The 57,671-nt window shown below is 68.1% G+C and carries 46 protein-coding genes, 1 tRNA gene and 1 pseudogene (1 of these 48 running past the window's edge); 31 read left to right on the top strand and 17 right to left on the bottom strand.

The genetic code is table 11. From position 1 onward, the window contains the following. Window positions 1–605 carry the final stretch of an MFS transporter gene (locus ACZYZ5_RS15090; protein ID WP_463902709.1) on the top strand. The gene continues 781 nt to the left of window position 1, outside the view, so only the last 605 of its 1,386 coding nucleotides appear in the window; its start codon lies off the left edge, out of view; its stop codon occupies window positions 603–605. Window positions 606–627: 22 nt separating this feature from the next. Here the strand turns inward: ACZYZ5_RS15090 and ACZYZ5_RS15085 are convergent, their stop codons facing one another. The 3 genes from ACZYZ5_RS15085 to ACZYZ5_RS15075 form a co-directional block, all read right to left on the bottom strand. Further along, on the bottom strand, window positions 628–1,902 hold the full coding sequence (locus ACZYZ5_RS15085; protein ID WP_463902758.1) for an alpha/beta fold hydrolase: 1,275 nt from the start codon (window positions 1,900–1,902) through the stop codon (window positions 628–630). A gap of 181 nt (window positions 1,903–2,083) precedes the next feature. Next, window positions 2,084–2,584 carry a GNAT family N-acetyltransferase gene (locus ACZYZ5_RS15080; RefSeq protein WP_463902707.1) on the bottom strand — a complete coding sequence of 167 codons (501 nt, stop codon included), beginning with the start codon at window positions 2,582–2,584 and terminating at the stop codon, window positions 2,084–2,086. 51 nt (window positions 2,585–2,635) lie between these two features. Continuing rightward, complete coding sequence (locus ACZYZ5_RS15075; RefSeq protein WP_463902705.1) at window positions 2,636–5,182, bottom strand: DEAD/DEAH box helicase; 2,547 nt, start codon at window positions 5,180–5,182, stop codon at window positions 2,636–2,638. 156 nt (window positions 5,183–5,338) lie between these two features. Here ACZYZ5_RS15075 and ACZYZ5_RS15070 point away from each other — a divergent pair, with 156 nt between their 5' ends. The 17 genes from ACZYZ5_RS15070 to ACZYZ5_RS14990 all read left to right on the top strand — a co-directional run bounded on the left by ACZYZ5_RS15070 (window position 5,339) and on the right by ACZYZ5_RS14990 (window position 25,224). Next, complete coding sequence (locus tag ACZYZ5_RS15070) at window positions 5,339–6,118, top strand: trans-aconitate 2-methyltransferase (RefSeq protein WP_463902703.1); 780 nt, start codon at window positions 5,339–5,341, stop codon at window positions 6,116–6,118. Between the two features lie 148 nt (window positions 6,119–6,266). Then, window positions 6,267–7,994, top strand: a complete 1,728-nt coding sequence (locus ACZYZ5_RS15065) for an ABC transporter ATP-binding protein (RefSeq protein WP_463902702.1) — start codon at window positions 6,267–6,269, stop codon at window positions 7,992–7,994. A gap of 215 nt (window positions 7,995–8,209) precedes the next feature. Beyond that, window positions 8,210–10,003 (top strand): ABC transporter ATP-binding protein, encoded by a 1,794-nt coding sequence (locus ACZYZ5_RS15060; RefSeq protein ID WP_463902757.1) that lies wholly within the window; start codon window positions 8,210–8,212, stop codon window positions 10,001–10,003. A gap of 17 nt (window positions 10,004–10,020) precedes the next feature. Beyond that, window positions 10,021–10,392 (top strand): GntR family transcriptional regulator, encoded by a 372-nt coding sequence (locus ACZYZ5_RS15055; protein WP_463902756.1) that lies wholly within the window; start codon window positions 10,021–10,023, stop codon window positions 10,390–10,392. 89 nt (window positions 10,393–10,481) lie between these two features. Next, entirely contained in the window at window positions 10,482–13,469 is a 2,988-nt protein-coding gene (gene uvrA, locus ACZYZ5_RS15050; protein ID WP_463902701.1) for an excinuclease ABC subunit UvrA, read from the top strand. Between the two features lie 121 nt (window positions 13,470–13,590). Next, complete coding sequence (locus tag ACZYZ5_RS15045; protein ID WP_463902698.1) at window positions 13,591–14,364, top strand: HAD hydrolase-like protein; 774 nt, start codon at window positions 13,591–13,593, stop codon at window positions 14,362–14,364. Next, window positions 14,351–15,019, top strand: a complete 669-nt coding sequence (locus tag ACZYZ5_RS15040; protein WP_463902696.1) for a lysophospholipid acyltransferase family protein — start codon at window positions 14,351–14,353, stop codon at window positions 15,017–15,019. Before ACZYZ5_RS15045 ends, ACZYZ5_RS15040 begins: the two co-directional genes overlap by 14 nt. Window positions 15,020–15,121: 102 nt before the next feature. After that, the gene (gene uvrC / locus ACZYZ5_RS15035) at window positions 15,122–17,149 is read left to right on the top strand and encodes an excinuclease ABC subunit UvrC (protein WP_463902694.1); all 2,028 of its coding nucleotides are present in this window, start codon (window positions 15,122–15,124) and stop codon (window positions 17,147–17,149) included. A gap of 121 nt (window positions 17,150–17,270) precedes the next feature. Next, on the top strand, window positions 17,271–18,194 hold the full coding sequence (rapZ, locus tag ACZYZ5_RS15030) for an RNase adapter RapZ (RefSeq protein ID WP_463902693.1): 924 nt from the start codon (window positions 17,271–17,273) through the stop codon (window positions 18,192–18,194). Beyond that, window positions 18,194–19,213: a gluconeogenesis factor YvcK family protein gene (locus ACZYZ5_RS15025; RefSeq protein WP_463902691.1), complete on the top strand. Its 1,020-nt coding sequence runs from the start codon at window positions 18,194–18,196 to the stop codon at window positions 19,211–19,213. The genes rapZ and ACZYZ5_RS15025 overlap by 1 nt, the downstream gene beginning before the upstream one ends. Before the next feature lie 10 nt (window positions 19,214–19,223). Next, on the top strand, window positions 19,224–20,204 hold the full coding sequence (whiA, locus tag ACZYZ5_RS15020; RefSeq protein WP_463902690.1) for a DNA-binding protein WhiA: 981 nt from the start codon (window positions 19,224–19,226) through the stop codon (window positions 20,202–20,204). Between the two features lie 172 nt (window positions 20,205–20,376). Further along, window positions 20,377–21,000: a superoxide dismutase gene (locus ACZYZ5_RS15015; protein WP_463902689.1), complete on the top strand. Its 624-nt coding sequence runs from the start codon at window positions 20,377–20,379 to the stop codon at window positions 20,998–21,000. Between the two features lie 281 nt (window positions 21,001–21,281). After that, the gene (gene gap, locus ACZYZ5_RS15010) at window positions 21,282–22,292 is read left to right on the top strand and encodes a type I glyceraldehyde-3-phosphate dehydrogenase (protein ID WP_463902687.1); all 1,011 of its coding nucleotides are present in this window, start codon (window positions 21,282–21,284) and stop codon (window positions 22,290–22,292) included. A 10-nt stretch (window positions 22,293–22,302) separates the two neighbouring features. Next, window positions 22,303–23,529, top strand: a complete 1,227-nt coding sequence (locus ACZYZ5_RS15005) for a phosphoglycerate kinase (protein WP_463902685.1) — start codon at window positions 22,303–22,305, stop codon at window positions 23,527–23,529. Window positions 23,530–23,609: 80 nt separating this feature from the next. After that, window positions 23,610–24,425: a triose-phosphate isomerase gene (gene tpiA / locus ACZYZ5_RS15000; protein WP_463902682.1), complete on the top strand. Its 816-nt coding sequence runs from the start codon at window positions 23,610–23,612 to the stop codon at window positions 24,423–24,425. 49 nt (window positions 24,426–24,474) lie between these two features. After that, on the top strand, window positions 24,475–24,729 hold the full coding sequence (secG, locus tag ACZYZ5_RS14995) for a preprotein translocase subunit SecG (protein ID WP_463902680.1): 255 nt from the start codon (window positions 24,475–24,477) through the stop codon (window positions 24,727–24,729). Between the two features lie 114 nt (window positions 24,730–24,843). Continuing rightward, a complete protein-coding gene (locus tag ACZYZ5_RS14990; RefSeq protein WP_463902678.1) occupies window positions 24,844–25,224 on the top strand; it encodes an RNA polymerase-binding protein RbpA in 381 nt (126 codons plus the stop codon). Between the two features lie 36 nt (window positions 25,225–25,260). Here ACZYZ5_RS14990 and pgl read toward each other — a convergent pair whose 3' ends face one another. The 6 genes from pgl to tkt all read right to left on the bottom strand — a co-directional run bounded on the left by pgl (window position 25,261) and on the right by tkt (window position 33,541). Next, the gene (gene pgl / locus ACZYZ5_RS14985; RefSeq protein ID WP_463902675.1) at window positions 25,261–26,067 is read right to left on the bottom strand and encodes a 6-phosphogluconolactonase; all 807 of its coding nucleotides are present in this window, start codon (window positions 26,065–26,067) and stop codon (window positions 25,261–25,263) included. After that, window positions 26,057–26,998: a glucose-6-phosphate dehydrogenase assembly protein OpcA gene (locus ACZYZ5_RS14980; protein WP_463902673.1), complete on the bottom strand. Its 942-nt coding sequence runs from the start codon at window positions 26,996–26,998 to the stop codon at window positions 26,057–26,059. The genes pgl and ACZYZ5_RS14980 overlap by 11 nt, the downstream gene beginning before the upstream one ends. After that, a complete protein-coding gene (zwf, locus tag ACZYZ5_RS14975) occupies window positions 26,995–28,569 on the bottom strand; it encodes a glucose-6-phosphate dehydrogenase (protein ID WP_463902672.1) in 1,575 nt (524 codons plus the stop codon). The genes ACZYZ5_RS14980 and zwf overlap by 4 nt, the downstream gene beginning before the upstream one ends. 15 nt (window positions 28,570–28,584) lie before the next feature. After that, entirely contained in the window at window positions 28,585–30,219 is a 1,635-nt protein-coding gene (locus ACZYZ5_RS14970; protein ID WP_463902671.1) for a phosphoglucose isomerase-related protein, read from the bottom strand. A gap of 4 nt (window positions 30,220–30,223) precedes the next feature. Further along, window positions 30,224–31,354 (bottom strand): transaldolase, encoded by a 1,131-nt coding sequence (gene tal / locus ACZYZ5_RS14965; protein ID WP_463902670.1) that lies wholly within the window; start codon window positions 31,352–31,354, stop codon window positions 30,224–30,226. A gap of 69 nt (window positions 31,355–31,423) precedes the next feature. Continuing rightward, window positions 31,424–33,541, bottom strand: coding sequence for a transketolase (tkt, locus tag ACZYZ5_RS14960; RefSeq protein ID WP_463902754.1), 2,118 nt, complete (start codon window positions 33,539–33,541; stop codon window positions 31,424–31,426). 517 nt (window positions 33,542–34,058) lie between these two features. On the opposite strand from tkt, the gene ACZYZ5_RS14955 reads away from it, so the two are divergent. After that, complete coding sequence (locus tag ACZYZ5_RS14955) at window positions 34,059–35,021, top strand: heme o synthase (protein WP_463902669.1); 963 nt, start codon at window positions 34,059–34,061, stop codon at window positions 35,019–35,021. A gap of 70 nt (window positions 35,022–35,091) precedes the next feature. Here ACZYZ5_RS14955 and ACZYZ5_RS14950 read toward each other — a convergent pair whose 3' ends face one another. The 3 genes from ACZYZ5_RS14950 to ACZYZ5_RS14940 are packed head-to-tail and all read right to left on the bottom strand — an operon-like array spanning window position 35,092 to window position 37,818. Next, window positions 35,092–36,036 carry a COX15/CtaA family protein gene (locus ACZYZ5_RS14950; RefSeq protein WP_463902667.1) on the bottom strand — a complete coding sequence of 315 codons (945 nt, stop codon included), beginning with the start codon at window positions 36,034–36,036 and terminating at the stop codon, window positions 35,092–35,094. 7 nt (window positions 36,037–36,043) lie between these two features. Then, on the bottom strand, window positions 36,044–36,853 hold the full coding sequence (locus ACZYZ5_RS14945; protein ID WP_463902666.1) for an ABC transporter permease: 810 nt from the start codon (window positions 36,851–36,853) through the stop codon (window positions 36,044–36,046). Beyond that, the gene (locus tag ACZYZ5_RS14940; RefSeq protein ID WP_463902664.1) at window positions 36,850–37,818 is read right to left on the bottom strand and encodes an ABC transporter ATP-binding protein; all 969 of its coding nucleotides are present in this window, start codon (window positions 37,816–37,818) and stop codon (window positions 36,850–36,852) included. Before ACZYZ5_RS14940 ends, ACZYZ5_RS14945 begins: the two co-directional genes overlap by 4 nt. Before the next feature lie 172 nt (window positions 37,819–37,990). Here ACZYZ5_RS14940 and ACZYZ5_RS14935 point away from each other — a divergent pair, with 172 nt between their 5' ends. From ACZYZ5_RS14935 to ACZYZ5_RS14910, 6 genes are all read left to right on the top strand, one after another. Next, window positions 37,991–38,875 carry a helix-turn-helix transcriptional regulator gene (locus ACZYZ5_RS14935; RefSeq protein WP_463902663.1) on the top strand — a complete coding sequence of 295 codons (885 nt, stop codon included), beginning with the start codon at window positions 37,991–37,993 and terminating at the stop codon, window positions 38,873–38,875. Beyond that, a complete protein-coding gene (sufB, locus tag ACZYZ5_RS14930; protein ID WP_282379218.1) occupies window positions 38,875–40,338 on the top strand; it encodes a Fe-S cluster assembly protein SufB in 1,464 nt (487 codons plus the stop codon). Before ACZYZ5_RS14935 ends, sufB begins: the two co-directional genes overlap by 1 nt. Continuing rightward, window positions 40,338–41,624, top strand: a complete 1,287-nt coding sequence (sufD, locus tag ACZYZ5_RS14925) for a Fe-S cluster assembly protein SufD (protein WP_463902662.1) — start codon at window positions 40,338–40,340, stop codon at window positions 41,622–41,624. The genes sufB and sufD overlap by 1 nt, the downstream gene beginning before the upstream one ends. 30 nt (window positions 41,625–41,654) lie before the next feature. Further along, a complete protein-coding gene (locus tag ACZYZ5_RS14920; protein WP_463902661.1) occupies window positions 41,655–42,014 on the top strand; it encodes a non-heme iron oxygenase ferredoxin subunit in 360 nt (119 codons plus the stop codon). 89 nt (window positions 42,015–42,103) lie between these two features. Next, on the top strand, window positions 42,104–42,901 hold the full coding sequence (gene sufC, locus ACZYZ5_RS14915; protein WP_463902660.1) for a Fe-S cluster assembly ATPase SufC: 798 nt from the start codon (window positions 42,104–42,106) through the stop codon (window positions 42,899–42,901). A 13-nt stretch (window positions 42,902–42,914) separates the two neighbouring features. After that, the gene (locus ACZYZ5_RS14910; RefSeq protein ID WP_056434018.1) at window positions 42,915–43,247 is read left to right on the top strand and encodes a metal-sulfur cluster assembly factor; all 333 of its coding nucleotides are present in this window, start codon (window positions 42,915–42,917) and stop codon (window positions 43,245–43,247) included. Window positions 43,248–43,402: 155 nt separating this feature from the next. On the opposite strand, the gene ypfJ is transcribed toward ACZYZ5_RS14910, so the two are convergent. Then, window positions 43,403–44,290 (bottom strand): KPN_02809 family neutral zinc metallopeptidase, encoded by an 888-nt coding sequence (gene ypfJ / locus ACZYZ5_RS14905; protein WP_463902659.1) that lies wholly within the window; start codon window positions 44,288–44,290, stop codon window positions 43,403–43,405. 58 nt (window positions 44,291–44,348) lie between these two features. On the opposite strand from ypfJ, the gene ACZYZ5_RS14900 reads away from it, so the two are divergent. Beyond that, window positions 44,349–45,755 carry a class I adenylate-forming enzyme family protein gene (locus ACZYZ5_RS14900; protein WP_463902658.1) on the top strand — a complete coding sequence of 469 codons (1,407 nt, stop codon included), beginning with the start codon at window positions 44,349–44,351 and terminating at the stop codon, window positions 45,753–45,755. Next, a complete protein-coding gene (locus ACZYZ5_RS14895; RefSeq protein WP_463902657.1) occupies window positions 45,748–46,953 on the top strand; it encodes a thiolase family protein in 1,206 nt (401 codons plus the stop codon). Before ACZYZ5_RS14900 ends, ACZYZ5_RS14895 begins: the two co-directional genes overlap by 8 nt. A 327-nt stretch (window positions 46,954–47,280) precedes the next feature. Here ACZYZ5_RS14895 and ACZYZ5_RS14890 read toward each other — a convergent pair whose 3' ends face one another. From ACZYZ5_RS14890 to ACZYZ5_RS14875, 4 genes and pseudogenes are all read right to left on the bottom strand, one after another. Next, window positions 47,281–52,137 (bottom strand): NAD-glutamate dehydrogenase, encoded by a 4,857-nt coding sequence (locus ACZYZ5_RS14890; protein WP_463902753.1) that lies wholly within the window; start codon window positions 52,135–52,137, stop codon window positions 47,281–47,283. A gap of 142 nt (window positions 52,138–52,279) precedes the next feature. Continuing rightward, window positions 52,280–52,335 (bottom strand) — tRNA-OTHER (locus ACZYZ5_RS14885). A 21-nt stretch (window positions 52,336–52,356) separates the two neighbouring features. Beyond that, a pseudogene (locus tag ACZYZ5_RS14880) lies at window positions 52,357–52,446 on the bottom strand (IS5/IS1182 family transposase); the annotation flags it as partial. Window positions 52,447–52,540: 94 nt separating this feature from the next. Further along, complete coding sequence (locus tag ACZYZ5_RS14875; protein ID WP_463902656.1) at window positions 52,541–53,242, bottom strand: GntR family transcriptional regulator; 702 nt, start codon at window positions 53,240–53,242, stop codon at window positions 52,541–52,543. A 107-nt stretch (window positions 53,243–53,349) separates the two neighbouring features. Here ACZYZ5_RS14875 and ACZYZ5_RS14870 point away from each other — a divergent pair, with 107 nt between their 5' ends. The 4 genes from ACZYZ5_RS14870 to ACZYZ5_RS14855 all read left to right on the top strand — a co-directional run. Continuing rightward, a complete protein-coding gene (locus ACZYZ5_RS14870; protein ID WP_463902655.1) occupies window positions 53,350–54,108 on the top strand; it encodes a LamB/YcsF family protein in 759 nt (252 codons plus the stop codon). A gap of 95 nt (window positions 54,109–54,203) precedes the next feature. Beyond that, entirely contained in the window at window positions 54,204–55,544 is a 1,341-nt protein-coding gene (locus ACZYZ5_RS14865) for an MFS transporter (RefSeq protein WP_463902654.1), read from the top strand. A 32-nt stretch (window positions 55,545–55,576) separates the two neighbouring features. Then, window positions 55,577–57,277 carry a 5-oxoprolinase subunit B/C family protein gene (locus ACZYZ5_RS14860; protein WP_463902653.1) on the top strand — a complete coding sequence of 567 codons (1,701 nt, stop codon included), beginning with the start codon at window positions 55,577–55,579 and terminating at the stop codon, window positions 57,275–57,277. Between the two features lie 3 nt (window positions 57,278–57,280). Further along, on the top strand, window positions 57,281–57,671 hold a 391-nt coding region (locus ACZYZ5_RS14855; protein WP_463902652.1), incomplete at its 3' end, for a biotin carboxylase N-terminal domain-containing protein.

Raw genomic sequence — 57,671 nt, 5'->3', positions numbered from 1 at the left:
GACTGGCCCTCCTCGCCATCGTCGCCGCGCACGGCTGCATGGCCGCCGTGATGACAATGACACCCCTCCACCTGCAGCTGCTGAGCGAGGGCTCCCTGGCCGACATGCCCGCCGGCCACGCCCACGCGGCCAGCACCGACGTGCTGGTCCTGATCGGGTTCACCATCTCGCTGCACATTGCCGGGATGTACGCGCTCTCGCCGGTGATGGGCTGGCTGACTGACCGGGCCGGACGGCTTCCGGTCATCCTGCTGGGCCAGGCCCTGATCCTGCTCTCCGTCCTTGTGGCAGGCTTCGGCCAGGCAGCGCCGGTGCTGGTGACGGTTGGCCTGGTGCTGCTCGGGCTGGGCTGGTCCGCGGCCACGATCGCCGGTTCCACCCTGCTCGCCGAGAGCGTCGGCGCCGACGACCGCGTCCTCGTCCAGGGCGTCTCGGACACCATGATGGGGGTCGCCGGCGCCGTGGGAGCGGCGTTCTCCGGGCTGGTGATGAGCGGCGTCGGCTATCAGGGCCTCAACATGGCCGCAGCCGCCGTGGCCGCGGTGGTGTTCGCCACCGCCCTCCGCACGGCCGGTCAGGACCGCCGCGTGCAGGCGCGGGCTTAGGCACCGCAAGGGACCGCCGGGTTCAGTCCCGGACGGACCGGGTCAGGCCAAGGAGCCGGGCAAAGATGCCCTCGCCGTCGTCCGCGATGCCGTCATGGTGGAAGTCAGCGGACTCCCAGACCTGCAGGCCCCGGACGGCCGCGGCCGTCTCGAGCGACAGTTCGCGGTCGACGTAGATGTCGTCGGTGTAGACGGCAGCGGCCACCGGGACGGTGTTGAGCGCGAGCCGTTCCAGATCGTAGAGCGGGGGCCAGTCGTCCTTTTCGGCGAGGCGCCGGGCGACGTCGTGCAGCGGCCGGAGGGCGGGATCCTGCTCGAAGTACCAGGGGTAGACCATTTCTCCGGTGAGCAGCGGCTCGGGAGCCTCCGGGGAGAACTCCGGGAAATCCTGCAGCACCCGCCAGGCGGCCCAGTCCGTGGACTCGCCCTGGCCATAGATGGACTCGTGCATCAGCGCGTACAAGGGGTTGGCGGAACGTGACACGAGCCCGCGAACCTGGTCGAGGAACGCGTCCGAGAGGCGGTCCCCGCCGGGCGTGCCGACGAAGGCATCCTCCAGCAGGTGGTGCAGGGCATCCACCCTGGTGTTGCCGCCCAGGAAGGACCCCACCATCTGGAAGCGTTCCACGGTGAGCCGTTCGCCGTCGGGCAGGTATTCCTCCGTGTCGCGAAGGTGCCGGGCGATCCGGGTGACCGCAGCGCGGTCCTCGGGGTACAGGCCGAAGTATTCGGCGTTGCGGGCCGCCACCCGCTGGAAGGTGGCCCGGTAGACCCGGTCCGCGGGCCCGGCGAGGGGCGCGAGCCCGCCGGTGATCAGGGCTTCCCGCAGCCCCTCCGGGGCGAAGGAGAGATAGCTGAGGGCACAGAAACCGCCGTAGCTCTGCCCGTAGACCGTCCACGGCCCGGAGCCCAGCGCCAGCCGGATGGCCTCGGCATCGGCGACGATCGAGTCCGCCCGGAAGTGCCCAAGGTAGTCCGCCTGGTCGGCGTCGTTACCGCGCAGCGGCAGGGTGTTGCGGTCGACCGCGGCGGACAGGCCGGTGCCGCGCTGGTCCAGCATCAGGATGCGGAAGTCCTTGGCGGCGGCCTTGCTCCACCCGCCGAGCGCCGGGAGACGGTTGCCGCGTCCGCCCGGCCCGCCCTGCAGGTAGAGCAGCCACGGGAGCTGTGCGGCCTCGTCCTCGCTGTGGTCCGCGGAGACGTACTCGCGGGCAAAGACCGTGATCGTCTCGCCCGCCGGCGCGCCGCCGCGGAAGTGGTCAAGGGGCACTTCGAAGTAGTGCTCGGCCGTGCGCATCCCGCGGTATATGTGCCGCGCCTTGATGGTGTGCGGGACGCTCGGCGGCACGGCCTCCAGCAGGCCGGCGGCGGTCCCCGCCAGGGGACCGCCCGCCAGGGGACCGCCCGCATTGGGACGGCCCGCATTGGGACGGCCCGCATTGGGACGGCCCGCCAGGGAAAGCTCAGCCCGGGGCAGATCAGCCATGGGCCCGGACTTTCTGCGCGGTCCCGAACGCTTCCAGGGCCTCGCCGGTCAGCCGGAAGGTGGACCATTCCTCCATCGGGTTGGCCCCCAGCTTCTTGTAGAAGTTGATGGAGGGCTCGTTCCAGTCCAGGACGCTCCACTCGACGCGGGCGTAGCCGCGGTCGACCGCGGTCGCGGCGAGATGCTGCAGGAGCGCCTTGCCGTGCCCTTCGCCCCGGGCCTCGGGGAGCACGTACAGGTCCTCGAGATAGATGCCGTGGACGCCTTCCCAGGTGGAGTAGTTCAGGAACCAGAGGGCGAAGCCCCGGACCTCGCCGACCTCGTTCTCGGCCATCGCCGCGAACACCCGCGGCTGCTCACCGAACAGGGCCTCGGCAAGCATCTCCGGGGTGTTCCTGACGGCGTCCGGCTCCTTCTCGTAGACGGCCAGGTCATGGATCATCTGCAGGATATCGGGGACATCGTTCGCCGTCGCGGGCCGGATTACACTCATCACCCGAGTTTACTAGCGCCGGCCCGCTGATGCCGATCCGTTCGCGGGCCGCTACAGCCGGTTCACTTCCGTGACGCGCACGACGGCGGTTCCGGTCTCGTCCGAGGCCCCGAGGTCCACCTCCGCGGAGATGCCCCAGTCATGGTTGCCGGCCGGGTCCTCGAAGATCTGCCGGACCTTCCACCGGCCCGGCTCCTCGGTGATGATCAGCAGGCCCGGGCCGCGGGCATCCGGGCCGGTACCAATGTCGTCGTGTTCGTCGAAGTAGTCATCCAGCACGTCCTCCCACCGTTCCGCGTCCCAGCCGGAACCGGCGTCGAGTTCGCCGAGGGCGGTGGCATCCTCGTCCGCGAAGAGTTCCACCCGGCGGAACATCTCATTGCGGACCATCACTCGGAAGGCACGGACGTTGGAGGTCAGCGACGGCGGCGGCGGCGGGGGAGCGTCGTGCGGGGTCGGCGCCTTGCCGGAGGTCAGCTCCTCCCATTCATCGAGCAGGCTGGAGTCGACCTGGCGGACCAGCTCGCCGAGCCACGCAATCAGGTCCTCGAGGTCTTCGCGGAGAGCATCCTGCGGGACGGTCTGCCGCAGCGCCTTGAAACCGTCGGCAAGGTAGCGCAGCACGATGCCCTCGGAACGGGCCAGTCCGTAGAACTGGACAAACTCGCCGAAGTTCATCGCCCGTTCGTACATGTCCCGGACGATGGACTTGGGCGCGAGTTCGAAGTCGCCGATCCACGGGGCGGCCCGGCGGTAAACATCGAACGCCTCGCCGAGCAGCTCCGCGAGCGGCTGCGGGTAGCTGACCTCCTCGAGCATGGCCATGCGCTGGTCATAGTCGATGCCGTCGGCCTTCATCGCGCCGATCGCCTCGCCGCGCGCCTTCTTCAGCTGCGCGGACAGGATCTGCCGGGGCTTCTCCAGCGTGGACTCAATCACGGACACGACGTCGAGGGCATACGAGGGCGACTCCGGATCCAGCAGCTCCAGCGCCGCGAGGGCGAAGGGGGACAGCGGCTGGTTCAGGGCGAAGTTGGCCTGCAGGTGGACCGTCAGGCGGACCGTGCGGCCGTCCGCGCCCTGCTCCTGCACCGGGATCCGCTCCACCACCCCGGCGGCCAGGAGCTCCCGGTAGATGCCAAGGGCCTTCTTCATGAGCTGCAGCTGGGATGACCGCGGTTCATGGTTTTCGGTCAGCAGGCGGCGGGCGGCCTTGAACGGATCGCCCGGCCGTTCCATCAGGTTCATCAGCATCGCGTGGGTCACGCTGAAGCTGGACGTCAGCGGATCCGGGACCGACTCCACGAGGCGCTTGTAGGTCGGTTCGCCCCAGGACACGAAGCCCTCAGGCGGCTTCTTCTTGACCACCTGGCGGAGCTTCTTCTGGTCGTCGCCGAACTTCGCCGTGGCCTTGGCCATCGCCTTGACGTTCTCCGTGACATGCTCCGGGGCCTGCACGACGACGGTCCCGGCGGTGTCGTAGCCGGCCCGGCCGGCGCGGCCGGCGATCTGGTGGAACTCCCGGGAGTTCAGCAGCCGGGTGCGCACGCCGTCGTACTTGCTCAGCGCCGTGAGCAGCACGGTGCGGATGGGGACGTTGATGCCGACGCCGAGGGTGTCGGTACCGCAGATGACTTTCAGCAGCCCGGCCTGGGCGAGCTGCTCCACGAGCCGGCGGTATTTGGGCAGCATGCCGGCGTGGTGGACGCCGATGCCGTGCCGGACCAGCCGGTTGAGCGTCTTGCCGAAACCGGCCGCGAAGCGGAAACCGGCGATCAGCTCCGCGATTTTGTCCTTCTCCTCGCGGGTGCAGACGTTGATGCTCATCAGGTTCTGGGCCCGGTCGATCGCCTCCACCTGGCTGAAGTGCACCACGTAGACCGGGACCTGCTTGGTGGCGAGGAGTTCCTCGAGCGTCTCGTGCACGGGCGTCTGCTCGTAGTAGTAGTGCAGCGGGATGGGCCGCTCCATCGAACTGACGGTCGTCGTCGCCCGGCCGGTCAGCTCGGTGATGCCGGCCTCGAAGCGGCTCATGTCGCCGAGGGTGGCGGACATCAGCAGGAACTGCGCCTGGGGGAGTTCCAGCAGCGGGACCTGCCAGGCCCAGCCGCGCTGCGGGTCGGAGTAAAAGTGGAATTCGTCCATGATGACGGCGCCGAGCTCGGCGGCGGCGCCTTCGCGGAGGGCGATGTTGGCCAGGATTTCCGCCGTGCAGCAGATGATCGGGGCGTCCTGGTTGACGCCGGAGTCGCCGGTGATCATGCCCACGTTCTCGGCTCCGAAGATCTCGCACAGGGCGAAGAACTTCTCCGAGACGAGGGCCTTGATCGGTGCGGTGTAGTAACTGCGCTGTCCGCGGGCCATCGCCTGGAAGTGCACCGCGATCGCGACGAGGGACTTGCCCGATCCGGTGGGCGTCGCCAGGATGACGTTGGCGCCGGCGGCGAGCTCCATGACGGCCTCGTCCTGGGCGGTGTACAGGGCCAGCCCGCGGGTTTCCGTCCACTCGACAAAGCGGGTGTAGAGCTCGTCCGGGTCCAGGCCGGTCCGGCCGGGGACTCGGGCGGCCGGGGCGGGGAGCTGATCAACAAGTTTCATTGTTCACCAGCTTAGTGGCCGGAGCCGCGGCCCCGGCCCGCCCCGGGGACGCCGTCCCCGGGGCGGTCCGATCGGGTCGCGCGCCTCCTAGGCTGCCGTTCCGGCCGGGGTTAGGCTTCGGACGTCGCATCGTTTGCCGGTGACTGGAGGAAAGCAGTGAGATGGGATCCCGCCAAGTACGTGCAGTTCGGGGACTACCGGGACAGGGCGTACTTTGACCTGACGGCCCGGATCCATGCGGACGCGCCCCGGCACGTCGTCGACCTCGGCTGCGGTCCCGGGAACCTGACGGCCACCCTCGCCGAGCGCTGGCCCCAGGCCCAGGTCCTGGGCCTGGACTCCTCGGCGGACATGCTGGCCCAGGCTGTCGGCCTTGTGGAGCGGCTGCCCAATCTTTCCTTCGGCGAGGCGGATATCGCCGGCTGGATGCCCGCCGCCGAGACGGACGTCGTCGTCACCAACGCCGCGCTGCAGTGGGTTCCGGGCCACCGGGACATGCTGGCCCGCTGGCTGGCGGCGCTGAAGCCCGGCGCCTGGTTCGCGCTGCAGGTCCCCGGGAACTTCAATTCGCCCTCGCACACGCTGATGCGCGGGCTGGCGGAGTCCGCGGCGTGGGCGGGACGGCTCGCCGGGGTGCTGCGCCACGATGACGTTGTGGGCGAGCCGGACGACTACCTGGCCATCATGCTCGACGCCGGCTGCGACGCGGACGCGTGGGAGACGACGTACTTTCAGCTCCTCCCGGGCGCGAACCCCGTCCTGGAGTGGGTCCGCGGCACCGGACTCCGGCCCGTCCTCGCGGCGCTGTCCGCCGCGGACGCCAGTGAGTTTGAAGCCGAATACTCGGCGTTGCTGGCGGAGGCCTACCCGGCCGGTCCGCATGGCACCGTGTTCCCGTTCCGGCGGACATTCGCCGTGGCCCGGAAGCGGGCCTGACCCGCAGCCGGGGTTCCGGACCGGCGGACAGACCGGACAGCGTGTGACTACGGAGCACTGTGTGAGCGTGCTTACAATGTCGAGGCAGCGTGGGGGCGGCTGCCTTGGTCGATCCCGGTCCGTGCCCTGACGTAGCAATGGAGGTTCGGTGCTTATTGGTCTGACGGGCCGGCTGTTGGCCGCCCACAAGGGGACCGTGCTGGCCATCGTGGTCCTGCAGCTCGTGCAGACGACCGCGAACCTCCTCCTTCCTACCCTCAACGCGGCCATCATTGACAACGGGATCGTCGGCGGAAACATCCCGGAGATCCTGAACCTGGGTTCCTGGATGGCCGCGATCGCCTGCGTGCAGGTGGTGGCGGCGATCGCGGCCGGGTATCTCGGCGCCGTCGTGGCGATGGAGCTCGGCCGGAAACTGCGCGAAGAACTGTTTGCCAAGGTGCAGTCCATGTCCTCGCAGGAAGTCGGCGGCTTCGGCGCCGCCAGCCTGGTCACCAGGGCCACGAACGACGTCGCGCAGATCCAGAACCTCATGGTCCTCGTGTTCACGATGCTGGTCGCGGCGCCCGCCATCTTCATCGGCGGCATCGTGCTGGCCGTGCACCAGAACATCGCCTTGTCCGGCATCGTCGTCGCGATCATTCCGGTGCTGGCGGTCATCATGGTCCTGATCGTGCGCCGCCTGGTCCCGCTCTACCGCCAGGGCCAGGAACTCATCGACCGGATCAGCCGGGTGCTGCGTGAGCAGATCATCGGCGCCAACGTCATCCGGGGATTTGTCCGCCAAGGGCACGAAATGAGGCGCTTCGACGGGGCCAACCGGGATCTGACCCGGAACAACCTGCGTTCGGCGCTGCTGGTCGCGGGAATGATGCCGCTGGTCATGTTCGTGGTCAATCTGTCCTCGGTCGGTGTGGTCTGGTTCGGCGGGCACCGGATCCAGTCCGGCGACATGCGGCTGGGCGCGCTGACGGCGTTCATCGCCTACATCCTGCAGATCCTGATCGCGATCATGATGGCGATGTACGTCTTCATGACGGCGCCCCGCGCGGCAGCCTGCGCCGAACGGATCCAGGCGGTCCTGGACACGGCGCCGGCGATCACGGACGGCCCGGGCGGAGCGGCACCCGAGGGCAATGCCGTGGAGTTCCGCGACGTGTCCTTCGCGTACCCGGGCGCCGAGGCCCCGGTCCTCGACGGCGTCAGCTTCACGGCCGCTCCCGGGGCCGTGACGGCGGTCATCGGCGCCACCGGCAGCGGCAAGACCACCCTGCTGAACCTGCTGCCCAGATTCCTGGAGGCCACCGGCGGGCAGATAAGCATCGGCGGATGCGATGTGCGCGGCCTGCCCCTGGCGGCGCTGCGGAGCCTGGTCGCAGTCGTTCCCCAGCATTCGTATTTGTTCTCCGGAACGCTCGCCGGGAACCTGAGGATGGCGGCGCCCGCGGCGACGGACAAGGATCTCTGGCAGGCGCTGGACGCCGCGCAGGCCGCGGAGTTTGTCCGGGAGCTGCCGCTGGGCCTGGAGTCACCGGTGAGCCAGGGCGGCACGAACTTTTCCGGCGGTCAGCGGCAGCGGCTGTGCATCGCGCGCGCGCTGCTCCGCAGGTCTCCCGTGTACGTGTTCGACGACAGCTTTTCAGCGCTCGACTACGGCACGGACTACCGGCTCCGCGAGGCGATGGCGACGCTGCTGCGCACGGCTACCGTCCTGATCGTCGCCGAACGGGTCGCCACGATCGTGGACGCCGGACTGATCCTGGTCCTCGAAGACGGCCGGGTCGCGGCGCAGGGTACACATCAGGAGCTGATGGAGTCGTCGCCGAGTTACCGGGAGATCGCAGCGTCGCAGCTGGTGCTGGAGGAAACCCTGTGACCCGTGAACCGGCGCTCGACGCCGAGGCCGACGCACCCACCGCCCGTGACGCCCAGGACCAGCCCCTGGTGGACTCGACCCTGATGGACTCGCCCTCCGGCGGCGGCAACGAATCCCTCCCGGTGGTGTCCCCTGGGGATGCCGGGACCGGCGGCCGGTTCCGGTGGCGCACGGCCGGCCGGCTGTTGGGGCTGCTGCGGCCGTCGAAGTGGCGGATGGTCGGAGTCATCGCCGCGACCTGCGCCTTTGTGGTGCTCAATGTGGCGGCGCCGAAAATCCTGGGTGACGCCACCGACGTCATCGTCGAGGGTGTGGCCGGCGGATTCTTCGACCAGAAGAGACTGGGCGCCCTGCTGGCGGCCGTGTCCGTCATGTATCTGGGGGCTTCCCTCTTCAGCTGGATCCAGGGAGCCCTGACGGCCGTGGCGGTGCAGCGCCTGGGCTACGGTCTGAGGGCTTCGGTGGAGGAAAAGCTGCACGTCCTGCCGTCCAGCCACTTCGACGAGCAGCACCGTGGGGACGTTCTGAGCCGCGCCACGAACGACGTCGACAACATCGCCCAGGCGCTCAACCAGCTCCTCAACCAGCTGATCCTGTCGCTGCTGATGCTCTCCGGGGCCCTGGCCATGATGCTGTGGCTCTCCCCGGTCCTGGCCGTGATCGCGCTGGTCTCCGTCCCGGTGTCCACCCTCATCACTTTCCTAGTGGCCCGGAAATCCCAGGCCCATTTCACCGAGCAGTGGGGGAGCACGGGCGAGCTGAACGCACAGCTGGAGGAGTTCTTCACCGGCCACGAGGTCATCAAGGCCTTCGGACGGCAGGACGCAGCCGCGGCCAGTTTCAAGGCCGGCAACGACAAGCTGTGCCGGTCCAGTACCCGCGCCCAGTACGTGTCCGGCGTCGTGCAGCCCCTCATGGTCCTGGTGTCCAACCTCAACTATGTCGCGGTCGCCGTCGTCGGCGCGCTCCAGGTCCTGTCCGGCGCCCTGACCATCGGCGGCCTCCAGGCCTTCTTCCAGTTCAGCAGGCTCTTCAGCCAGCCGATGGGTCAGATCGGCGGCATGCTGACGCTCATGCAGTCCTGCCTCGTGTCGGCCGGTCGGGTCTTTGAGCTCCTCGACGCACCGGAGATCCCGCCGGAACCTGCCCCGCGTCCGGCGGCGGGTGCGGGGGCGGGGGCAGGGGCCTCCGCTGCGGCGTCCGCCGGCGGGCCTGCCGGCAGCGGGGATCCGGCGCCCCGGGCCGTCGGCCGGGTGACGTTTGAGCGTGTCACCTTTGGCTACCGCCCCGGCTCGCCCGTGGTCCGGGACCTGTCCTTCGCCGTGGAGCCGGGGCAGACCGTTGCGATCGTGGGGCACACCGGCGCCGGCAAGACCACCGTGGTGAACCTCCTGATGCGGTTCTACGAACTGGATTCCGGCCGGATCACGGTCGACGGGGCGGACATCGCGGCGCTCCCGCGCGATGAACTGCGGGCCAACTTCGGCACGGTGCTGCAGGACACGTGGCTGTTCACCGGGACCATCCGGGACAACATCGAGTACGGCCGCCCCGGCGCGGGCGACGGCGAAATTGTGGCCGCGGCGCAGGCCAGCCACGTGGACCCGTTCGTCCGGGCCCTGCCCGGCGGCTACGCCACGATGCTCGGCAACGACGGCGACTCGCTGAGCCGCGGCCAGCGCCAGCTCATCTCGATCGCCAGGGCACAGCTGGCCGGGCGGAGCATCCTGGTCCTCGACGAGGCCACCAGCTCGGTCGACAGCCGCACCGAGGCGCAGATCCGGCAGGCCATGCGGCGGCTCCGGCAGGGACGCACCAGCTTCGTCATAGCCCACCGCTTGTCCACCGTCCGGGACGCTGATCTAATTCTCGTCATGGACCAAGGACAGATCGTTGAACAGGGCACCCACCGGCAACTCATGGCCAGGGGCGGGCTGTACCTGAATCTGTACGAGGCGCAGTTCGCCCGCCGCGAACACCGCAACCCCACTCGGGAGCCCGGACAGTGACCCCCACCGAGACGTCCATCACACCGTTCCCCGGGGCCTGGCGGCCCAACCCGGGCAGCTCCGTGCCGCTGTTCGAACAGCTCCGGCTCAACATTATTGAACGGGCGGACAACGGCACCCTTGCGCCCGGGACCAAGCTTCCTGCCGTCCGGAGCCTGGCCGGTGAACTCGGCGTCGCGCCGCATACCGTGGCCCGGGCCTACAAGGAACTGGAGGCGGCCGGCGTCGTGCTGACCAGGGGCCGGAACGGCACGGTGGTGTGCGCCCGGGACGAGGCCTGGAGTTCGCTCTCCGCCGCCGCCGCCGAGTTCGCCGCCGCCGCAAAGGCCCAGGGCGCCAGCTTCGCCGAGGCCGTGCAACTGCTCGCGGCCGCCTACGACCGCGAGTAGCGCACCATTAACACAATGGGCGGCCGGACCCGGCCGGCGGCACGGCCGGAAATAGAAATTCGAAGAAGTTTTCGATTAGCATTGGTAGCGTGCCTAAAGCCGTAGCTGAAGATCCAGCCGTTGATTCCCCGCCCTCCGCAGTTCAGGAGCGCCCAGTTCCGATGGGCTCCGTTCCGATGAGTCCGGTCAAACCGGGCCGCGCGGAGGAATCCCGCCCCGCGGTGAAGCGCCCGGACATGTCCCGGCTCATTGTCAAGGGAGCGCGCGAGCACAACCTCCGCAACGTCGACCTGGACCTGCCCCGCGACTCCATGATCGTCTTCACCGGGCTCTCCGGTTCGGGCAAGTCGTCGCTGGCCTTCGACACGATCTTCGCCGAGGGCCAGCGCCGGTATGTCGAATCCCTGTCCGCCTACGCCCGGCAGTTCCTGGGCCAGGTGGACAAGCCCGACGTCGACTTCATCGAGGGCCTCTCGCCCGCGGTGTCCATCGACCAGAAGTCCACCAGCAAGAACCCCCGCTCCACCGTGGGCACCATCACCGAGATCTACGACTACATGCGCCTGCTATGGGCCCGTGTCGGCCGCCCGTACTGCCCCGTCTGCGGGGAGCTCGTCGCGAAGCAGACCCCGCAGCAGATCGTCGACCAGCTGCTGGAACTGCCGGAGGGCACCCGCTTCCAGGTCCTGGCCCCGGTGGTCCGCGGCCGCAAGGGCGAGTTCGTCGAACTGTTCAAGGAACTCACCGCGAAGGGCTACTCGCGGGCGCGGGTCGATGACAAGCTGATCCAGCTGAGCGATCCCCCCAAGCTGGGCAAGCAGTTCAAGCACACCATCGAGGTGGTCGTGGACCGCCTCGTGGTCAAGGATGGCATCCGCCAGCGGCTCACCGACTCGGTGGAAACCGCGCTGGGCCTGGCCGAGGGGCGGATCCTCGCCGAATTCGTCGACCTTGATGCTGATGACGCGGAGCGGATCAGGGCCTTCTCCGAGCACCTCGCCTGCCCCAACGAGCACCCCCTCGCGATCGACGAGATCGAGCCGCGCTCCTTCTCCTTCAACAACCCCTTCGGCGCCTGCTCGGCCTGCAGCGGCATCGGCACGAAGCTGGAAGTCGATGAGGAACTCATCATCCCCAACGGGGAACTGTCCCTCGCGGAAGGGGCCATCGCGCCGTGGTCCCTCGGCACCGCCACGACGGAGTACTGGAACCGCCTGCTCGGCGGTCTCGCCAAAGAACTCGGTTTCTCGATGACGACCCCGTGGGACAAACTCTCCGAGGACACCCGCCAGACCGTGCTGCACGGCAAGGACCACAAGGTGGTGGTGCAGTACCGCAACCGCTTCGGCCGGGAACGCAAATACAGCACCGGCTTCGAGGGCGTTATCCAGTACGTCCACCGCAAGCACCTCGAAACGGACTCGGACTCGGCCCGCGACCGTTACGAGGAGTACATGCGGCAGATCCCGTGCCCGGCCTGCAACGGCGCGCGCCTGAACCCGGCGTCGCTCTCGGTGCTGATCAACGGCAAGTCCATTGCCGCGGTCGCCGCCCTGCCGATGCGCGAATGCGCCCACTTCCTGGACAACCTCGTCCTCACCGGCCGCGAAGCCCAGATCGCGAACCAGGTCCTCAAGGAGATCCAGGCCCGCCTGACGTTCCTGCTCGACGTCGGCCTGGAGTACCTGAACCTGGAGCGCCCCTCCGGCACCCTCTCCGGCGGAGAAGCCCAGCGCATCCGGCTCGCCACCCAGATCGGCTCCGGCCTCGTGGGCGTGCTCTACGTCCTGGACGAGCCGTCCATCGGCCTGCACCAGCGGGACAACCGCCGCCTGATCGAGACCCTCACCCGGCTGCGGGACCTCGGAAACACCCTGATCGTCGTGGAGCACGACGAGGACACCATCCAGGAAGCCGACTGGGTGGTGGACATCGGACCGGGAGCAGGCGAACACGGCGGCATGGTGGTGCACTCCGGTTCCTACAAGGAGCTGCTCGAGAACACCGAGTCGCTCACCGGCGACTACCTCTCCGGCCGGAAACGGATTGAGATCCCCAAGAAGCGCCGCAAGTACGACAAGAAACGCGAACTCAAGGTCGTCGGCGCCAAGGAGAACAACCTCCTGAACGTGGATGCCACCTTCCCGCTGGGCCTGTTCACCGCGGTGACCGGCGTCAGCGGTTCCGGCAAGTCCACCCTGGTCAACGAGATCCTTTACAAGGTCCTGGCCAACAAGCTCAACGGCGCCAAGCAGGTGGCGGGGCGGCACAAGTCCATCCAGGGCCTCGAGCACCTCGACAAGGTGGTCCACGTCGACCAGAGCCCGATCGGCCGGACCCCGCGGTCCAACCCGGCGACCTACACGGGTGTCTTTGACAACATCCGCAAGCTGTTCGCCGAGACCACCGAGGCCAAGGTCCGGGGCTACCTGCCGGGCCGGTTCTCCTTCAACGTCAAGGGCGGCCGCTGCGAGGCGTGCTCCGGCGACGGCACGCTGAAGATCGAAATGAACTTCCTGCCGGACGTCTACGTGCCCTGCGAGGTGTGCCACGGCGCCCGGTACAACCGCGAAACCCTGGAAGTCCACTACAAGGGCAAAACGATCGCCGACGTCCTGAACATGCCGATCGAGGAAGGCGCGGAGTTCTTCGCAGCCTTCTCGCCGATCGCCCGGCACCTCAGGACCCTCGTCGACGTCGGACTGGGCTACGTCCGGCTGGGCCAGCCCGCCACAACGCTCTCCGGCGGCGAGGCGCAGCGCGTCAAGCTCGCCGCGGAACTGCAGAAGCGCTCCAACGGGCGCAGCATCTACGTGCTGGACGAACCCACCACGGGCCTGCACTTCGAGGACATCCGGAAGCTGCTCCTGGTCCTCCAGGGACTCGTGGAGAAGGGCAACACGGTCATCACGATCGAGCACAACCTCGACGTCATCAAGAGCGCGGACTGGATCGTGGACCTGGGCCCCGACGGCGGGTCCGGCGGCGGCCGGATCGTCGCCTCCGGAACCCCGGAACAGGTGGCCAAGTCCACGGAAAGCCATACGGCGGCCTTCCTCGCCGAAATCCTGGCCTGACGCGGCCCCGGCGCCGGTGCCTCCGCGCAATGGCCGCGGAGGCACCGGCGTCTCGCCCTGATACATTCCCGCTGGGGCATGTGAGTTTCTGGCATCCGTGCACTCGTGAGAAACTAGGCCGGTGACGCAAACAACAGTGCCCGTGATCTTCGACCTGGACGGCACTCTTGTCGATCCGGCCGGGGGGATAACGGACGGAATCGCAGCGGCCCTCACCGAGCTTGGCCTCGGGGTTCCCGACAAGGCCCTGATGGATGCCATGATCGGCCCGAAACTCAGCCATTCCCTCACGGACATCGCCGGGGTCCCTGCCGAACGTCTCGACGACGCCATCCGCATCTACCGCGAGCACTACCGCGCCACCGGCATCGGCCAAAGCCTGCTGTACCCGGGAATCCGGGCGCTGCTGGAATCCTTCGTCGAGGCGGGCCGGCCCATCGCCGTCGCCACCCAGAAACCCGAAGGCATCGCCCGGACCGTCCTGGAACACCACGGCATCGCCGCCCTGTTCCACACCATCCGCGGCTCGGCCGCCGATGAGGCGGCAGGAGCCGGCGTCCCGTCCGGGAAGGCGGCGATCGTGGCCTCGGCCCTGGCGGACCTAGCCAACGACCACGGTGTGGACACCCGGCAGGCCGTGATGGTGGGGGACCGCGCGCAGGACGTGGCCGGAGCGGCTGCCAATGGAATCGACTGCATCGGCGTAGGCTGGGGCTTCGCTCCGGACGGCGAACTGGACGCGGCCGGCGCGGTGGAGATCGTGCACAGCAGCGCGGCCCTCCACGAGACCATTGCCCGGCGGGATCCGGGACGGGCCGCCGTGACCCCGCACGCAGTGACCGCTGACCCGATGACCGACGCCGTAGACGAGGTGCACACCGATGGCAATGTTTGAGGCAATCCGCTGGACCACGCGGGGACTGGTGACCTCGACCTGCCGGCCCACGGTCATTGGACTCGAGAACGTCCCCAAAGAGGGCCCGTTCATCGTCGCCCCCAATCACCTGTCCTTCCTGGACAGCGTGATCGTCCAGGCGCTCATGCCCCGCCCCGTGGCCTTCTTCGCCAAAGCGGAATATTTCACCACCGGAGGGGTCAAGGGCACGGTGATGAAGTCCTTCTTCGAGGCTGTCGGCTCCATCCCGGTGGAACGCGGCGAACAGGCCGCCAGCGTCCAGGCGCTTAAAACCCTGCTGGAAATCCTTGACTCCGGCAAGGGCGTCGGCATCTACCCGGAGGGAACACGTTCCCGCGACGGCATCCTCTACCGCGGCCGCACCGGCGTCGGCTGGCTGGCCCTGACCACCGGCGCCCCGGTGATCCCGGTCGGACTGGTCGGCACCGAGCACCTTCAGCCCGCGGACAGCAAGTCGGTCAAGCCGCAGCACTTCACTATGAAAGTCGGTGCACCGCTGTACTTCGACAAGACCGGGCCGGACCACTCCCTGCCCGCCCGCCGGCAGGCCACCGACCGCATCATGGACGCGATCGCGGAACTCAGCGGCCAGGAACGCTCCACAAGCTACAACCAGAGCAAGGTCGTCGACTAGGGCACCGCTGCGCCCACTCGCGGGGCCGCCTTTTCGGGTCCGGAAATACTGCCCGGGGCTTAACTGTCAAGGGCACGGCTGACTGCTCAGTAGACTTGAACTGTGGCAGATCCAGCGAGTTACCGACCCCAGACGGGTGAGATTCCGACCAATCCGGGCGTGTACCGCTTCCGCGACCCGCACGGCCGGGTCATCTATGTCGGCAAGGCCAAGAATCTCCGTGCGCGGCTGAACTCCTACTTCGCCAACCCGGCCGGGCTGCTCCCCAAAACCTATGCAATGGTTCATGCGGCCAGCAGCGTCGAGTGGACCGTCGTCGGCAGCGAGCTCGAGTCGCTGCAGCTCGAATACACCTGGATCAAGGAATTCAAGCCCCGGTTCAACGTGATGTTCCGGGACGACAAAAGCTACCCATACCTGGCCGTCTCAATGGGGGAGAAGTACCCCCGCGTCCAGGTCCTGCGCGGCGAACGCCGCAAGGGCACCCGCTACTTCGGCCCCTACACCGCCGGCGCCATCCGCGACACCATGGACACCCTGCTGCGTGTCTTCCCCGTCCGCAGCTGCAGCCCCGGCGTCCTGAAACGGGCCGAGGCCAGCGGCAGGCCCTGCCTGCTGGGCTACATCGACAAGTGCGCGGCGCCCTGCGTCGGCCGCATCTCCGCGGAGGAGCACCGCGCCCTGGCCGAGGACTTCTGCACGTTCATGGGCGGCGAGGCCAAGCCGTTCGTCACGCGGCTGGAAAAGGACATGGCCGCCGCCGTGGCGGAACTGGACTACGAGCGGGCGGCGCGGATCCGCGACGACATCGTCGCGCTCAAGAAGGTGTTCGAACGCAACGCCGTCGTCCTTGCCGAGGGCACTGACGCCGATGTCTTCGCCCTGCACGAGGATGAACTCGAAGCCGCCGTGCAGGTCTTCCACGTCCGTGGCGGCCGGATCCGCGGCCAGCGCGGCTGGGTCGTCGAAAAGGTCGAGGACTCCACCACGCCGGACCTCGTCGAGCATCTGCTCCAGCAGGTGTACGGCGAGGAAGCCGGGCTCCAGGGCAGGCTGCCCCGCGAGGTCCTCGTCCCGACGGAGCCCAGCAACGCCGCGGAGCTGGCGCAGTGGCTCAGCGGGCTGCGCGGGGCGAGGGTCGATGTCCGCGTGCCGCAGCGAGGGGACAAGGCCGCCCTGCTGGCCACCGTCCGGGACAACGCCGAGCACGCCCTCAAGCTCCACAAATCCCGCCGCGCCGGCGATCTGACCCTGCGGTCCCAGGCCCTGCAGGAACTGCAGGAGGCCCTCGAACTGCCGGTCGCGCTGATGCGGATCGAATGCTTCGACATCTCACACGTCCAGGGCACCAATGTGGTCGGTTCCATGGTCGTGGTCGAGGACGGGTTGCCGAAGAAGTCCGAGTACCGGAAGTTCTCCGTCACCGGCGCCGCCGCGACGGACGACACCGCGGCCATGCATGACGTGCTGACCCGGCGGTTCCGGAACTACCTCCAGGAGAAGACGGCGCAGGCCGAGGCCGCCCGGCAGCCGGGCCATCAGGCCATGCTCAACGCCACGGCCGACGCCGCCGTCGCGGCCTCCTCCCCGGTCGCCGTCGCCGACACGACGACCGCCGCGCCGCGGACCAGGTTCGCCTACCCGCCCAACCTCGTGGTGGTCGACGGCGGCAAGCCGCAGGTCAACGCGGCCGCACGCGCCCTGGCCGAACTGGGCATCGACGATGTCTACGTCGTCGGGCTCGCCAAACGGCTCGAGGAGGTCTGGCTGCCGGACAGCGACTTCCCGGTGATCCTGCCGCGCGCTTCGGCCGGGCTGTACCTGCTGCAGCGCGTTCGCGACGAGGCGCACCGCTTCGCGATCTCCTTCCACCGGCAGAAGCGCGGCAAGGCGATGACCGTGTCCGCGCTCGACGGCGTGCCCGGCCTCGGCGAATCCAAGCGCAAGGCCCTGCTCGCCCAGTTCGGCTCGGTCAAGAGCATCCGGACGGCCAGCGTCGAGGAACTCACCGGCGCCAAGGGGATCGGCCCGTCGCTGGCTGCGGCGATCGTCCGGCACTTCAGGGACGACGACGGCTCCGTCACCGTCCCCGCCATCAACATGACCACCGGCGAAATTCTGGAGACTTAGCTAGGCCCGGCAAACTTGGCTAGGGTAAGGACTTGGGAAGCGGCGAGCGGCGGTTCATTGCACCGCGGGCCGCACCCGTCAGAAATCGGGAACAACAGCACAGCAGAACGGGGCTTCACTAATGGCAGAGTCGACGGCAGGATCCGGGATGGAGCCGGACAGCATGACGCCGGTCAAACCCGTCGAGGCCGAACTGCTCGTGGTGACGGGCATGTCTGGAGCCGGCCGGAGCACCGCCGCGGACGCGCTGGAAGACCACGGCTGGTACGTCGTGGAAAACCTCCCCCCGCAGATGCTCGGCACCCTTGCGGAAATCGTGTCCCACGCGCCGGGTTCCATTTCCAAGCTCGCTGTCGTGATGGACGTCCGCAGCAAGGATCTGTTCGCCAACATCCGCACCGCCCTGCGCAACCTGGAAGCCAGCGGTGTCGGGTTCCGGGTGCTGTTCCTCGACGCGAACGACGACGTCCTCGTCCGCCGCTTCGAACAGGGCCGGCGCCCCCACCCGCTGCAGGGCGGCGGCAGGATCCTGGACGGCATCGCCGCCGAACGCGAACTCCTGCACGAACTCCGCACCTCCGCCGACGTCGTGCTGGACACCTCCACCCTGAACGTCCACGGCCTCGCCACCGCGATCACCGAATTGTTCAGCGACACCGGGCCCGTGGCCCTCCGCCTCAACGTGATGAGCTTCGGCTTCAAGTACGGGCTCCCGGTCGACGCCAACTTCGTCGCCGACGCCCGCTTCATCCCCAACCCGCACTGGGTGCCGGCGCTGCGCCCGCACACCGGTCTGGACCAGGACGTCAGCGACTACGTGCTGGAGGCGGAGGGCGTCGGCAACTTCGTGGAACGCTACGTGCTGGCCCTCGAACCGGTCCTCGACGGCTACCGCCGGGAGAACAAGCACTACGCCACCATCGCCGTCGGCTGCACCGGCGGCAAACACCGCTCCGTGGCCGTCGCCGTCGAGCTGTCCCGCCGGCTCGCGCAGTACCCGCGGGTCACCGTGACCACCACCCACCGGGACCTGGGCCGGGAATAATGGCGCTGCTCACCGGGCCACTGCCGCTCGTCCCTCCGGCCAGCGCCGCCTTCGCCAGCCAGCAGGACAAAGGTCCCTCCGTCGTGGCGCTCGGCGGCGGCCACGGCCTCGCCGCGTCGCTGTCCGCGCTGCGCCTGCTCACGTCCGAGCTGACCGCCGTCGTCACCGTCGCGGACGACGGCGGGTCCTCCGGCAGGCTGCGCGAGGAGTACGGCGTCCTGCCGCCCGGCGACCTCCGGATGGCGTTGTCGGCGCTCTGTGACGACACCGACTGGGGCCGCACGTGGCGCGACGTCATGCAGCACCGCTTCGCGCCCGGCAAGGGCCGCGGCGGTTCCCTCGACGACCACGCCATGGGCAACCTGCTGATCGTGACCCTGTGGGAGCTCCTCGGCGACACCGTGACGGGCCTCAAATGGGCGGGTGCGCTGCTGGGCGCCCGCGGGGAGGTCCTGCCGATGTCCAGCGTCCCGCTGACCATCGAGGGCCAGGTCCGGGTCACCGCGCCGGACGGCAGCCAGACGCTGCAGACCCTGACCGGCCAGGCGCAGTGCGCCGTCGCCGGATCGCTGGAACGGGTCCGGCTGCTGCCCGAGGACGCCCCCGCCTGCGTCGAGGCGCTCACCGCGATCGAACTGGCCGACTGGGTCATCCTGGGCCCCGGCTCCTGGTACACCTCCGTGCTGCCGCACCTGCTGCTGCCGGAAATGCGCGGTGCGCTCTGCAACACGGCGGCCCGCCGGTGCCTCACCATGAATCTCGCCACGGACACCAAGGAAACCCTCGGCATGTCCGCCGCCGACCACTTGCGGGTGCTCCGGGACTACGCCCCCGACTTCACAATCGACGTCGTCCTGGCCGATCCGGCCTCCGTGACGGACCGCGCCGACTTCGAACAGGCGGCCGGGATGCTCGGCGCCGAGGTGGTGTTGGGTAAAGTGGGGGCGTCGAGCCGCCGGCCGATCCACGACACGCTGCGTCTGGCAACGGCGTACAACGACATTTTCGGGAACAGGTAGGAAAAGTGCCATGGCACTGACAGCATCCGTCAAGGAAGAACTTTCCCGGCTGGACATCAAGAAGTCCTCGGTCCGCAAGGCTGAAGTGTCCGCCATGCTTCGCTTCGCCGGCGGACTCCACATCATCTCCGGCCGGATCGTGATCGAGGCCGAAGTCGACCTCGCCTCGACCGCGCGGCGGCTGCGCGCCGCCATCGCCGAGATTTACGGGCACCAGAGCGAGATCATTGTTGTCTCCGGCGGCGGACTGCGCCGCGGCAGCCGCTACGTCGTCCGGGTGGTGCGCGACGGCGAGGCCCTCGCCCGCCAGACCGGCCTGCTGGACGCCAGGGGCCGCCCGGTCCGCGGCCTGCCCTCGGTCGTGGTGAACGGTTCCGCCGCCGACGCCGAGGCCGTCTGGCGCGGTGCCTTCCTGGCCCACGGGTCCCTCACCGAGCCTGGCCGGTCTTCCGCCATGGAGGTCACCTGCCCCGGGCCCGAGTCGGCCCTGGCCCTCGTGGGCGCGGCCCGCCGGCTCGGCATCCAGGCCAAGGCCCGCGAGGTCAGGGGAGTGGACCGCGTGGTGATCCGCGACGGCGACACGATCGCCGCGCTGCTGACCCGGATGGGCGCCCACGACGCGCTCATGGTGTGGGAGGAACGGCGGATGCGGAAGGAAGTCCGGGCCACCGCCAACCGGCTGGCCAACTTCGACGACGCCAACCTGCGCCGTTCGGCACAGGCTGCGGTCGCCGCGGGCGCCCGTGTGGACCGTGCCCTGGAGATCCTCGGCGACGACGTCCCGGACCACCTGAAGTACGCCGGTGAACTCCGCGTGGCGCACAAACAGGCCAGCCTCGACGAACTCGGCCGCCTCGCGGACCCCGTCATGACCAAGGACGCCATCGCCGGGCGGATCCGCCGCCTACTGGCCATGGCGGACAAACGCGCCCAGGACCTCGGCATCCCCGGCACGGAAGCCAATGTGACGCCGGAAATGCTGGACGAGTAGCCTCTCCCCGGAAACATCGGCAGAATCGGATCGGGCCGGCGGGAATACCTCAGGGGGACCGGAGGCTATGCCCACTGGATTCCGATCCAGAGACTTCCGGGTGCCACAACATCCGGATGCACAATCCGAGAGTTACCCAACGGACAACCAGTCCACGACATTGGAGGATTTTGTGACCGAGTACGTACTGCCAGAACTCAGCTACGACTACGCAGCGCTGGAGCCCCACATTTCCGCGCGGATCATGGAGCTGCACCACAGCAAGCACCACGCCGCCTACGTGGCCGGCGCCAACAACGCCCTCGCCCAGCTGGCCGAGGCACGCGAAAAGGGCGACTTCGCCAACATCAACCGCCTCTCCAAGGACCTCGCGTTCCACACCGGCGGGCACATCAACCACTCGGTGTTCTGGAACAACCTCTCCCCGGACGGCGGCGACAAGCCCGTGGGTGAGCTCGCAGCGGCCATCGATGACGCGTTCGGCTCCTTCGACGCGTTCCGCGCCCAGTTCAGCGCCGCGGCGCTGGGCCTGCAGGGATCCGGCTGGGGCTTCCTGGCCTACGAGCCGATCGGCGGCAACCTCGTCATCGAGCAGCTCTACGATCAGCAGGGCAACGTCGCGCTCGGCACCACCCCGCTGCTGATGCTGGACATGTGGGAGCACGCCTTCTACCTGGACTACGTCAATGTCAAGGCCGATTACGTCAAGGCCTTCTGGAACATCGTGAACTGGGCCGACGTCGCCAAGCGCTTTGACGCCGCCCGCAAGAACGCCACCGGCCTGATCACGCTCTAACACGCCGTGACCCGGTCCGTGTGACGGCGTTCACGCGCCTGTAACAAACTTCACAATTCGGGCCGGCTGGCTCAAATTGTGGACAGCCTGCCCCCGTACTTGCGGGGGCAGGCCAAGTTAAACGTAAGATGGGTCACGGAAGGCGGTTAGCCTTCAGCAATGTGGCTGGTCGCCCTCCGATCTGTTAATCATCTCTGCCCAATGGCGTGCGGGATCTGTTAGTTGGCTTGAGCGCCTTCTCAACTAGTCGTGCTTGCAAAAGCACCAAGGAGACTGAAAACGTGACCACCCGTATTGGTATTAACGGCTTCGGCCGTATTGGCCGCAACTACTTCCGCGCCGCACTTGCCCAGGGGGCAGACCTCGAGATCGTGGCCGTAAACGACCTCACCAGCCCGGAAGCCCTGGCCCATCTCTTCAAATACGACTCCGTGGGCGGCCGCCTGCAGGAGACGATCGAGGTCAAGGACGGCAACATCGTCGTCGACGGCAAGACCGTCAAGGTCCTCGCCGAGCGCGATCCGGCCAAGCTGCCCTGGGGCGAGCTCGGCGTTGACATCGTGATCGAATCCACCGGGTTCTTCACCAAGGCCGCCGACGCGCAGAAGCACATCGACGCCGGCGCCAAGAAGGTCCTGATCTCCGCCCCCGCCGCGGACGAGGACATCACGATTGTGATGGGCGTCAACGACGGGCTCTACGACCCCGCCGCGCACCACATCATCTCCAACGCCTCCTGCACCACCAACTGCCTCGGCCCGCTGGCCAAGGTCATCAACGACGCCTTCGGCATCGAGCGCGGCCTGATGACCACCATCCACGCCTACACCGCCGACCAGAACCTGCAGGACGGCCCGCACAAGGACCTCCGGCGCGCCCGCGCCGCCGCCATCAACATGGTCCCCACCTCCACGGGTGCGGCCAAGGCGATCGGCCTGGTGCTCCCGGAACTCAAGGGCAAACTCGACGGCTACGCCATCCGCGTTCCCGTTCCCACCGGCTCCGCCACTGACCTGACCGTCGTCGTCTCCCGCGAAACCACCGTCGAGGAAGTCAACGCAGCCCTCAAGGCCGCCTCCGAGACCGCAGAGCTCAAGGGCCTGCTGACCTACACGGACGAGCCGATCGTCTCCTCGGACATCGTCGGCGACCCGGCGTCCTCCATCTTCGACTCCGGCCTGACCAAGGTGATCGGCAACCAGGTCAAGGTTGTTTCCTGGTATGACAACGAGTGGGGCTACTCCAACCGCCTCGTGGACCTCACGGAGCTCGTCGCAGCCAAGCTGGGCTAGGGTAAGACTCATGACATTCCACACCCTCAACGAACTGATCGCTGATGGTGTCCGCGGGCGGTACGTTCTGGTCAGAAGTGACCTGAACGTGCCGCTCGACGGCTCTACAGTGACTGACGACGGCCGCATCAAGGCCTCCCTTCCAGTGCTGGCGAAGCTCACGGACGCCGGTGCCCGCGTGCTGGTCACAGCACACCTTGGCCGCCCCAAGGGCGCACCCGAGGACAAATACTCGCTCAAGCCCGCAGCGGCGCGGCTGGCCGAGCTCGCTGCCTTCAAGGTTTCCCTGGCGGAGGACACCGTCGGGGAGTCCGCCAAGGCATCCGCCGCGGCGCTGCAGGACGGTGAAGCCCTCATTCTCGAAAATGTACGCTTCGACGCCCGCGAGACGTCCAAGGACGACGCCGAGCGCGGCACATTCGCGGACGAGCTGGTGGCCCTCACCGGTTCCAACGGCGCCTTCGTGGATGATGCCTTCGGTGCCGTGCACCGCAAGCATGCCAGCGTGTACGACGTCGCCACCCGCCTGCCGTCCTACCAGGGCGACCTGGTCCGCACCGAGGTCGAGGTGCTGCGCAAGCTCACCACGGACACGCAGCGCCCCTACGTCGTCGTGCTGGGCGGTTCCAAGGTCTCGGACAAGCTCGCCGTGATCGACAACCTTATCGGCAAGGCAGACACCGTCCTGGTCGGCGGCGGCATGCTGTTCACCTTCCTCGCCGCCGCGGGCCACAAGGTGGCCGGCAGCCTGCTGGAAGAGGACCAGATCCCGGTCGTGCAGGACTACCTCAAGCGCGCCGCGGACGCCGGCACCGAGTTCGTGGTTCCCACCGACGTCGTGGTGGCCAGCAAGTTCGCCGCCGACGCCGAGCACGAGACGGTGCGGGCCGAGGCGATTGAAGGCAGCAGCTTCGGCGCCAAGGGCATCGGCCTGGACATCGGGCCGGAATCAGCGGCGGCCTTCGCCGAACGGATCAAGGGCGCCAGAACGGTGTTCTGGAACGGCCCCATGGGCGTGTTCGAGTTCGCGGCCTTCGCCGCGGGCACCCGGGCCATCGCCCAGGCGCTGACCGAGACCGGGGCGTTCACCGTGGTCGGCGGCGGCGATTCCGCCGCCGCCGTCCGGACCCTCGGATTCTCCGATGACCAGTTCGGTCACATCTCCACCGGCGGCGGCGCCAGCCTCGAGTACCTTGAAGGCAAGGAACTTCCCGGCCTGAGCGTCCTGGACCGCTAGACCCGCCAGCCGGCAGGGCGCCCATCCCAGGACGGGCGCCCTGCCGGCTGTTTCACTGCTACGACCTTTTGGGAGACCACGTGACTACTTCAACCAACGGCACCTTCGACCGCACGCCCTTCATCGCGGGCAACTGGAAGATGAACATGGACCATGTCCAGGGCATCACCCTCCTGCAGAAACTGGCCTGGACCCTGTCCGACGCCAAGCACGACTACAACCGGGTGGAGGTCGCCGTCTTCCCGCCGTTCACCGATCTCCGCGGCGTCCAGACCCTGGTCCAGGGCGACGAGCTCAAGATCGTCTACGGCGGTCAGGATCTCTCCCCGGCCGACTCCGGCGCCTACACCGGCGACATTTCCGGGCAGTTCCTCGCCAAGCTCGGCTGCAGCTACGTCCTCGTCGGCCACAGTGAACGCCGGACCATTCACCACGAGTCGGACGAGGTGCTGAACGCCAAGACCAAGGCAGCCTTCCGGCACGGCATCACCCCGGTGCTTTGCGCCGGCGAAGGCCTGGAAATCCGGCAGGCCGGAACCCACGTCGACCACACGCTCGCGCAGCTCCGCGCCGGCGTCGAGGGCCTCACCCCGGAGCAGGCCGCCGAGCTCGTCGTCGCCTACGAGCCGGTCTGGGCCATCGGCACCGGTGAAGTTGCCGGGCCGGACGACGCCCAGGAAATGTGCGCCGCCATCCGCGCCGAGCTCGCCACGCTCTTCGGCGCGGACGTCGCCGCGAAGACCCGGCTGCTCTACGGCGGCTCGGTCAAGGCCAACAACGCCGCCTCGATCCTCAAGGAACGCGACGTGGACGGACTGCTGGTCGGCGGTGCCAGCCTGGACGCCGCTGAGTTTGCTAATATTGTCAGGTTCGAGAGTCACCTGCTGACGGATTAGTCCGGACACAGTTGTGGCCCCCGCAATCCAAATCTTCTGAAAGGCCGTCGTGGACGTTCTTCATGTCATTCTGCAGGTCCTCCTGGGCATCACCAGCCTCCTGCTGACCCTGCTCATCCTGCTCCACAAGGGTCGTGGTGGCGGTCTGTCCGACATGTTCGGCGGCGGCATGAGCTCCGGCCTCAGCTCCTCCGGGGTGGCCGAACGGAACCTGAACCGCTTCACGATCATCCTCGGCATTACGTGGGGCCTCGTGATCGTCGGCCTCGGCCTGATCATGCGGTTCAGCGGGGGCGACTCCTAAGTCCCCTGCAAAAACTCCATATGGGGTCCTTTTGGCCCTGCCCTGCATCGGGAACTTCGAACTACACTGGCTGACTGCACCTGCATTCCGTCCCCAAGTAGCCAGGAGTTCCCGATGCTGCATTCCGCCTCCGGATTCCGGGGCATCCGTGTAGGAGCCACCGAAGGGGCCTCGCCCCGCCACGAACCGCTCGACGGCGCCGCCGCCCGCACACCCCGCATCCGCGTCAGCTACCGCTGCGCCAAAGGCCACGAGACGCCGCTGGTCTTCGCCCAGCTGCCCGATGACCAGATCCCCGGGGTCTGGGACTGCCGCCGCTGCGGCGGGACGGCCACCCGGGACGAGGCGCAGTTCGCGCTCGAGGAAGTTCCGGCGGAAGGCTTCAAGAGCCACCTGGAATACGTTAAAGAGCGGCGCTCCAGCCAGGACGCCGAAGACGTACTGGCCGGAGCGCTCGAGAGACTGCGGGCCAGCCGGGCGCTCCCAGAGGGCTAGCCCCCAGAGGGATAGCGCAGGCAGTAGCCCTGCCGGCTAACTCTTCCGGACCAGCTGTGCCGGAACCCGGGCGGCCGCGTTCTCGTCGATCAGCCAGAGGGTTTGGATCCGGCCCCGCGGGCCGGCAGCCGGCACCTGCACCGGGTTGGCGCCCGCAAGGGCCAGCCCCACGGCGCCGGCCTTGTCCTCGCCGGCGACGACCATCCAGATTTCCGAGGCCGTGTTGATGGCGGGCAGCGTCAGGGAAACCCGCAGCGGCGGCGGCTTGGGGGAGTTCCGGACGCCCACCACGGAAAGTTCCTTCTCCCGGATGCCGGCCTGTTCGGGGAAGAGCGACGCAACGTGTGCGTCCGGCCCCACCCCCAGGAGGACGATGTCCAAGCGGGGGAGCGCTGACGGGTGTTCCGGGCGGTCATCGGACATGTCCGCGGTGTGCTCGGCAGTCGCCGCCTCTTTGAGCCGGCGGGCGTAGTCCGCGGCCGCCTCCTCGGGCGTGTCGAACTCGCCGGTGGAGCCGGGCACGTGGATCCGTGCCGGATCCGCATTGATGCGCGAGAGCAGCGCCTCGTGGGCCTGCCGGGCGTTGCGTTCGGGGTCGTCGGCGGCGACGAAGCGCTCATCTCCCCACCAGAAATTGACCTTGGACCAGTCGACGGCGGGGGACGCCGGCGACTCGGCCACGGCCTTCAGCGAGCCGATGCCCATCGACCCGCCGGTAAGCACCACCGTCGCCTCGCCGTGTTTGTCCTGGATGTCCACCAGCTTGGTGATCAGGCGGGCCGCGATGGCTGCCATCAGGACGGACGAGTCGGGATGGATGCTTACTCTGGGGTCAGCGCTCACTGGGTCGGACACTCCTTAGATTGGTACGTGGCAGTCCAATAGTAATCACTTCACCGAACACTTCGTCCGGATCGAGGCGGCGCAGTTCTTCGGCCAGGCAGTCCTTGAGGCTGCGGCGCGGCAGGGAGATCCGTTGCACCGGCTGCCCGGGCTGGCTCAGTTCCGCCACGGTGAGGCCCGGCCGGAACAGCTGCACGTCCCCTGCGGTGCGGGTGAGCCGCACCCGCCGGATCCCGGTGCCGGCGGGGTCCGCGACGATTGTGACCGGCGCGTCCAGGGCCAGCGTGAGCCAGGCGGCCAGCAGGATGGTGCTGGGGGAGTCCGAGGCGCCTTCGACGGCGACCGCCGTCACCGGGGAGCCGTCCACCTGGTCCAGGACCGCGGCGAGCTGGATCCTCCAGTTGGTCAGGCGGGTCCAGGCCAGGTCCGTGTCGCCGGCCTTGTAGGTGCGGCGGATGTTCTCCAGGGCGAGCTGCGGGTCGTTCTCGTTGGCGGAGTCCGTGATCCGGCGGTGCGCGATCCGGCCGATCGACGTCTCGCAGGCGTTCTTCGGCGCGCCGTGCGGCCACCAGGCCACGATCGGCGCGTCCGGGAGCAGGAGGGCCGCGACGAGGGATTCGCTTTCCTCCGCGAGCTCACCGTAGCCGCGGAGCAGGATGACCTCGGAGGCCCCGGCGTCGCCGCCCACCCGGATCTGCGCGTCGAGCCTGGTCGGGGCCTTGGCGCCGGCGTCGGCAAGGACGATGATCCGGCAGGGGTGTTCCCGGCTGGCCTCGTTGGCGGCCTCGATGGCCTCCTCTTCCAGCCCGGACTTGGTGACGACCACGAGGGTCAGCACCCGGCCCAGGGCGATCACGCCGCCCTGCTCGCGCAGCGCCATGATCTTCTTGGAAATCTTGGAGGTGGTGGTGTCGGGAAGATCTACGATCATGGCCTTCTCCAGGTTCGTCCGTCACGGGCAAGGAGCTCATCGGCGGAGGGAGGTCCCCAGCTTCCGGGGGCGTAGGGTTCGGGCTGCTCGGCCAGGGACGCCCAGTAGTCCTCGAACGGGTCGAGGATCTTCCAGGACAGTTCGACTTCCGCGTGGCGCGGGAACAGCGGCGGCTCGCCCAGCAGCACATCGAGGATGAGCCGTTCGTAGGCCTCCGGGCTGGACTCCGTGAAGGAGTGGCCGTAGCCGAAGTCCATGGTGACGTCGCGGACTTCCATCTGGGTGCCCGGGACCTTGGACCCGAAGCGGATGGTGGCGCCCTCGTCGGGCTGGACCCGGATCACGACGGCGTTCTGGCCGAAGTCGTCCTCGCCGTGGTCGGTAAAGAGTAGGTTGGGGGCGCGTTTGAGCACGACGGCGATCTCGGTCACCCGGCGGCCCAGCCGCTTGCCGGCGCGCAGGTAGAACGGCACCCCGGACCAGCGGCGGGTGTTGATGTCGACCCGGATCGCGGCGAACGTTTCGGTCGTGGAGTCGGCGGGGATGCCGTCCTCCTCCAGGTAGCCGACGACCTTCTCGCCGCCCTGCCAGCCGCCGGTGAACTGCCCGCGCGCCGAGTGGGTGGAGAGGTCCTCGGGGAGCCGGACGGCGGCGAGGACCTTTTCCTTCTCCGCGCGGAGGTCATCGGCGTTGAAGGAAATCGGTTCTTCCATCGCCGTGAGGGCCAGGAGCTGGAGCAGGTGGTTCTGGATGACGTCGCGGGCCGCGCCCACGCCGTCGTAATACCCTGCCCGGCCGCCGGTGCCGATGTCCTCGGCCATGGTGATCTGGACGTGGTCCACGTAGTTCGCGTTCCACAGCGGCTCGAAGAGCTGGTTGGCGAAGCGCAGCGCCAGGATGTTCTGCACCGTCTCCTTGCCCAGGTAATGGTCGATCCGGAAGACCGCGTCCGGCGGGAACACCGACTCCACGATGTCGTTGAGCTGCCGGGCCGACTCGAGGTCGTGCCCGAACGGCTTCTCGATTACCACGCGCCGCCACTTGTCGCCCTCGGCCTGGGCCAGGCCGTGCTTGGACAGCTGCCGGCAGACCAGCTCGAAGGCGTTCGGCGGGATGGAGAGGTAAAACGCGTGGTTGCCGCGCGTTCCCCGCTGCTCATCGAGTTCATCGATGGTTTCGGACAGCCGCTTGAAGGCGTCGTCGTCGTCGAACTCGCCCTGCACGAAGCGGATACCCTCGGCGAGCTGCGTCCACACCGTTTCATCGAACGGGGTGCGGGCGTAGGCCTTGACCGCGGTCTTCACCTCGGCGGCGAAGTCCTCGGTTTCCCAGTTCCGCCGGGCGAAGCCCACCAGGGCGAAGCTGGGCGGGAGCAGCCCGCGGTTCGCCAGGTCGTAGACCGCCGGCATGAGCTTCTTGCGGGCGAGGTCCCCCGTGACCCCGAACAGGACCAGCGACGACGGTCCGGCAATACGGTTCAGGCGGCGGTCCCGCGGATCGCGGAGCGGGTTGCGGGCAGGCCGTCCCGAACGCGTCGCGGAACTGCGGCCGCCGTTGTGTTTGTCTGGCATGGTTGCGTGGGTGCCTTAGCTTTCGGTGGAGGGGACTGCCTGGCCGGCCAGCGTGGAGACAATCTCCTGCAGCTGGCGGACGCCGGCGGCGCGGTCCGTGAGGTGCAGGCGGAGGACCGGGCGGCCGTGTTCGGCCAGCACCTGCGCGTCGCCGGCGGCCTGCGCGGAGATCAGCTCGCCGAAGGTGAAGGGACGGTCCGGGATGGCCAGGTCGGCGGCGGACGCGGCCGTCACCTGCAGGAAGACGCCGATCGCGGGTCCGCCCTTGTGGAACTGCCCGGTGGAGTGCAGGAACCGCGGACCCCAGCCGAAGGTCACGGGACGGCCGCTGAGCGCTGCCAGTTGGTCCCGGACCCCCTCGAGAGGCGCGTAGGCGAGCCGGTCGAAGTAGGCCTGGACACTCAGGTAGTTGTCCGGGCCCAGCTCGCCGAGCAGGGCACTGACGGCCTCTGCCGCGGTGCTCGCGCCGCCGAGCCAGTCGCCGCCGCGGACCTCGATGCTTCCGTCGGTGAAGTTGGCCGGCGTCGGTTCCGGCTGGGCGTCCAGCAGACCGCGGGCGGCCACTTTGGCGGCCTCGACGTCGGGCTGGTCATAGGGGTTGATCCCGAGCAGGCGCCCGGCGACCGCGGTGGCGAACTCCCACGTCATCATCTGGGTGGGCAGGCCGCCGGCGATCGCGACCTCGTTCTCCCCGAGTTTGACGTCCGCGTCCGCCCCGACGAGGCGGACCACCAGGACGTCGGGGGCGCCGAGGGTGGCCTCCGGGGAGGACGGCCCGGCGACGACCGGAAGCACGCCGGTGCCGAGCTTGCCGGTGGATTCGGCGATGAGCTGTTCGGCCCAGTCCGCGAAGCCCTTGATCCCGGAACCGTCCTCGGCGATGACGATCTTGTCCCGCAGCGGGTTGGTGCCGCCCAGCGCCGCGCCGAGGGCGAGGCCGATGTTTTCCTCGCCGTCTTCGTTGAGGACCTCGGCGGCTTCTTCCGCCTCGTCCAGGAAGGCCTGGATGTCCACGCCAGCCAGTCCGCACGGCACCATCCCGAACGCGGTGAGCGCGGAGTAGCGTCCGCCGACGGTGGGGTCCGCGTTGAAGACGGCGCGGTAGCCGGCCTCGCGGGAGGCCTTGTCCAGCGGCGAACCGGGATCGGTGACGATGATGATGCGGCTTTTCGCGTCGAGCCCGGCCTCGGTGAAGGCGTGCTCGAAGATCCGGCGCTGCGAATCCGTCTCCAGGGTGGACCCGGACTTGGAGGACACCACGATCGCGGTTTCGGCCAGCCGGTCCGCGAGTGCGGCGGCGACCTGTTCCGGGTCGGTGCTGTCCAGCACGGTCAGCTCGACGCCGGCGGTTCCGGCGATGACCTCGGGGGCCAGCGAGGATCCGCCCATGCCGCACAGGACAATCCGGCTGACGCCGTCTGCGCGCAGCGCGTCACGCAGCGCCAGGATGTCCGCGACCAGCAGCTGTGAGACGGTGGCCGCCTCGACCCAGCCGAGCCGGACGGAGGACTCGGCCTCCGCGTCAGGACCCCACAGGGTGGAATCCTTGGCGAAGATCCGGGTGGCGACCTTGTCTGCCAGCAGGGCGGGCAGGTGCTGTTCGTGGGCGAGGCGGGCGGCGCCCGTGGCGTCGTAGCTGAGAGTGGTCATGGGACTATGCGTCCTTCCGCGCAGCGGCAAGGGCTGCCTCGACGTCGGCCAGCAGTTCCTTCCAGCTTGCCACGAACTTGTCGAGGCCTTCGGACTCGAGTACCGCGACGACCTCGTTGTAGGAGATGCCGAGGGCGTCGAGGGCGTTCAGGGTGGCGTTGGCGTCGTTGTAGCCGCGGCTGATCGTGTTGCCCGTGACGGTGCCGTGGTCGAAGGTCGCGTCGAGGGTCTTTTCCGGCATGGTGTTCACGACACCGGGGGCGACGAGTTCCGTGACGTAGAGCGTATCCGGGTAGGCCGGGTCCTTGACGCCGGTGGAGGCCCACAGCGGGCGCTGCGGGAGGGCTCCGGCGTCGGCCAGGAGCGCCCAGCGTTCGGTGGAGAAGAGCTCCTCGTAGACCTGGTAGGCCAGCCGGGCGTTCGCGAGGCCGGCTTTGCCCTTGAGCGCGCGGGCCTCGTCGGTGCCGATAGCGTCGAGGCGCTTGTCGATCTCGGCGTCGACGCGGGAGACGAAGAAGGACGCGACCGAGTGGATCTTCGAGAGGTCGTGGCCGTTGTCCTTGGCCTGCTCCAGGCCGGACTGGAACGCGTTGATGACGGCGCGGTAGCGCTCCAGCGAGAAGATCAGCGTGACGTTGACGCTGATGCCGGCGGCGAGGGTGGCGGTGATGGCTTCCAGGCCCTCGAGGGTCGCCGGGATCTTGATCAGGACGTTGTCCTTGTTGACCTGGGCGGAGAGTTCCTTCGCCTCGGTGATGGTGCTGGCGGTGTCCCAGGCCAGACGCGGGTCGACCTCGATCGACACGCGGCCGTCGACGCCCTTCGTGGCCGCGGCCACCGGGGCGAAGAGGTCGCAGGCGTCGGCGACGTCGGAGGTGGTGATCGCAAAGACGGTCTCCTCGACGCTGGCACCGGAGGCGGCTTTGGCGGCGATGATGTCGTCGTAGTCGTGGCCGGTGGTGATGGCCGCGTGGAAGATCGACGGGTTGGTGGTGACGCCGACGACGTTCTTCTCTTCTATCAGCTTGCGCAGCGTGCCGGTGGAGAGGCGGCCGCGGGAGAGGTCATCGAGCCAGATGGAGACTCCGGCGTCGGAGAGCTGCTGCGTGGGGGTAGTGCTGGGCGTGGTGCTCATGTGTAACTCCTGAAGTCTGGGGCCGCCGCCCTCGGTTGGGGCGGCGGCCCGGAAAGCGTGAAGTTGGGGTCAGGCCGGAAGGCCCGCGAGGGATTCCCTGGCTGCGGCGGCAACGGCCTCCGCGGTGATGCCGAATTCCTGGAACAGGCGCTTGTAGTCCGCCGACGCGCCGAAGTGCTCGAGGCTGATGGAACGGCCGGCGTCGCCGACGAATTCCTTCCAGCCCAGGGCGAGCCCGGCCTCGACGGATACGCGTGCCTTGACTGCCGCCGGGAGCACCGCTTCGCGGTAGGCGGCGTCCTGCTTGTGGAACCACTCCACGCAGGGCATCGACACCACGCGGGTGGGGATGCCCTCGGCCTGGAGCGCCTCGCGGGCGTGCACGGCCAGCTGGACTTCCGAGCCGGTGCCGATCAGGATGACCTGCGCGTCCGCGGTCTGGCCGTTGGCCGAGGCTTCCGCCAGGACGTAGCCGCCCTTGGCGACGCCGGCGGTGGAACCGAAGGTGTCGCCTTCGGCGTCGGACGTTCCGCGGGCATAGGTGGGAATGTTCTGGCGGGTCAGCACGATGCCGGCAGGGTTCTCGTGGTTTTCGAGCATGACCTTCCAGGCGGCTGCGACCTCGTTGGCGTCGCCCGGGCGGACGACGTCCAGGCCCGGGATGGCCCGGAGCGTGGCGAGCTGCTCCACCGGCTGGTGGGTCGGTCCGTCTTCGCCGAGGCCGATCGAGTCGTGCGTCCAGACGTACAGCGACGGGACCCCCATGAGGGCACCGAGGCGGATCGCCGGGCGCTGGTAGTCGCTGAAGATCAGGAACGTGCCGGAGAACGCCCGGGTGCGGCCGTGCAGGCTGATGCCGTTCACGATCGACGCGGCGGCGTGCTCGCGGATGCCGAAGTGCAGCACCCGTCCGTAGGGGTTGCCCTTCCAAGCGGCCGTGGAGCGGGAGGCCGGGATGAATGACGGCGAGCCCTCGATCGTGGTGTTGTTCGATTCGGCGAGGTCGGCAGAGCCGCCCCACAGCTCCGGCATGACCGGGCCGATCGCGTTCAGGACCTTGCCGGACGCGGCGCGGGTGGAGACGTCCTTGCCGGCTTCGAAGACCGGGAGCGCGGCGTCGAGCTCGGCGGGGAGCTTGCGGGCCTCGACGCGTTCGAGCAGCGCGGCGGCCTCGGCGTTGCCGGACTGCCATGCCTCGAAGGCTGCCTGCCATTCGGTGCGGGCGGCAGCGCCGCGGTCCACGACTTCACGGGCGTGGGCCAGGACGTCGTCGTCGACCTGGAAGGTTCGCTCCGGGTCGAAGCCGAGGACCTTCTTCAGCGCGGCGACTTCCTCGGCACCGAGGGCGGAGCCGTGGATCTTGCCGGTGTTCTGCTTCTTGGGGGCCGGGTAGCCGATGATGGTGCGCAGCGAGATGATGGACGGCTTACCCGTTTCGGCTTTCGCGGCCAGCAGCGCGGCGTACAGTTCCTGCACGTCCTCCTTGTACTCCCCGGTCCGGGTCCAGTCCACGCGCTGGGTGTGCCAGCCGTAGGCCTCATAGCGCTTCAGGACATCCTCGGTGAAGGCGATGTCGGTGTCGTCCTCGATCGAGATGTGGTTCTCGTCGTAGATCACCACGAGGTTGCCGAGCTCCTGGTGCCCGGCGAGTGAGGAGGCCTCGGACGTCACGCCTTCCTGGAGGTCGCCGTCGGAGGCGATAACCCAAATGGTGTGGTCGAACGGGCTGGTGCCTTCGGCGGCGTCGGCGTCGAACAGCCCGCGCATGCGGCGCTGGGAGTAGGCGAAGCCGACGGCGGAGGCGAGGCCCTGGCCCAGCGGGCCGGTGGTGATCTCGACGCCGGCGGTGTGCTTGTATTCCGGGTGGCCGGGGGTCAGCGAACCCCAAGTGCGCAGCGCCTCAAGGTCCTTCAGTTCCAGGCCGTAGCCGGAAAGGAAGAGCTGAATGTACAGCGTCAGGGAGGTGTGGCCGGGGGAGAGGACGAAACGGTCCCGTCCCAGCCAGTCAGGGTTCTTCGGGTCGTGCCGCATCAGCTTCTGGAAGAGAAGGTAGGCGGCCGGAGCCAGGCTCATGGCGGTGCCGGGGTGGCCGTTGCCGACCTTCTCCACCGCGTCGGCGGCAAGGACACGGATGGTGTCCACGGCGCGCTGGTCCAGGCTGGTCCAAGACAGGTCTTGCTCTTCCAAATGTGGCACGAAAACCGGGCCCCTCTCTGTGCTGATGGCGGGTGGTATGGTCAGTCCCGTCCGGGGCACAGATCGGTGCCCGCTGCGGTACGTACCAGCCGTTCACCATCGAAACGTTGATCTATCATTCAGCGGCGTGCGCCAGTGCACACCTGCAGAATCTGCAGGAAGATACATGGAGCACTAGCTAAGGCCTTTTGGCCGTTCCTGTACGCGCTGATCTGCAGACAGCTTAGCCCTAATCCAACGGACGGGTGCTGTATATCTCACTAATTGGACCGGATTTCGGCTTATATGAATCACCGGCGGGCGCGGCGGCGGTGAGCCCGCGTTAATCTGTTCGAATCACGGGTCTCCGCCGGCATTGCTCCCGGGACCCGTCGCGCTGTGCCTGCACGGTATGATGGTTCGTGGCCACCAACGGGGGCGGGGACACGCCTGAACGCTGCGCGCGGACCCCTCCGATATGCACCCCGCGTTGCGGAACCAGCCGGACTGAACAGCCAGACAGAACAGAGTGACTGCCACCGTGAGCACAACAGAAACGCCGCTGAACGCCTCTCCCATCCGCGGAAGAACTGGCTTCGCCCGCAAAGCCAAGGCCTATCTGGCGCTCACGAAACCCCGCGTCATCGAGCTCCTGCTGGTCAGCACGCTGCCGACCATGATCTACGCCGAGCGCGGCTTCCCGTCGATCGGCCTGATCGTGGCGACCCTGGTGGGTGGTGCCTTTGCCGCTGGCAGCGCGGGCGCCTTCAACTGCTACTTCGACCGCGACATCGACAAGCTCATGCACCGCACCGAGAACCGGCCGCTCGTCACCGGCGAGGTGACCCCGCGCGAGGCGCTGGTCTTCTCCTGGCTCCTCGGCGCGGCCGCGATCGCGATCCTCTGGTTCGGCGCCAACCCGCTCGCCGCCTGGCTCGGGCTGGGGGCGATCGTCTTCTACGTCGTCATCTACACGATGATCCTCAAGCGCCGCACAGCCCAGAACATCGTCTGGGGCGGGGCCGCCGGCTGCTTCCCGGTGCTGATCGCCTGGGCCGCTGTGACCAACACGGTCCAGTGGCCCGCCGTTGTGCTCTTTATGGTCATCTTCCTTTGGACGCCGCCGCACTACTGGCCGCTGTCCATGCGCTACGGCGAGGACTACCGCAACGCCAACGTGCCGATGCTCGGTGCGATCGCCGGGGCCAAGGTCGTCTCCGTCCAGGTGGTCCTGTACGCGTGGGCCATGGTGGCGTGCTCGCTGCTGCTCGTCCCGGCCGGCGGCGCCGGCTGGGTCTACACCGTCACCGCGGTACTCGCCGGCGCCTGGTTCCTTTACGAATCGCACGCCCTCTACAACCGGGCGCAGGCCGGCGACGTGTCCAACAAGGGCGCCATGAAGGTCTTCCACGGTTCGATCAGCTACCTGACCCTGCTCTTCATCGCCCTCGCCGTCGACCCGTTCGTCGGTTCCCCCATCATGGGCGGCTAGGTACTCTTTCGCAGACAAGACAGGAGCACCCCGGTCCGAGCGGACCGGGGTGCTCCTGTCTTGTCTGCGGCTACTTGACCGGGCTGCTGCGGGCCAGGTCGGCGGCGTTGGTGGCTGCGCTCATCAGCAGGGCGGCGGCGAGCATGTGCGCGGCGACCAGCAGCGCCGGGATGCCGTTGTAGTATTGCGTGAAGCCGATGGCCGCCTGCAGCACGGTGACGCCCAGGAGCATCACGACGGCGGTGCGGAACGGCCCGGGGATCCGGTCACGGATGACGAGGTACAGCGCGAACAGCGCCCCGGCGGTCACCAGGTAGGCCGGAACGGCGTGGATGTGCGAGAACAGGTCCCAGTCCAGGTTGTTGCGCGGGGCATCGGCGTCGCCCGCGTGCGGGCCCGCGCCGGTGACCACAACGCCCAGGCAGACTGCCAGGGCGGAGAACAGCGCGACGGCGGTCATCAGCGGGCGCGCGACACCCGGCAGGGCGGGCAGATCAGCCACCCGGAAGCCGCCCGTCCGCCCGTAGGCACGGTTGACCAGCAGCGTGGCCACGACCACGAGGGCCATCGAGACCAGGAAGTGCAGGCCGACGACCCAGGGGTTCAGCTGGGTCAGCACCGTAATACCGCCGATGACGGCCTGCGCCGGGATGCTGGCGAGCAGGCCGAGGGCCAGCAGGAAGAGATCGCGGCGTTCCTTGCGGAGGTTCCAGAGATAGACCAGCATGGCGACAGCGACGGCGGCCAGCGCGAAGGTCAGGAGGCGGTTGCCGAATTCGATGATGCCGTGGATGCCCATTTCCGGGGTGTTCACGAGCGACGAGGCCGTGCAGCGCGGCCAGGTGGGGCAGCCCAGACCCGACGAGGTGAGGCGCACCGCGCCGCCGGTCACGATCAGGACGGTCTGGCCGATCAGGGACAGCACCGCCAGCCGCTTGACCGTCTTGTTGACGGTGACGGGCAGCCAGGCGATGTTCCGGGCCGCGGTCCGGGGGATGCGGGAGGCCGTGCTCACAGTTTTCTCAATTCCATTTGAACCAACGGGTGGCTGCGCCGCCGGCGATCGCCGTCCAGAGCAGCAGGACAAGTACCGGGACAGGGCTGACTGTCCCCGACAGGAAGGCTTCCCTCATGGCCTGTCCCAGGGCGCCGGAGGGGAGGAACTGGACGATCGACTCCAGCAGGGCGGGCAGCCGCTCGGCCGGGATCACGATCCCGCCGAGGGCACCGAGCAGGATCCACAGCAGATTGGTGATCGCGAGGGTCGCCTCCGGGCGTACGGTCCCGGCGACAAGCAGGCCCAGCGCGGTGAAGGCCGCCGCACCGAGCACCAGCAGCGCCAGCCCCGGGACCCAGCCCAGCGGATCCGGCTGCCAGCCCAGCACCAGGGCCACGGCCGTGACCACCAGCACCTGCAGCGCCAGGACCGCGAGTACCGCGAGTACCTTCCCGGCGATCAGACCGGTGCGCCCCAGGGGAGTGGTGGAAAGGAACCGCAGGACCCCGTAGCGGCGGTCAAAACCGGTGGAGATGCCCTGGCCGGTGAAAGCGGTGGACATGGCGCACAGCGCCAGGATCCCCGGCACGGCAACGTTGATCCGGCTCGCTCCGAACCCGTCCAGCAGGGGCATCACGGTCAGGCCCACCATGGCCAGCAGCGGCAGCACAACCGCCAGGATCAGCTGTTCGCCGTTCCGGAGCATGGTGATCGTCTCGTACTTGCCCTGCAGCACGATGCGCCGCAGCAGCGGGGCCGGGGCGCTGCCGAGGGGGCGGGCCGGCGCGGCGCTGCCGGGCGGTGCGCTGCCCAGGGCGGCACTGTCGCGGGTCATCGGATCTCCCTTCCGGAGATGTCGAGAAAGACGTCCTCAAGGCTGCGGGCTTCAAGGCTCAGCGAGCGGGGCATGATTCCCCGCGCCGCCCACCACGCGGTGATCGCCGCGAGGTCCGCGGCCGTCAGCGCGCCGGTGGCGGCGTAGCTGCCGGCCCGCGCCTCGGTGACGTTGACGCCGTCGGGGAGCACCCCGGTGAAATCCAGTCCGGGGTCGGCCTCGAACAGCAGCGTGCGGATGTGCTGCTCCCCGGCCTCCGGCGGGAGGGGGTGCTGCAGGAGCTGCGCGACCGTCCCCTCGGCGACATTGCGGCCGGCGTCGATGATGTACACGTAGTCGGCGAGGCGCTGGGCGTCGTCCATGAGGTGGGTGGTCAGGACGATCCCCATCCCGCGGTTCCGGAGTTCGGAGATGAGCTCGAACACGAGTTGGCGCGACTGCGGGTCCAGGCCGGCGCTCGGCTCGTCCAGGAAGAGGACCTCGGGGTTGCCCACCAGCGCGGCCGCGAGCGCGAGCCGCTGCTTCTGCCCGCCGGACAGCCGCCGCACGGACGTCCGGCTGAAGGTATCGATGCCCAGGCGCTCGATCAGCTCCCCGACCGGCCACGGGTCCTGGTACATCCCGGCAATATGCTTAAGCAGGGGAATGGGACGGGCCGACGGCGGCAGCCCGCCGTCCTGCAGCATCACCCCGACACGGGCCCGCAGTCCGGCCCCCGCGGTGTCCGGGTCCTCACCGAGGAGGCTGATGCTGCCGTGCGTGCGTTTCTGCAGACCCTGCGCGCACTCGATGGTGGTGGTTTTGCCCGCGCCGTTGGCCCCCAGCAGGGCCGTGACCTGTCCACGCTCGGCGACGAGGGAAAGGCCGCTGACCACGCGCAGCATTTTGCCGTCGAGGGTGGGCAGCGGCCCAACATCCTTGACTAGCCCGCTGATGGACAGGACGGGGGATTCGGGGGATCGCACCACAGCATTCTACGGGATGTAGTACGCCCGGGTCCGGCCGGCGGCCGGACCCGGGCCGGGGAACGGCTCGCGGCGGCGGCTGAGGCTGCCGCTCCCGCTCCCGCTCCCGCCGGGGGGCGAGGATAGCCATGCCTTACTGGCCCGCGGGACTAAATTACGACATGATTGTGTTGTGTATTCCATGAGCCCCTCAACTTCTGTCGCGCCTGCCGGGCGCGGCCGCCTGCGTGCGGCGCCGGGCGCCACGGTGCCAGCGGGATCAGCGGCAGCGGGATCCGTGGCAGCCCAAGCGGCCACCGCCTTCCCGGCGGTTGACGCCGAAGAGCGCACCCGGGACCGCGTGCTGAACGCTGTACTGGAACACGGCCCCATCAGCGCCGCCGAACTCGGCGACCTGCTGGGGTTCACACCCGCCGCTGTCCGGCGGCACCTGGACCACCTCTCCCGCAGCGGCGTGATTGAGGTCAAGCGCGCAGCCCGTGCCGGTGCCGGTGCAGGGCGTCCCGCCCGCCGCTATGTCCTCAGCTCCCAGGGCCAGTCCACGCTGGGCAACGACTACCTGGACATCGCCACCCTGGCCCTGCAGCGCCTCGGCGAAATGGCCGGGCCCGACGCCGTGCGGCAGTTCGCCGTCGAACGCTTCGGCGAGATGGAACGCCGCTACGCGCCGGAAATCGACGCCGCCGGCCCGGACATCACTGCCCGCGCCCAGGCGCTGTCCGAGGCGCTGAGCCGCGACGGGTTCGTGGCCTCCACGACGTCGATCGAGGCCAAAGCCCCCCTCCCGGCGGCGCTCTCCAGTGTCCAGCTCTGCCAGGGACACTGCCCCATTCAGCAACTGGCCGCGCAGTTCCCGGTGTTCTGCGACGTCGAGACCGACGTGTTCTCCCGGCTGGTGGGCGTCGACGTCCGCCGGCTCTCCACGCTGGCACGCGGCGGGCACGTCTGCACCACCCACATACCTACAGGCCGTCCGGCGGCCAAGGGGCCTCACAGCCCCGCAACCACCCCGGACAGCCTGGACGAAGTATCCAACCATCTGCAAGAAAGGCCGTGATGACGGACCAACTATCAGAGAAGAAGGTTGCTGAATCCACTGTGATTTCGGAGATTCTGGAAAAGAATCCCGAGCTCCACGGAATCGGAACCTATGAGTACGGCTGGTCCGACAAGAACGACGTCGGAGCCAACGCCCGCCGCGGCATCAACGAGGACGTCGTCCGCGACATCTCGGCCAAGAAGAGTGAGCCGAAGTGGATGCTGGACCTGCGCCTCAAGGGTCTGAAGTACTTCGACCGCAAGCCCATGCCGACCTGGGGCGCCGACCTCTCCGGCATCGACTTCGACAACATCAAGTACTTCGTGCGGTCCACGGAAAAGCAGGCCAACACCTGGGAAGACCTTCCCGAGGACATCCGGAACACGTACGAGAAGCTGGGCATCCCGGAAGCCGAGCGCAGCCGCCTCGTCTCCGGTGTCGCCGCCCAGTACGAGTCCGAGGTCGTTTACCACCAGATCCGCGAGGACCTGGAACAGCAGGGCGTCATCTTCCTGGACACGGACACCGCGCTGCGCGAGCACCCGGAGATCTTCCAGGAGTACTTCGGCACCATCATCCCGGTCGGCGACAACAAGTTCGCTTCGCTGAACACGGCTGTCTGGTCCGGCGGTTCCTTCGTGTACGTCCCCAAGGGCGTCCACGTGGACATCCCCCTGCAGGCCTACTTCCGCATCAACACGGAAAACATGGGCCAGTTCGAGCGCACGCTGATCATCGCGGACGAGGACTCCTACGTCCACTACATCGAGGGCTGCACCGCGCCGATCTACACCTCGGATTCGCTGCACTCCGCCGTGGTGGAAATCATCGTGAAGAAGGGCGCCCGCGTCCGCTACACGACCATCCAGAACTGGTCCACCAACGTGTACAACCTGGTTACCAAGCGCGCCATCTGCGAAGAAGGCGCCACGATGGAGTGGATCGACGGCAACATCGGCTCCAAGGTCACCATGAAGTACCCGGCCGTCTACCTCGTCGGCGAGGGCGCCAAGGGCGAGACCCTGTCCATCGCGTTCGCGGGCGAAGGCCAGCACCAGGACACCGGCTCGAAGATGGTCCACATCGCGCCGAACACCAAGAGCTCAATCGTCTCCAAGTCCGTGGCCCGCGGCGGCGGCCGCGCCGCCTACCGCGGCCTGGTCCAGGTCCGCGAGGGCGCCAAGCACTCGGCCAACACGGTCCGCTGCGACGCGCTCCTGGTGGACACCATCAGCCGTTCGGACACGTACCCCTACATCGACATCCGCGAAGATGACGTCACGATGGGGCACGAGGCCACGGTCTCGCGGGTCAGCGAAGAGCAGCTGTTCTACCTGATGTCCCGCGGCATGCGCGAAGACGAGGCCATGGCGATGATCGTCCGCGGCTTCATCGAGCCGATTGCCCGTGAGCTGCCGATGGAATACGCCCTCGAGCTGAACCGCCTGATTGAACTGCAGATGGAAGGATCGGTCGGTTAATGACTGACATCACTACTGAAAAGGCCCGCATTGGCGCGCCCTCAGCCAAGCCGTTCATCAACGGCTTCACCGAGGAAGGCGAAAGCCTTTCACCGCTGAACGCCGCAGAGTCCAAGTCCCCGCTCGCCGGCGAAGCCGTCAAGCGGCACTCGCACGGCGGCGGCGTCGGCGTTCCGGACAGCTCACGCGCCGGACGCCTGACCTCCTACAAGCTCGCGGACTTTAAGCCGCTGACCGGCATGGAGGAGGACTGGCGCTTCACCCCGCTCAAGCGCCTCCGCGGCCTGCACACCCAGGTCCTCAACGGCACCGCACCGTCCGTGGGCGTCACCGCCCCGGACAGCGTCACCGTTGAGACCGTCGGCCGTGACGACCGCCGGATCGGCTCCGCCGCGATCCCCGAGGACCGCGTCTCCGCGAACGCCTGGGAGAACTTCACCGAAGCCACCGTCATCACGGTCCCGGCCGAGGTCCAGGTCGACGGCGAGGTCAGCGTCCTGCTGACCGGCCAGGGCACCGAGGCCTCCGCCCAGCACGTGGTGATCGTCGCGGAGAAGTTCTCCAAGTCCGTCGTGGTCCTGGACCACCAGGGCACCGCCGTCGTGTCGGAGAACATCGAGATCCTCGTGGAGGACGGCGCGCAGCTCACCGTCATCTCGCTCCAGGAATGGAACGACGACGCCGTGCACGCATCCTCCCAGCAGGTCAAGCTCGGCCGCGACGCCAAGTTCAAGCACATCGTCGTCAGCCTCGGCGGCGACCTGGTGCGCGTCACCCCGTCGGCCCGTTTCACCGCCCCGGGCGCCGAAGTGGAACTGTTCGGACTGTACTTCGCCGACGCCGGCCAGCACCTGGAGCAGCGCCTCTTCGTGGACCACGCCGTCGCGAACTGCAAGTCCAACGTCCTGTACAAGGGTGCCCTGCAGGGCCGCAACGCGCACACCGTCTGGGTGGGTGACGTCCTGATCCGCAAGGAGGCAGAAGGCACCGACACCTATGAGGCCAACCGCAACCTGGTCCTCACCGACGGCGCTCGCGCCGACTCGGTACCGAACCTGGAAATCGAGACCGGCCTGATCGCCGGCGCCGGCCACGCCAGCGCCACCGGACGGTTCGATGACCAGCACCTGTTCTACCTGATGGCCCGCGGCATCCCGGAAAAGGTGGCCCGCCGCCTGGTGGTCCGCGGCTTCCTGAACGAGATCATCCAGAAGATCAACGTTCCCGCCATCGAAGAGCGCCTCACGGCCGCCGTCGAGCGCGAACTCGCGGCAACGGACAACTAGTGCGCAGCACTAGGGAACACGGAAGCATCAATGACTGAACAGCCAAGTGGAGAGCTCGTCTGCAACGCCAGTGAGATCCAACTCAAGCAGGCGCTGCGGATCCTGGTCGACGACTACCCTGTCGCGATCGTGAAGGACTCGATGGGCGAGATCCACGCCATCGGCGACACGTGCTCGCACGCGGACATCTCCCTCTCCGAGGGTGAGGTGGAAGGCTGCATGATCGAGTGCTGGGGCCACGGCTCCCAGTTCGATCTGCGCAGCGGCGAGCCGCTCCAGCTGCCGGCCTATGATCCTGTCCCTGTCTTCGCCGTGACCGTATTGGATGACGAGGTCTACGTGGACTTCACCAACGTCGTGAACGGCGCCGCGGCCCCGAACTTCAGCTAGCTGCCCGCAGCCGGCAACCCGCACAACAGAACTTATCGACAAGAAACCGCACAGTGCCGGAGGGCACGGTGCAGAGGAGAACAAGGCACATGTCTACTCTTGAGATCAAGGACCTGCACGTCAGCATTGACACCGAGCAGGGCACGAAGGAAATCCTGAAGGGCGTCAGCCTGACCATCCGGACCGGCGAAACCCACGCCATCATGGGCCCGAACGGTTCCGGCAAGTCCACCCTGGCGTCCACCATCGCCGGGCACCCGCGCTACAACGTCACCTCCGGCACCATCACGCTGGACGGCGAGGATGTCCTGGCGATGAGCGTGGACGAGCGCGCCCGCGCCGGCCTGTTCCTGGCCATGCAGTACCCCGTCGAGGTTCCCGGCGTCAGCATGACGAACTTCCTGCGGACCGCCAAGACGGCCATTGACGGCGAAGCACCCAAGCTGCGGACCTGGACCAAGGACGTCAAGGCCGCCATGGCCCAGCTGCGCATCGACGCCGACTTCACCCAGCGCAACGTCAACGAGGGCTTCTCCGGCGGCGAGAAGAAGCGCGTCGAGATCCTCCAGCTGGAGCTGTTCAAGCCCAAGTTCGCCGTCCTGGACGAGACCGACTCCGGCCTGGACGTCGACGCGCTCAAGGTCGTCTCCGAGGGCGTCAACCGCGCCCACGCCGAGGGCAACATGGGCACCCTGCTCATCACGCACTACACCCGGATCCTGCGCTACATCAAGCCGGAGTTCGTGCACGTGTTCGTTGATGGCCAGGTAGTGGAAGAGGGCGGCCCGGAGCTCGCCGACCGTCTCGAAGAAGAAGGCTACGACCGCTACGCCACCGGCGCGGGAGCAGCCACCATCGCTGCCGCGTCCGCTGCAGCACAGGCCTAGTTAGGACTTGGCAATGACCGAACTCAATGTGGCCCGCACGGGCCTCGAGGATGTCGAAGAAGCGCTCAAGGATGTCATCGACCCTGAACTGGGCGTGAACATCGTTGACCTGGGCCTGCTGTACGGCCTGAAGTACTCGGATGACGACGGCGCCCTGCTGATCGACATGACGCTCACCACGGCCGCCTGCCCGCTCACCGATGTGATCGAGGAGCAGGTCGGCAAGGCCCTGGACGGGGTCGTCGACGAATGGCGCCTCAACTGGGTATGGATGCCGCCGTGGGGTCCGGAGCGGATCACCGAGGACGGCCGCGACCAGATGCGCGCGCTGGGCTTCAACATCTAGCTCCCCACCGCCTCCCTTGCGGCGGAGGCCCGTGACATGAGACGGCGGCCGGTCACCTTCCACGGAAGGTGACCGGCCGCCGTCGTCGTTCATCGATTGCTCCGCAACCGCCCTTTAGACAGCCCATAACGGCAGTTACGGAGCAGCGGACGGGGTTACGGGGTGGCGACGCCGAACGTGTCGCACTGGTTGATGTCGCCGGTCTTGTAGCCCTGGTAGAACCACTTCTGGCGCTGCGCGCTGGAGCCGTGGGTCCAGGCCTCCGGGGACACCCGGCCGGTCGCAGCCTCCTGGATCCGGTCATCACCGACGGCCGAGGCGGCGGACAGGGCATCCTGCAGGTCCTTTTCCGTCAGCGGATCCAGGAAGGGCAGCCCGGTCTGCGGGTCCTCCTGGGTCGTGGCGTAGCGAACCCACAGGCCGGCGTAGCAGTCAGCCTGCAGTTCCACGCGGACGGCACCGGATTCCGGTCCCTGCGGGTCCTGCTGGGCCCGGTCCAGGTTGCCGAGCACATTCTGGATGTGGTGGCCAAACTCGTGGGCCACCACATACTCCTGCGCCAGCGGCCCGCCGGAGGACCCGAAGCGGTCCACGAGGTCCTGGAAGAAGCCCGGGTCGAAGTACGCGGTGGAGTCGGCCGGGCAGTAGAACGGTCCCACTTCCGAGGTCGCGGCGCCGCAGCCGGTGCCGGTACCCCCTTCGAAGATCACGGTGCCGGGCTGCGGGTATTCCCGGTCGTACTGGGCCAGGTAGGCGGGCCAGAAGGCGTTCAGGCTGTTGACCGTGCCGGTGATGCGGCAGTCGAGCCGGGCGTCGGCGTCGGCGCCGGTGGTGCAGGCCGGGGCGGTGCCCTGGCCCTGCGATCCGGAGTCCTGCGTGCTGCCGGCCAGGCCCTCCAGCAGGCCCGGATTGATGCCGAGCAGGGAAGCGATCAGCAGGATAATGCCGCCGCCGAGGCCGATCCCGACTTTTCCGCCGCGGCCCATGCCGCGCCGGTCCTGAACCTGCGAGGGGTCCAGCTGGACGTTGTCATTGAAACTCATGCTGTCACAATATCGCGTCCCTGCTTTCAGGCCGCCCCTGCCCGGTAAAGTTGGTTTGATGCCTTTTCTCGACAGACTCCAGCACTGGGCCGATGACCGCCCCGACAGGACCGCCGTCGTCGTGGCCGGGCAGCGCCTGAGCTGGGAAGAGCTGCGGGACACCGCCGCCGGCCTGGTGCCGGGCATGCCCGCCGTGACCGTGCTGTCCGAGGAAAACTCGCTGCACTTCGCCGCAGCGTTCACGGCCGCCGTTGCGGGTGAGCGGCAATGCGCCGTGCTGGACCCGACCTGGCCGCAGCCGCTGCAGGACAGCATCAGGGACCGGATCCGCGGGACCGTGGTGACTGTGCCGGAGGCCGCGTCCGTGACGGAACTCGTCGACGGGCTCCCGGACTCGCCGTTCCTGATCGGGCTGACGTCCGGAACCACCTCTGTCCCCAAGGCCTTCAGCCGCTCGCGCCGGTCCTGGCGGCTGTCCTTCGACGCGTCGGTGGAATTCTTCGGCCTGTCCGCGGACGACAGGACCCTGGCACCCGGACCCCTTGCGGCCAGCCTGAATCTCTACGCCCTGGCCGAATGCCTCTACGCCGGATCGGAGTTCCACACCCTGGCCCGGTTCGACGTCGGCGCCGCCCACGCCGCCGTCAGCCACGACGGCATCACCCGGCTGGTCCTTGTCCCCACGATGCTGCGGATCCTCAGCGAACGGGGACTGAGCGGCGGGGTCGACGCCTCGGGCATCCGCAGCATCATCTGCGCCGGCTCAAAACTGGACGCCCGGACCCTGGAAGCCGCCCGCCGCTGGGCGCCCAACGCGACCATCTTCGAGTACTACGGCGCCTCGGAGCTCAGTTTCGTCTCCGGCGCCGGACTCCCGCCCGGGCAGCAGCCCGAACAGCGCGGCACCGGAATCGGGAAGCCGTTTCCCGGCGTCGAGATCCGCATCCTCGACGACGGCGGAGCCCAGCTGCCGGACGGCACTGACGGCAACATCTGCGTCCGCAGCGGGATGGTCAGCGACGGCTACCTCTGGGGCGACGACGGCCAGGCCCTGCAGAGCTTCGACGGCTGGCACACGGTGGGGGACCAGGGCTACCTCGACGGCGGGACCCTGCACATGCTCGGCCGCCGCTCGGACATGATCATCACCGCCGGCACCAACGTCTACCCGCATGAGGTCGAGCTGGCGCTGGCCTCGGTTCCCGGGGTGGCCGCCGCCGTGGCCGCAGGCCTCGCGGACGATCTGCGCGGCCAGAAGGTCGTCGCCGGCATCGTCCCTTCACACGGCGGGGTGACCGCCACCCAGCTGAAGGCTGGCGTCGAGGACGTGCTGGCCCGGACCAAGCGGCCGCTGGAGTACTTCGCCCTGGCCGAACTTCCCGTGACGGACCGCGGCAAGCTCAGCCGGGAGCTGCTGCTCGACTGGATTGCCCGCGGAGACCCCCGGATCCGGCGCCTTGGCTGAGACCCATCCGCGGAGTCTCCCCGACGACCGGCAGCCGGTCATCATCGCCGCCCGGCGCACCCCGGTCTGCCGGGCCCACGGCGCCCTGGAGACTCTGCACGCCCACGAGCTGCTGGCCCCCGTGCTCCGCCGCCTTCTCAGCGACACCGGCGTGGCCCCGGCGTCGGTCGCGGATGTGGTGATCGGCAACGCCGTCGGCGGGGGCGGGAACGTCGCCCGGCTCGCGGCCCTCGAGGCAGGCCTGCCGGTCAGCGTCCCCGGCCTCACGGTGGACCGGCAGTGCGGGTCCGGGCTTGACGCGATTGCCCTGGCCTCCCGGCTCGTGGCCGCCGGCGGCGGCGGCGTGTACCTGGCCGGCGGAGTGGAAAGCATCAGCACGGCACCGCTCCGGGCCCGCCGGGACGCCGGCGGGGCCCCGGAATTCTTCGCGCGGGCGCAGTTCGCACCGCTGGGCCTTGGCGATCCGGACATGGGAGTGGCCGCCGAAAATGTGGCCGCCCGCTTCGGCATCAGCCGGGAACGGCAGGATGCGCTGGCGCTGCGCAGCCACCGGCGCGCCCTGGCGTCCGCCGCGGCGGGCTTCTTCGACGCCGAGATCGTCCCGCTGCCCGGGGTGTCCGGACCGGACGGCCCCCGCACGGTCAGCGCCGACGACGGGCCGCGGCGTGGGTTGACCGCAGCCGTGCTGACCCGGTTCCCTCCGGTGTTCACCGCCGGCGGGACCGTCACCGCCGGGAATTCCTGCTTCGACGCGGACGGTGCCGCCGCCGTCGTGATCACCTCGGTGGAGCGCGCCCGCGAACTGGGCGCCACCGACGGACTCCTCGTGCGGGGCACGGACACGGCGGGCGTGGACCCGCAGCTGCTGGGCATCGGGGCGGCTACGGCGGCCCACCGCCTGCTGGAATCCAGCGGCGTCGCGGCCGCGGAACTGGGCCTGGTCGAATTCAACGAGGCGTTCGCATCCCAGACCCTCGCGTGCCTGGACCGGCTGGGCATTCCCCCGGAACGCGCCAACATCGACGGCGGCGCCCTGGCCCTGGGGCACGCCTACGGGGCGTCCGGCGCGGTGCTCATCACGCGGCTGCTGGCCCAGGCACGCCGCAGCCCGGCCGAGGGGCAGCTGGTGCTGGCACTGATCAGCATCGCCGGGGGAATGGGAACCGCCGCGCTGCTGGAGTACCGGAGCTTCTCCTAGCTAGTCTCCTGGCACCGGGGAACATGCTCAGCCCTGGGCCCGGCCAGTGGACATAGTGGGGTTATATCCAGCGTTCGCGCGCTGGGGAGGACATGTCCAGTGGTCCCGCGGCGTCGGAGCCCCAGACCCAGACCCGCACCACCGCAACGGGGGAACATGCTCAGCCCTGGGCCCGGCCAGTGGGCATAGTGGGGTTATATCCCAGCGTTCGCGCGCTGGGGAGGACATGTCCAGTGGTTCCGCGCAAGATCGAAAGGCCGAAACCGCGCGGTCTGGTGGACCAGTGGCTTCGATATGGAACCGCAGCCCGGGGAAATGCACCTCTAGCTAGCGGCTGACCAAGGCCCGCAACAGCTTGACCGCAACGGACAATGCTGCGATGTCCACCGGGCCCGGCTTGATGGCCTCCTTGATGGTTTCCTGGATCCTGGCGAGTTGTTCGATGTTTTCGCGTTCCCAGGCGACGATGCGCTCCACTGGATCGGTTCCGGGGGCGGCGGGGCGTGGTGTATTCCGCACAACAGCCTTCGTCATGCCGGCAAGGACCAAATACAAATCGTCCCGAAGCGCCGCCCGCGCGAGGGCCTGCCAATGGGTTTCCCGCGGCAGCGCAGTGATGTGTTCAAGAATGGGGATCGCAGAGATCCGCTCGAAGACGGCAAAGTACACTTCAGCCACGGTGTCCACGGGCTCTTGGAGCTCTTCCGATATGGCAGAGATGTCCAGAAGGCCATAGCTGACCAGGATCTCGGAGGCACGCACGCCCAAGTCATGGGGCAGGCCGACGGCGTCGGTGTGGGCCAGACGGATCACCGCATGCTGCAGATTCACGCCGTGAAGGAAGCTGCCAAACTTTGGGCGCAGAAGCGACATGGGGGGCTCGAGCCGGGCCATTGCATCGGCGATTGGCTTGTCCCGGAAATCGTGGTTGACATACCACCGTGTCGAGCGGTCCAGCGTGCGGCGCATGTCGAGTGCCACGGCAGACCCGTGCTCGCTGGGGATGCTTGCCGGCAGCTGTGCGAGGGCTTCGGTGATTGAGTCAAAGTCCCAGATCTTACGCATGACCACGAACCCGCGGGCCACGGCGGCCGCCGATACCGTGGTCTCCTCCATTGCCCGGAAGGCGAAGGCAATGCCCCCCAGATTGATCATGTCGTTGGCAATGACAGTGGCTACGATCTGCCGCCGCAGCGGATGCGTGGACAGCTCCTCCCCGAACCGCTCCGATAGCTGGCGCGGAAAGTAGTCGTGCAGCGTCCCGGAGAACCAGGGGTCATCGGCCAGTCCGCTGAGTGTGAGTTCCCTGGCCAGCTCGATCTTGGCATACGCGGCCAGCACGGAGAGCTCCGGAGATGTCAGGCCTGCACCGGTCTGCAGACGGGTGTGCAGTTGCTCCGTGCTGGGCAGGCATTCAAGGTTCCTGTCCAGGTCCGTCACGGCGTCCAGCCAGTCCATGGTCCGCTCAAAGCTCGGGCTCCAGTGAAGCACCAGCTGGCGGTCGTTGAAGAGGAGTGCGTTCTGGTCCACATTGGTTTTCAGGACCAAGCGTGCGACTTCCTCCTGAAGGGAGTGCAGGAAGCCTGTCCTTTCGTCCGGGGACATCCTTCCCGCGGCGATCATCCGGTCGAGGAAGATCTTGATGTTCACTTCGTGGTCCGAACAGTCCACGCCGGCGGAGTTGTCGATCGCATCGGTGTTCAGCAGGACCCCGCCCAGTGCGGCCTCTATCCTGCCTCGCTGGGTGATGCCAAGGTTGCCGCCCTCGACGATGATCCTGGTCCTCAGTTCAATGGCGTTGACACGGATGGGATCGTTGGCCTTGTCTCCCACGTCCGCGTGGGTCTCGCTGGAGGCCTTGACGTAGGTGCCGATGCCTCCGTTGTAGAGCAGGTCCACGGGGGACAGAAGGACGGCTTTGAGCAGCTCCGGCGGGCTCATCGCCGTCGTTCCCGGTGCCAGCCCCAGCGCAAGGCGCACCGCTTCGGTGATCTCGATCGACTTCTCCCGTCGTGAGAACACGCCGCCGCCCGCGCTGATTTTGGAGACGTCGTAGTCGGCCCAGGAGGAGCGGGGAAGCCCGAACAGCCGCTGCCGCTCCGCATAGGAGGCGGCCGGATCGGGGCTCGGGTCCAGGAAGATGTGTCGGTGGTCGAACGCCGCCACTAACAGGATGTGGCGGGAGAGCAGCATCCCGTTGCCGAACACGTCGCCGCTCATATCGCCGATGCCCACTACCGTGAAGTCCTCGGCCGTGGAGTCGATGAGCAGCTCGCGGAAATGGTGCCGGACCGCCTCCCAGGCGCCGCGTGCGGTGATGCCCATCTGCTTGTGGTCATAGCCCGCCGAGCCGCCCGAGGCGAAGGCATCGCCGAGCCAGAATCCGTACTCGAGGGCCAGGGCGTTGGCGATGTCCGAGAACGCGGCTGTCCCCTTGTCGGCGGCCACCACCAGGTAGTAGTCATCGCCATCGTGCCGGACCACCCGCTCGGGCGGCACCACCCGTTCGGTGGACCCGCCGCCGCCGTCGAGGGATGTGAGCAGATTGTCAGTGATGTCCAGCATGCCGCGGATGAAGATCCGGTAGCTCTCCTGGCCCTCCGTCAACCAGGCCGTCCGATCCGTGGCGGGGTCGGGCAGCCGCTTCGGATAGAAACCCCCCTTGGCACCCGTTGGCACGATCACGGCGTTCTTGACGGTCTGCGCTTTGACGAGTCCCAGGATCTCCGTCCGGAAGTCCTCCCGGCGGTCGGACCAGCGAAGCCCGCCGCGGGCCAGGGAGCCAAAGCGCAGATGCACCCCTTCAACCCGGGGCGAATAGACCCAGATTTCGTATTTTGGCCGGGGAGCAGGTGCGACGGGGACGCCGGAGAGGTTGAGCTTGAAGCTGAGGTAGGGCTTGTTCAGATAGTAATTGGTGCGCAGCGTGGCCTCGACAAGACTCGCGAAGGACCGCAGCAGACGGTCGGCGTCCAGGACCGGCACGGCGTCAATGGCAGCCGTCAGCTCACTCCGGGCGGAGTCCATGTCACTGAGGCGGGATGGCTGGTCGAGATCCGGATCAAACTTTGCCTCGAACAGTGCAAGGAGTGCGCGCGTGGCCCGGACATTCGCCCGCAGCGTGTCCGCCATGAAGCCGTAGGAGTTGGTGGTTCCGAGCTGCTGCAGGTACTTCGCGTAGCCGCGCAGGATGACTGTCTGGCGCCATCCGATTCCTTCCCTGATGACCAGTGCGTCAAAGGTGTCGGACTCGATGTCTCCTCTCATCGCGGCGCAAAACGAGTCGGCAAGAAGCCCGCTGGTGCCCAGGGGGTCCACGCCGGAGGGGTATTTCAGCCCCAGGTCGTACAGGGAGAAGGTGCGGCCATCGGCACGCCGGACGTCGAAGGGCCGTTGGTCGAGCACCTCGAGCCCCAGGTTGTGGAAGAACGGCAGAATCTGCGTCAGGCTCTGCGGCCGTGTCAGATAGAGGCGGATCCGGGCGTCCTCGGCCAGCACCGCAGTCCCCGGGCGCACGTAGACGGAAAGCAGCGGGTCATCGGGGTTCCTGCCGTCCGGCCCGTCAAAGCTCTCGAATTTGATAATGTCCTCGACGGCATCCTCCACCTCGTAGTCAGCCTTGTAGCTTGCCGGAAACGCCCGGGCCCACTGCATGGACAGCCGGGTGGCGTCGCCAACGGGGAATCTGTGCTGCAGAGCCTCGTCCAAGCCCTCGGCCCATGACCTCGTGGCAGCGATGATGCGCAGCTCCAGTGCTGAGGCGTCGACGGCGGCCCGTCCTCCGCCCGGGAGCAGGACCCGGAAAAACACGCGGGCCATGGCCGACTCGCTGAGACGAAGTTCGAACTCCACGGCTTTCGAGTTGAAGGCCTCGCGCAGTTCCCGCTCGATGTTGAGCCTGACCGCCGTGCTGTAGCGGCGGCGGGGGAGGAAAACCAGGGCGGACATGAAGCGTCCATAGGAATCGGGCCTGAGGAACAGCCGGGTGCTGTGGCGTTCCTGGAGGCGCAGGATTTCGCGCATGTGGCCGGCCAGGTCGTCCGCGTCGATGTGGAAGAGCTCTTCACGGGGATAGTCCTCGATGGTGGCCAGCAGTCCCTTGCCGGCATGGGAACTGGGCGGGAATCCGAAGCGGTCCAGTACCGTGGCCACCTTGTCCCGGATGATCGGAATCTGAAGCACGGACCGGCTTGCAGCGCTCGGGGCGAAAAGGCCAACAAAGCACGCTTCCACGGTGGGATTGCCGGCCATGTCAAACGTCAGGAGGCTGACTTCGTCCAAGTAGGCGTCCCGGAGGACTGTGGAACGGATGCCTGCCTTCGTGAGGGCCAGGGCCGGTCCCCGTGCCCCCGGCATGGCGGAGCCTTGCAGCGGCCGGCTCTGCTCCCGGTGCCGGAGGAGCCCGAGCCCGGGCCCCGGCCGCGCCGCGAGGACCCGCAGTCCGTCGTCGTCGTCCAGGCCATACCCGCGGTACCCGAGAAATAGGAAGTTGTCGTCGTCCAGCCAGAGCAGCAAATCCTTGGTCTCCTGCACTGTTGCGTCGCTGGCCGCAGCCGCGTTGGCATCCAGGGCGGCAATTTCCGCAGTCAGATGCCGGTGGATGGCTGCGGAATCCTCGGCGGCCGCCCGAACATCGGCCAGGACCGCCTGGAGATTTAGAGTGAGCCGGTCGGCGCTGGCCTGGTCCGGCAGCCTGGCGATTTCGACGGCGATCCAGGCCTCCGCGCAGCTCAAATCTCCATTGGATTCAGGCCGTGACGGCATCGCTGAAGGCTCGTTTCCCACCGGCCAGGCAGTGCGCAGCGGTACCGGCTGGATGTCCACGAGCCTGTTCGTTCCGCGGGCCCTGCCAACGGTGAAGATGGGGTGGACCAGCAAGCGTATGGCGGCATTGTCACGGGCCAGTGCCGCCGTGACGGAGGGAAGCAGATACGGCATGTCCTCAGCCACGATTGCCACCACGCTGGCGTCCGCTTCACTCAGCACTCCGATGACGGCCTGGCCCGGGCCCCGGGTAGCGGCCAGCGAACGATGGTATTCTGCACGGTTCCGGAGCGATTCGGCAGTGTAGTTCCGCAGGTCGTCGTCGGCCACATGCTCGTAGTAGTCCGTCAGGAACGTGTCCGTGTCGTCAGCGGAGGGGTTCACCGGGGCATGGTCTGCAGGGCCGGTTCTTGGGGACATTGCGTTGCGCCTCCATCGCGCAAGGAGAGGCCGTGTTGCTGCGGTCGCCGGAACCTCGCGCCTGCTTTCATGATGGCTGGCGCGGGGCAGGCAGTCCACCCCTGCGGGGACAAGCAAAACGATCAGCAAGCCGAGACGTGATGGCGGGATTCGAACCCGCGTGCGCTGCTTTTCAGGGCAGCTCCGGCCAGTAGATCTGACCGGCCGCGTCTTCGGCCAAAGTCTTGCGTGGATAGGGTCGCAGGTCCCGCCGGCCGCGAAACGGCGGTGCCGCTTCCACACCGTCTGCCACGGACCGAACTCCGCCGGTGCGGTGAGCTCCAGCTCAAGGAGGATCCTTCCGATGCGCCGAAAGACCGCGAGCTCGTTGGCCAGGACGACACCCGCGCCAATTCCGCAGGCGTCAGTCGCCGTGGACGGCGCTCTGTTTCGCTTCCGAGCGGTCCAGGTAGGCCAGCAGCATGTCCCCGGCGCGGTCCAGGTCGCCGGCTTCCAAGGCCGCGCAGATCTCCTCGTTGTCGTCGAGGTAGCCGCGGTAGAAGTGCGCATCCAGCGTGGCTTTGTGGAAGAACAGGCGCATTTCGGCGAGGACCTGGGACATGATCGTGTCCAGCCGGCGGCTTTCCGCCAGCGCCACTATGGCGCCGTGAAAGTGCTGGTTCGCGGTGCCCAGGGCTTCCTCGTCGCCGGCAGCCGCCGCGGCTTTGCCTTCCTCGACCGCGGCACGGACGGCTGCCACCCGCTCCGGGCTGCCGCCGGTCCTGATCGCACTGACCTCGATGGCGCGGCGCACGGTGTAGACGTCATGGACGTCCCCCGGTCCCAGGCTGGCAACGAAGACGCCACGGTTGGGCAGCCGGACCACCAGCCGCTCCGCCGCGAGTTCGGCAAAGGCTTCCCGGACGGAATTGCGGGACACGCCGAGGTCCTCCGCGATGGTCGATTCGGTCAGTCGTGCGCCAGGCAGGAGCACCCCTTCCGCCAGTTGCAGGCGGAGCTCCGCAGCCACCCGGTCCGCCACCGAGGGAACCGTCACGCGCAGCCGCGCCGCCGATGCAACCTGCGCTGTTGCCTGGGCTCGGGTTCCCGCATCGGAAGTCGTCATGGTGCCGAATCTACACGATTGTTCCAATATTTAATTGTCAGATTGTTGAACAATCGGCCGAAGTGATGCATCCTTAGTAGGGGGCTATCATGAGACGAGGATCACAAATGGCAACCATCGACCTGAACAGCGACGTCGGCGAGTCTTTCGGACGCTGGACCCTGGGTGACGACACGGCGATGTTCCGCTCGGTGTCCAGTGCAAACGTGGCTTGCGGATTCCACGCGGGAGACCCCAGCGTCATCCGCCAGACCTGCCGCGAGGCAGTTGCCGCCGGCGTCGTGATCGGCGCCCACGTCGGTTACCGCGACCTCGCCGGCTTTGGCCGCCGCTTCCTGGACATCGATCCGAAAGAACTGGCCGACGACGTCGTCTACCAGATCGGCGCGCTGCAGGCACTGGCCGCCGTCGAGGGCGGCACGGTCCGGTACGTGAAGCCACACGGCGGGCTCTACAACACGATCGTGGCGCACGCCGCCCAGGCGCAAGCCGTCGTCGACGCCGTGAAGTCCGTGGACCCGAACCTGCCGATCATGGGCCTGCCGGGCTCGGAAGTGCTGCGCCTCGCCGAAGCCGCCGGCCTCCGCGCGGTCACCGAAGCCTTCGCCGACCGCGCCTACAACCCGGACGGAACCCTCGTATCCCGTACGCTCCCCGGAGCCGTGCTGGAGGACCTCGCTCTCGTCACTGAGCACGTCCTCCGGATGGCCACCGATTCCGCCGTCCGCACCATCGACGGCTCCATCCTGAAAATCAGCGCGGAGAGCATCTGCGTCCACGGCGATTCCCCGGGAGCCGTCACCATGGCCGCCGCCGTCCGCGAAGCGCTCCACGCCGCGGGCATCACCACCGCCGCGTTCGTCTAGCAGACGCTTCACCGCTTCACACCCCGGTTCCGCCGGGCCCATCCCGCACGGACACCCGTGCAACAGGCAGCACCCCGCACACCTGGAGGAAAACCATGACTGCAGCACCCCATCAGGCCACCCCGGCCGCCGGCAAGAGGAGGATCCCGCCCGGTGCCCTCAAGGCCTACGTCGCGAGCCTCACCGGCACTTCGCTGGAGTACTACGACTTCGCGATCTACTCCGTGGCCTCGGCCCTGGTGTTCCCCAAGGTTTTCTTCCCGGGCAACGACGAATACGTCGGGCTGCTGCTGTCCTTCTCGACCTTTGCGGTGGGCTACCTGGCCCGTCCCATCGGCGGCGTGATCTTCGGCCGGCTCGGTGACAAGATCGGCCGCAAGCACGTCCTCGTGACCACCCTGCTGCTGATCGGCATCGCGACCGTGGTGATCGGCGCGCTCCCGGGCTACGCCACCATCGGTATAGCCGCACCCATCATCCTCGTGCTGCTGCGCCTGGCCCAGGGCATTGGCGTCGGCGGCGAATGGGGCGGTGCCGTCCTGCTCTCCAGCGAATTCGGCGACCCCCGGAAGCGCGGCTTCTGGTCCTCCGCCGCGCAGATCGGCCCGCCCGCCGGCAACCTGATGGCCAACGGCGTCCTGGCCGTACTCGCCGCGACCCTCAGCAACGAAGACTTCCTCTCCTGGGGCTGGCGCGTGGCCTTCCTCGCCTCCGCCGTCCTGGTGGGCTTCGGCCTGCTGATCCGGCTCAAGCTCGAGGAAACCCCCGTCTTCAAGGCCATCCAGGCCCACGGCGAACAGCCCAAGGCCCCCATCAAGGAGGTCTTCACCAAGGAGCCGCGCGCCCTCGTATCCGCCGCCCTGTCCCGCATCAGCCCGGACGTGCTGTACTCCCTGCTCACCGTCTTCATGGCCGTCTACGCCACCAAGCAACTGGGCATGAGCACCAGCAACGTCCTGACCGCCATCCTGATCGGCTCCGCCTTCCAGCTGGTCCTGATCCCCGCGGCGGGCGCCCTCACGGACCGCATCAACCGCCGCCTCGTCTACGGCATCGCCGCGGTCGGCACCGCGCTGTACATCCCACTGTTCTTCGTCATGATCCAGGACAAGTCGGTCCTCACGCTGACCATCGGCATCGTGATCGGGCTGGCCTTCCACGCCTTCATGTACGGCCCGCAGGCCGCCTACATCACCGAACAGTTCCCGGCCCGGCTGCGCTACGCGGGCAGCTCGCTGGCCTACACCCTCGCCGGCGTCATCGGCGGCGCCATCGCTCCGCTGGTCTTCACCGCCCTCTTCGCCGCCACCGGGAACTGGTTCCTGATCGCCGGCTACCTCGCGGTCGCCTCGATCGTGACCGTCGTCGGCCTGGCCATCGGGCGCAACCCGCACACCGACGAAGAAGAGCGTCTCCTGCAGGATTCCCACGCCTGAACGGCGCGGACAACCGGATGATTGAGGCAGCCATGGAAGCACTGACAGTGCATAAGGTCCGCTCGGTGCGGCCCGTGGGAACCCGCGCGGTGCTCGCGGAGCTTTCCGGAACGCAGGACGTGCTGGCCCTGCAGGCCATGCTCCTCGAGGCACCGCTTCCGGGGCAGCAGGATGTCCTGGCGGCCGCCGAGACCGTAATGGTCAGGGCGGACTCGCCCGCAGCGGCCCGGCGCATCGGAAGAACCCTCCTTGAGCTGGAGCTCACCGCGCCGGCGGAGCAGGGCGGCGGCCTGGTGGTTATAGAGACCGTGTACGACGGCGAGGATCTCGCCGAAGTGGGGACGCTGACCGGCCTCGGCACTGATGGTGTGATCGCAGCCCATACCGGTCAAGTCTGGACGGTGGCGTTCGCCGGCTTCGCGCCCGGCTTCGGATACATGATCGGGGAGAACCAGGTGCTCGAAGTTCCCCGCCGGAGTTCACCGCGCACCGCCGTCCCCGCGGGGTCGGTGGCCCTGGCCGGAAACTATTCGGCGGTATACCCGCGCAGGTCCCCGGGAGGCTGGCAGCTGATCGGCCGCACGGGCGCCCGCATGTGGGACCTCAACCGTGCCGAGCCGGCGCTGGCAAGCCCCGGACACCGCGTGCAGTTCCGCGCGGTCCGGGACGCTGTGACCCTTACCCCGGAACCGGACGCTGCTGCTTCGACGGAAGCGGAGCAGCAGGCACAAGAGGCCGGTTCCGGGCTCCGTGTTCTATCGCCCGGAATCCACAGCCTCATCGAGGACCTTGGCCGGCAGGGCCACTCCGCCCTTGGCGTCTCTGCCGCCGGGGCGCTGGACCGGGCCTCGCTCCGCAGGGCCAACCGCCTGGTGGGCAACGGCCCGTCCGCCGCCGCCATTGAAACCGTGGCCGGCGGCCTCAGGGTGCAGGCCGTAGGAGACCAGGTCCTGGCCGTCGCCGGGGCGCCGTCGGAGCTGACTGTCGTCTCGCCGTTGGACACCGCTGAACAGTCTGACGCTGCTGACTCGACCGGCCGGGGGGAGTCCCGCCGGCAACGCACGGTCCCGATGGCCACGCCGTTCGCCCTGCTCGACGGTGAAATCCTCAGCATCGGCGCTCCCGAAGCAGGGTTCCGGAGTTACCTTGCCGTCCGCGGCGGCGTGGACGCCACCCCGGTACTGGGCAGCCGATCCACCGACACCATGTCCGGGATCGGCCCGGCACCTCTGGCCGCCGGACAGCTGCTCGCCTCCGGCGATGTGGTGGACTCCGGTGTCGTGGGAAGCCCCGAACTTCAGCCCGATTTTCCCCGTGACGGGGTCACCGTGCTGGACATCATCCCTGGCCCGCGCGCCGACTGGTTCGATCAGGCGGCCCTTGACTCATTGTGCGGCCAAGACTGGGAGGTCAAGCCGCAGTCCAACCGGGTAGGCATGAGGCTGCAGGGGAAGCCCCTGCAACGCAGCCGGGCCGGCGAACTCCCCAGCGAAGGAACAGTAGCGGGCGCCATCCAGATCCCGCCGGAGGGACTGCCCGTGCTCTTCCTTGCCGACCACCCCATCACCGGCGGCTACCCCGTCATCGGCGTCGTGGTGGACCACCAACTGGACCTCGCAGCCCAGGTGCCCATTGGCGGAAGCATCCGCTTCCGCCCCGCACCCCCTGCAGAACGAACTGCCCCCGAACCAGCTGTCGCCTCACAGGCCGACTCCCGAACGAAAAGCGAGTAACTGATGCGCAAGGTCCTGATTGCCAACCGCGGTGAAATCGCCGTCCGCATTGCCCGTGCCTGCAACGACGCGCAGCTGGAATCCGTCGCCGTCTACGCGGACATCGACGCCGATGCCATGCACGTCGCCGCCGCCGACGAGGCCTACGCCCTGGGCGGCAACTCCCCGGCCGACACCTACCTGAGCATCGGAAAGTTGCTCAGCGTGGCGGCCGAGTCCGGGGCGGACGCGGTCCACCCCGGGTACGGCTTCCTGTCCGAGAATGCCGATTTTGCCCAGGCAGTGCTGGATGCCGGCCTCACCTGGATCGGACCCAGCCCGGACGCCATCCGGCTGCTCGGCAACAAGATCACCGCCCGCGAAACCGCCGTCCGCGCCGGCGCCCCGCTGGTCG

The sequence above is a fragment of the Pseudarthrobacter ribosi genome, assembly GCF_055412865.1.
The sequence above is the reverse complement of the archived record's forward strand: the minus strand, read 5'-3'. Positions and strand labels throughout refer to the sequence as shown.

What these genes read in the sequence shown, in the direction of transcription:
- ACZYZ5_RS15085 (WP_463902758.1), bottom strand. Translation starts at nt 1,902, where the DNA reads ATGCGCACGGCCGAGCACTACTTCGAAGTGCCCCTTGACCACTTCCGC.
- ACZYZ5_RS15080 (WP_463902707.1), bottom strand. Translation starts at nt 2,584, where the DNA reads ATGAGTGTAATCCGGCCCGCGACGGCGAACGATGTCCCCGATATCCTG.
- ACZYZ5_RS15075 (WP_463902705.1), bottom strand. Translation starts at nt 5,182, where the DNA reads ATGAAACTTGTTGATCAGCTCCCCGCCCCGGCCGCCCGAGTCCCCGGC.
- ACZYZ5_RS15060 (WP_463902757.1), top strand. Translation starts at nt 8,210, where the DNA reads ATGGTCGGAGTCATCGCCGCGACCTGCGCCTTTGTGGTGCTCAATGTG.
- ACZYZ5_RS15040 (WP_463902696.1), top strand. Translation starts at nt 14,351, where the DNA reads ATGGCAATGTTTGAGGCAATCCGCTGGACCACGCGGGGACTGGTGACC.
- rapZ (WP_463902693.1), top strand. Translation starts at nt 17,271, where the DNA reads ATGGCAGAGTCGACGGCAGGATCCGGGATGGAGCCGGACAGCATGACG.
- ACZYZ5_RS15025 (WP_463902691.1), top strand. Translation starts at nt 18,194, where the DNA reads ATGGCGCTGCTCACCGGGCCACTGCCGCTCGTCCCTCCGGCCAGCGCC.
- whiA (WP_463902690.1), top strand. Translation starts at nt 19,224, where the DNA reads ATGGCACTGACAGCATCCGTCAAGGAAGAACTTTCCCGGCTGGACATC.
- ACZYZ5_RS15005 (WP_463902685.1), top strand. Translation starts at nt 22,303, where the DNA reads ATGACATTCCACACCCTCAACGAACTGATCGCTGATGGTGTCCGCGGG.
- ACZYZ5_RS14990 (WP_463902678.1), top strand. Translation starts at nt 24,844, where the DNA reads ATGCTGCATTCCGCCTCCGGATTCCGGGGCATCCGTGTAGGAGCCACC.
- ACZYZ5_RS14980 (WP_463902673.1), bottom strand. Translation starts at nt 26,998, where the DNA reads ATGATCGTAGATCTTCCCGACACCACCACCTCCAAGATTTCCAAGAAG.
- zwf (WP_463902672.1), bottom strand. Translation starts at nt 28,569, where the DNA reads ATGCCAGACAAACACAACGGCGGCCGCAGTTCCGCGACGCGTTCGGGA.
- ACZYZ5_RS14970 (WP_463902671.1), bottom strand. Translation starts at nt 30,219, where the DNA reads ATGACCACTCTCAGCTACGACGCCACGGGCGCCGCCCGCCTCGCCCAC.
- tal (WP_463902670.1), bottom strand. Translation starts at nt 31,354, where the DNA reads ATGAGCACCACGCCCAGCACTACCCCCACGCAGCAGCTCTCCGACGCC.
- ACZYZ5_RS14945 (WP_463902666.1), bottom strand. Translation starts at nt 36,853, where the DNA reads ATGACCCGCGACAGTGCCGCCCTGGGCAGCGCACCGCCCGGCAGCGCC.
- sufB (WP_282379218.1), top strand. Translation starts at nt 38,875, where the DNA reads ATGACGGACCAACTATCAGAGAAGAAGGTTGCTGAATCCACTGTGATT.
- sufD (WP_463902662.1), top strand. Translation starts at nt 40,338, where the DNA reads ATGACTGACATCACTACTGAAAAGGCCCGCATTGGCGCGCCCTCAGCC.
- ACZYZ5_RS14920 (WP_463902661.1), top strand. Translation starts at nt 41,655, where the DNA reads ATGACTGAACAGCCAAGTGGAGAGCTCGTCTGCAACGCCAGTGAGATC.
- sufC (WP_463902660.1), top strand. Translation starts at nt 42,104, where the DNA reads ATGTCTACTCTTGAGATCAAGGACCTGCACGTCAGCATTGACACCGAG.
- ACZYZ5_RS14910 (WP_056434018.1), top strand. Translation starts at nt 42,915, where the DNA reads ATGACCGAACTCAATGTGGCCCGCACGGGCCTCGAGGATGTCGAAGAA.
- ypfJ (WP_463902659.1), bottom strand. Translation starts at nt 44,290, where the DNA reads ATGAGTTTCAATGACAACGTCCAGCTGGACCCCTCGCAGGTTCAGGAC.
- ACZYZ5_RS14900 (WP_463902658.1), top strand. Translation starts at nt 44,349, where the DNA reads ATGCCTTTTCTCGACAGACTCCAGCACTGGGCCGATGACCGCCCCGAC.
- ACZYZ5_RS14890 (WP_463902753.1), bottom strand. Translation starts at nt 52,137, where the DNA reads ATGTCCCCAAGAACCGGCCCTGCAGACCATGCCCCGGTGAACCCCTCC.
- ACZYZ5_RS14875 (WP_463902656.1), bottom strand. Translation starts at nt 53,242, where the DNA reads ATGACGACTTCCGATGCGGGAACCCGAGCCCAGGCAACAGCGCAGGTT.
- ACZYZ5_RS14870 (WP_463902655.1), top strand. Translation starts at nt 53,350, where the DNA reads ATGGCAACCATCGACCTGAACAGCGACGTCGGCGAGTCTTTCGGACGC.
- ACZYZ5_RS14865 (WP_463902654.1), top strand. Translation starts at nt 54,204, where the DNA reads ATGACTGCAGCACCCCATCAGGCCACCCCGGCCGCCGGCAAGAGGAGG.
- ACZYZ5_RS14860 (WP_463902653.1), top strand. Translation starts at nt 55,577, where the DNA reads ATGGAAGCACTGACAGTGCATAAGGTCCGCTCGGTGCGGCCCGTGGGA.